52 protein-coding genes and 1 riboswitch (2 of these 53 only partly in view) are annotated in these 55,661 nt (G+C 69.2%); of the genes, 20 read left to right on the forward strand and 32 right to left on the reverse strand.

Annotation, left to right across the window (positions count from 1 at the left end):
* The 3 genes in view from ACAM42_RS29025 to ACAM42_RS29035 are tightly spaced (at most 15 nt apart) and all read left to right on the forward strand, a layout consistent with a single transcriptional unit that may run on beyond the window.
* Nucleotides 1–923: the 3' portion of a PhoH family protein gene (locus ACAM42_RS29025; RefSeq protein WP_172438305.1), read on the forward strand. 28 nt of this gene lie to the left of the window's left edge; only the last 923 of its 951 coding nucleotides appear in the window; its start codon lies beyond the left edge, outside the window; its stop codon occupies nt 921–923.
* A gap of 1 nt (nt 924) precedes the next feature.
* Nucleotides 925–1,392, forward strand: a complete 468-nt coding sequence (ybeY, locus tag ACAM42_RS29030) for an rRNA maturation RNase YbeY (RefSeq protein WP_062479245.1) — start codon at nt 925–927, stop codon at nt 1,390–1,392.
* A 15-nt stretch (nt 1,393–1,407) separates the two neighbouring features.
* Nucleotides 1,408–2,031, forward strand: a complete 624-nt coding sequence (locus tag ACAM42_RS29035; RefSeq protein ID WP_369630224.1) for a class I SAM-dependent methyltransferase — start codon at nt 1,408–1,410, stop codon at nt 2,029–2,031.
* Here ACAM42_RS29035 and dtd read toward each other — a convergent pair.
* Together dtd and ACAM42_RS29045 are read right to left on the reverse strand one after the other, a co-directional pair.
* Entirely contained in the window at nt 2,003–2,446 is a 444-nt protein-coding gene (dtd, locus tag ACAM42_RS29040) for a D-aminoacyl-tRNA deacylase (protein WP_062479238.1), read from the reverse strand. The two genes, ACAM42_RS29035 and dtd, sit on opposite strands and share 29 nt — an antisense overlap.
* Entirely contained in the window at nt 2,443–3,357 is a 915-nt protein-coding gene (locus tag ACAM42_RS29045; protein WP_062479235.1) for a cation diffusion facilitator family transporter, read from the reverse strand. Before ACAM42_RS29045 ends, dtd begins: the two co-directional genes overlap by 4 nt.
* A 151-nt stretch (nt 3,358–3,508) precedes the next feature.
* On the opposite strand from ACAM42_RS29045, the gene ACAM42_RS29050 reads away from it, so the two are divergent.
* Nucleotides 3,509–3,994 carry a FecR domain-containing protein gene (locus ACAM42_RS29050; RefSeq protein ID WP_369630225.1) on the forward strand — a complete coding sequence of 162 codons (486 nt, stop codon included), beginning with the start codon at nt 3,509–3,511 and terminating at the stop codon, nt 3,992–3,994.
* A gap of 4 nt (nt 3,995–3,998) precedes the next feature.
* The gene (locus tag ACAM42_RS29055; protein WP_095746883.1) at nt 3,999–4,613 is read left to right on the forward strand and encodes an OmpA family protein; all 615 of its coding nucleotides are present in this window, start codon (nt 3,999–4,001) and stop codon (nt 4,611–4,613) included.
* A gap of 55 nt (nt 4,614–4,668) precedes the next feature.
* Here the strand turns inward: ACAM42_RS29055 and tyrS are convergent, their stop codons facing one another.
* Nucleotides 4,669–5,901 (reverse strand): tyrosine--tRNA ligase, encoded by a 1,233-nt coding sequence (tyrS, locus tag ACAM42_RS29060; protein ID WP_369630226.1) that lies wholly within the window; start codon nt 5,899–5,901, stop codon nt 4,669–4,671.
* A gap of 161 nt (nt 5,902–6,062) precedes the next feature.
* On the opposite strand from tyrS, the gene ACAM42_RS29065 reads away from it, so the two are divergent.
* On the forward strand, nt 6,063–7,409 hold the full coding sequence (locus tag ACAM42_RS29065; protein WP_062479224.1) for a M23 family metallopeptidase: 1,347 nt from the start codon (nt 6,063–6,065) through the stop codon (nt 7,407–7,409).
* A gap of 17 nt (nt 7,410–7,426) precedes the next feature.
* Nucleotides 7,427–8,575, forward strand: coding sequence for an anhydro-N-acetylmuramic acid kinase (locus ACAM42_RS29070; RefSeq protein ID WP_369630227.1), 1,149 nt, complete (start codon nt 7,427–7,429; stop codon nt 8,573–8,575).
* 6 nt (nt 8,576–8,581) lie between these two features.
* On the opposite strand, the gene mdtD is transcribed toward ACAM42_RS29070, so the two are convergent.
* From mdtD to ACAM42_RS29100, 6 genes are all read right to left on the reverse strand, one after another.
* The gene (gene mdtD / locus ACAM42_RS29075; protein ID WP_139706042.1) at nt 8,582–10,015 is read right to left on the reverse strand and encodes a multidrug transporter subunit MdtD; all 1,434 of its coding nucleotides are present in this window, start codon (nt 10,013–10,015) and stop codon (nt 8,582–8,584) included.
* A 90-nt stretch (nt 10,016–10,105) separates the two neighbouring features.
* The gene (erpA, locus tag ACAM42_RS29080; protein WP_056577477.1) at nt 10,106–10,471 is read right to left on the reverse strand and encodes an iron-sulfur cluster insertion protein ErpA; all 366 of its coding nucleotides are present in this window, start codon (nt 10,469–10,471) and stop codon (nt 10,106–10,108) included.
* 197 nt (nt 10,472–10,668) lie between these two features.
* Complete coding sequence (gene rpsI / locus ACAM42_RS29085; protein ID WP_062479216.1) at nt 10,669–11,061, reverse strand: 30S ribosomal protein S9; 393 nt, start codon at nt 11,059–11,061, stop codon at nt 10,669–10,671.
* A gap of 12 nt (nt 11,062–11,073) precedes the next feature.
* Nucleotides 11,074–11,505: a 50S ribosomal protein L13 gene (gene rplM / locus ACAM42_RS29090; protein WP_062479213.1), complete on the reverse strand. Its 432-nt coding sequence runs from the start codon at nt 11,503–11,505 to the stop codon at nt 11,074–11,076.
* Nucleotides 11,506–11,710: 205 nt separating this feature from the next.
* Nucleotides 11,711–12,961: a S1C family serine protease gene (locus ACAM42_RS29095; protein WP_369630228.1), complete on the reverse strand. Its 1,251-nt coding sequence runs from the start codon at nt 12,959–12,961 to the stop codon at nt 11,711–11,713.
* Nucleotides 12,958–13,560, reverse strand: a complete 603-nt coding sequence (locus tag ACAM42_RS29100; protein ID WP_369630229.1) for a hypothetical protein — start codon at nt 13,558–13,560, stop codon at nt 12,958–12,960. Before ACAM42_RS29100 ends, ACAM42_RS29095 begins: the two co-directional genes overlap by 4 nt.
* Nucleotides 13,561–13,722: 162 nt before the next feature.
* On the opposite strand from ACAM42_RS29100, the gene ACAM42_RS29105 reads away from it, so the two are divergent.
* Entirely contained in the window at nt 13,723–14,682 is a 960-nt protein-coding gene (locus ACAM42_RS29105) for a 23S rRNA (adenine(2030)-N(6))-methyltransferase RlmJ (protein ID WP_369630230.1), read from the forward strand.
* A 10-nt stretch (nt 14,683–14,692) separates the two neighbouring features.
* On the opposite strand, the gene ACAM42_RS29110 is transcribed toward ACAM42_RS29105, so the two are convergent.
* From ACAM42_RS29110 to ahcY, 4 genes are read right to left on the reverse strand one after another with little or no spacing between them, the layout of a single operon-like run.
* Nucleotides 14,693–15,325 carry a septal ring lytic transglycosylase RlpA family protein gene (locus ACAM42_RS29110; protein ID WP_369630231.1) on the reverse strand — a complete coding sequence of 211 codons (633 nt, stop codon included), beginning with the start codon at nt 15,323–15,325 and terminating at the stop codon, nt 14,693–14,695.
* Nucleotides 15,326–15,378: 53 nt separating this feature from the next.
* Nucleotides 15,379–16,203 (reverse strand): methylenetetrahydrofolate reductase [NAD(P)H], encoded by an 825-nt coding sequence (gene metF, locus ACAM42_RS29115; RefSeq protein ID WP_070062884.1) that lies wholly within the window; start codon nt 16,201–16,203, stop codon nt 15,379–15,381.
* 10 nt (nt 16,204–16,213) lie between these two features.
* The gene (locus ACAM42_RS29120) at nt 16,214–17,047 is read right to left on the reverse strand and encodes a TlyA family RNA methyltransferase (RefSeq protein ID WP_062482356.1); all 834 of its coding nucleotides are present in this window, start codon (nt 17,045–17,047) and stop codon (nt 16,214–16,216) included.
* Between the two features lie 5 nt (nt 17,048–17,052).
* Nucleotides 17,053–18,492, reverse strand: coding sequence for an adenosylhomocysteinase (gene ahcY / locus ACAM42_RS29125; RefSeq protein WP_070062885.1), 1,440 nt, complete (start codon nt 18,490–18,492; stop codon nt 17,053–17,055).
* Nucleotides 18,493–18,557: 65 nt separating this feature from the next.
* Nucleotides 18,558–18,626, reverse strand: a riboswitch (S-adenosyl-L-homocysteine riboswitch).
* Nucleotides 18,627–18,877: 251 nt separating this feature from the next.
* Here ahcY and phaP point away from each other — a divergent pair.
* The 6 genes from phaP to ACAM42_RS29155 all read left to right on the forward strand — a co-directional run bounded on the left by phaP (nt 18,878) and on the right by ACAM42_RS29155 (nt 24,200).
* Entirely contained in the window at nt 18,878–19,375 is a 498-nt protein-coding gene (phaP, locus tag ACAM42_RS29130; RefSeq protein ID WP_062482351.1) for a TIGR01841 family phasin, read from the forward strand.
* Nucleotides 19,376–19,397: 22 nt separating this feature from the next.
* Nucleotides 19,398–20,327, forward strand: a complete 930-nt coding sequence (locus ACAM42_RS29135) for an alpha/beta fold hydrolase (protein ID WP_369630232.1) — start codon at nt 19,398–19,400, stop codon at nt 20,325–20,327.
* Between the two features lie 44 nt (nt 20,328–20,371).
* On the forward strand, nt 20,372–20,815 hold the full coding sequence (locus tag ACAM42_RS29140; RefSeq protein WP_369630233.1) for a hypothetical protein: 444 nt from the start codon (nt 20,372–20,374) through the stop codon (nt 20,813–20,815).
* Nucleotides 20,812–21,885, forward strand: coding sequence for an alpha/beta fold hydrolase (locus ACAM42_RS29145; protein WP_369630234.1), 1,074 nt, complete (start codon nt 20,812–20,814; stop codon nt 21,883–21,885). The genes ACAM42_RS29140 and ACAM42_RS29145 overlap by 4 nt, the downstream gene beginning before the upstream one ends.
* A 26-nt stretch (nt 21,886–21,911) precedes the next feature.
* Complete coding sequence (locus tag ACAM42_RS29150; RefSeq protein ID WP_369630235.1) at nt 21,912–22,505, forward strand: N-acetyltransferase family protein; 594 nt, start codon at nt 21,912–21,914, stop codon at nt 22,503–22,505.
* Between the two features lie 66 nt (nt 22,506–22,571).
* Nucleotides 22,572–24,200, forward strand: a complete 1,629-nt coding sequence (locus ACAM42_RS29155) for a peptide chain release factor 3 (protein ID WP_095947934.1) — start codon at nt 22,572–22,574, stop codon at nt 24,198–24,200.
* 28 nt (nt 24,201–24,228) lie between these two features.
* Here ACAM42_RS29155 and ACAM42_RS29160 read toward each other — a convergent pair whose 3' ends face one another.
* The 5 genes from ACAM42_RS29160 to ACAM42_RS29180 form a co-directional block, all read right to left on the reverse strand.
* Complete coding sequence (locus ACAM42_RS29160; protein ID WP_369630236.1) at nt 24,229–25,032, reverse strand: ABC transporter permease; 804 nt, start codon at nt 25,030–25,032, stop codon at nt 24,229–24,231.
* A gap of 196 nt (nt 25,033–25,228) precedes the next feature.
* Entirely contained in the window at nt 25,229–26,269 is a 1,041-nt protein-coding gene (locus ACAM42_RS29165) for a DNA methyltransferase (protein WP_369630237.1), read from the reverse strand.
* Nucleotides 26,266–27,456 (reverse strand): hypothetical protein, encoded by a 1,191-nt coding sequence (locus tag ACAM42_RS29170; RefSeq protein ID WP_369630238.1) that lies wholly within the window; start codon nt 27,454–27,456, stop codon nt 26,266–26,268. The genes ACAM42_RS29165 and ACAM42_RS29170 overlap by 4 nt, the downstream gene beginning before the upstream one ends.
* 85 nt (nt 27,457–27,541) lie before the next feature.
* Nucleotides 27,542–28,384, reverse strand: a complete 843-nt coding sequence (locus tag ACAM42_RS29175) for an ABC transporter permease (protein ID WP_369630239.1) — start codon at nt 28,382–28,384, stop codon at nt 27,542–27,544.
* Between the two features lie 8 nt (nt 28,385–28,392).
* Nucleotides 28,393–29,388: an ATP-binding cassette domain-containing protein gene (locus ACAM42_RS29180; RefSeq protein WP_369630240.1), complete on the reverse strand. Its 996-nt coding sequence runs from the start codon at nt 29,386–29,388 to the stop codon at nt 28,393–28,395.
* 95 nt (nt 29,389–29,483) lie between these two features.
* Between ACAM42_RS29180 and ACAM42_RS29185 the strand changes: the two genes are divergently transcribed.
* Nucleotides 29,484–30,308: an HAD-IIB family hydrolase gene (locus ACAM42_RS29185; protein WP_369630241.1), complete on the forward strand. Its 825-nt coding sequence runs from the start codon at nt 29,484–29,486 to the stop codon at nt 30,306–30,308.
* A 110-nt stretch (nt 30,309–30,418) separates the two neighbouring features.
* Here ACAM42_RS29185 and ACAM42_RS29190 read toward each other — a convergent pair whose 3' ends face one another.
* The 5 genes from ACAM42_RS29190 to uvrA all read right to left on the reverse strand — a co-directional run bounded on the left by ACAM42_RS29190 (nt 30,419) and on the right by uvrA (nt 41,019).
* The gene (locus ACAM42_RS29190; RefSeq protein WP_062477373.1) at nt 30,419–31,615 is read right to left on the reverse strand and encodes a porin; all 1,197 of its coding nucleotides are present in this window, start codon (nt 31,613–31,615) and stop codon (nt 30,419–30,421) included.
* Between the two features lie 226 nt (nt 31,616–31,841).
* On the reverse strand, nt 31,842–32,810 hold the full coding sequence (locus ACAM42_RS29195; RefSeq protein WP_369630242.1) for a Bug family tripartite tricarboxylate transporter substrate binding protein: 969 nt from the start codon (nt 32,808–32,810) through the stop codon (nt 31,842–31,844).
* Nucleotides 32,811–32,915: 105 nt separating this feature from the next.
* A complete protein-coding gene (locus ACAM42_RS29200; protein ID WP_369630243.1) occupies nt 32,916–33,962 on the reverse strand; it encodes a histone deacetylase family protein in 1,047 nt (348 codons plus the stop codon).
* Between the two features lie 34 nt (nt 33,963–33,996).
* On the reverse strand, nt 33,997–35,046 hold the full coding sequence (locus ACAM42_RS29205) for an ornithine cyclodeaminase (RefSeq protein ID WP_062477364.1): 1,050 nt from the start codon (nt 35,044–35,046) through the stop codon (nt 33,997–33,999).
* A 222-nt stretch (nt 35,047–35,268) separates the two neighbouring features.
* On the reverse strand, nt 35,269–41,019 hold the full coding sequence (gene uvrA / locus ACAM42_RS29210; RefSeq protein ID WP_369630244.1) for an excinuclease ABC subunit UvrA: 5,751 nt from the start codon (nt 41,017–41,019) through the stop codon (nt 35,269–35,271).
* Between the two features lie 185 nt (nt 41,020–41,204).
* Between uvrA and ACAM42_RS29215 the strand changes: the two genes are divergently transcribed.
* A complete protein-coding gene (locus tag ACAM42_RS29215; protein ID WP_062477357.1) occupies nt 41,205–42,335 on the forward strand; it encodes an ABC transporter substrate-binding protein in 1,131 nt (376 codons plus the stop codon).
* Between the two features lie 16 nt (nt 42,336–42,351).
* Here the strand turns inward: ACAM42_RS29215 and ACAM42_RS29220 are convergent, their stop codons facing one another.
* The 5 genes from ACAM42_RS29220 to ACAM42_RS29240 form a co-directional block, all read right to left on the reverse strand.
* Entirely contained in the window at nt 42,352–42,540 is a 189-nt protein-coding gene (locus ACAM42_RS29220) for a hypothetical protein (protein WP_056577413.1), read from the reverse strand.
* Nucleotides 42,541–42,671: 131 nt separating this feature from the next.
* The gene (locus ACAM42_RS29225) at nt 42,672–44,366 is read right to left on the reverse strand and encodes an MFS transporter (RefSeq protein WP_062477354.1); all 1,695 of its coding nucleotides are present in this window, start codon (nt 44,364–44,366) and stop codon (nt 42,672–42,674) included.
* A 213-nt stretch (nt 44,367–44,579) separates the two neighbouring features.
* Nucleotides 44,580–45,218 carry a 2-hydroxychromene-2-carboxylate isomerase gene (locus ACAM42_RS29230; protein ID WP_095746907.1) on the reverse strand — a complete coding sequence of 213 codons (639 nt, stop codon included), beginning with the start codon at nt 45,216–45,218 and terminating at the stop codon, nt 44,580–44,582.
* The gene (locus tag ACAM42_RS29235; protein ID WP_082818188.1) at nt 45,215–45,484 is read right to left on the reverse strand and encodes a DUF1289 domain-containing protein; all 270 of its coding nucleotides are present in this window, start codon (nt 45,482–45,484) and stop codon (nt 45,215–45,217) included. Before ACAM42_RS29235 ends, ACAM42_RS29230 begins: the two co-directional genes overlap by 4 nt.
* Nucleotides 45,481–45,969 (reverse strand): YbaK/EbsC family protein, encoded by a 489-nt coding sequence (locus ACAM42_RS29240; protein ID WP_062477348.1) that lies wholly within the window; start codon nt 45,967–45,969, stop codon nt 45,481–45,483. Before ACAM42_RS29240 ends, ACAM42_RS29235 begins: the two co-directional genes overlap by 4 nt.
* Before the next feature lie 450 nt (nt 45,970–46,419).
* On the opposite strand from ACAM42_RS29240, the gene nirB reads away from it, so the two are divergent.
* The 4 genes from nirB to ACAM42_RS29260 are packed head-to-tail and all read left to right on the forward strand — an operon-like array spanning nt 46,420 to nt 51,939.
* Complete coding sequence (nirB, locus tag ACAM42_RS29245; RefSeq protein ID WP_369630245.1) at nt 46,420–48,939, forward strand: nitrite reductase large subunit NirB; 2,520 nt, start codon at nt 46,420–46,422, stop codon at nt 48,937–48,939.
* Between the two features lie 26 nt (nt 48,940–48,965).
* A complete protein-coding gene (gene nirD, locus ACAM42_RS29250) occupies nt 48,966–49,307 on the forward strand; it encodes a nitrite reductase small subunit NirD (RefSeq protein WP_070062899.1) in 342 nt (113 codons plus the stop codon).
* 47 nt (nt 49,308–49,354) lie between these two features.
* Nucleotides 49,355–50,167, forward strand: coding sequence for a formate/nitrite transporter family protein (locus ACAM42_RS29255; protein ID WP_369630246.1), 813 nt, complete (start codon nt 49,355–49,357; stop codon nt 50,165–50,167).
* Between the two features lie 20 nt (nt 50,168–50,187).
* The gene (locus ACAM42_RS29260; RefSeq protein ID WP_369630247.1) at nt 50,188–51,939 is read left to right on the forward strand and encodes a protein kinase; all 1,752 of its coding nucleotides are present in this window, start codon (nt 50,188–50,190) and stop codon (nt 51,937–51,939) included.
* Between the two features lie 17 nt (nt 51,940–51,956).
* Here the strand turns inward: ACAM42_RS29260 and ACAM42_RS29265 are convergent, their stop codons facing one another.
* The 4 genes from ACAM42_RS29265 to ACAM42_RS29280 all read right to left on the reverse strand — a co-directional run.
* Entirely contained in the window at nt 51,957–52,877 is a 921-nt protein-coding gene (locus tag ACAM42_RS29265) for a hydroxymethylglutaryl-CoA lyase (protein ID WP_369630248.1), read from the reverse strand.
* Nucleotides 52,878–53,041: 164 nt separating this feature from the next.
* Entirely contained in the window at nt 53,042–53,338 is a 297-nt protein-coding gene (locus tag ACAM42_RS29270) for an acylphosphatase (protein ID WP_369630249.1), read from the reverse strand.
* Nucleotides 53,339–53,347: 9 nt separating this feature from the next.
* Nucleotides 53,348–54,517, reverse strand: a complete 1,170-nt coding sequence (locus ACAM42_RS29275; protein ID WP_369630250.1) for an acyl-CoA dehydrogenase family protein — start codon at nt 54,515–54,517, stop codon at nt 53,348–53,350.
* A protein-coding gene (locus ACAM42_RS29280) for a CaiB/BaiF CoA transferase family protein (RefSeq protein ID WP_369630251.1) crosses the window boundary here: on the reverse strand, nt 54,514–55,661 show its 3' portion. It continues 85 nt past the right edge of the window; 1,148 of the gene's 1,233 nt are visible here — the last part of the coding sequence; its start codon lies beyond the right edge, outside the window; it ends in the stop codon at nt 54,514–54,516. The genes ACAM42_RS29275 and ACAM42_RS29280 overlap by 4 nt, the downstream gene beginning before the upstream one ends.

The raw sequence follows: 55,661 nt of genomic DNA on the forward strand, positions 1-55,661 counted from the left end.
TTACCCCCCTGAACAATTCGCGCCTCGGCCACCTGTGCGGCCCGCTGGATGCGCACCTGCGCCGCATCGAGGACGCCCTGGGCGTGAAGATCGCGCACCGCCACGAGCAGTTCAAGGTCGACGGCCCCAAGGCCCCGGCGCAGCGGGCCATGGAGGTGCTGCAGGCGCTGTACGAGATCGCCCAGCGCGCCATCGACCCGGCCGTGGTGCAGCTCACGCTGGCCGGCGACGGCTCGATGAGCGACGAGGACGCGGCCATGCTCGTCACGCGCCGCGCCGACCTGCGCGCGCGCACGCCCACGCAGGCGCTGTACCTGGACAACATCGCCAAGCACGACATCACCTTCGGCATCGGCCCGGCCGGCACCGGCAAGACCTACCTGGCCGTGGCCTGCGCGGTCGATGCGCTGGAGCGCGCGGCGGTGCAGCGCATCGTGCTCACGCGCCCGGCCGTCGAGGCCGGCGAGCGCCTGGGCTTTCTGCCGGGCGACCTGACGCAGAAGGTCGACCCGTACCTGCGCCCGCTGTACGACGCGCTGTACGACCTCATGGGCTACGAGAAGGTGCAGAAGGCCTTCGAGCGCAACGTGCTCGAGATTGCACCGCTGGCCTTCATGCGCGGGCGCACGCTGAACAACGCCTTCGTGATCCTCGATGAGGCGCAGAACACCTCGGTGGAGCAGATGAAGATGTTCCTCACGCGCATCGGCTTCGGTGCCAAGGCGGTGGTGACGGGCGACGTGAGCCAGATCGACCTGCCCAAGCAGCAGCTGAGCGGCCTGATCGACGCCGAGCGCGTGCTCAAGCGCGTGGCCGGCATCGCGACCACGCACTTCACGAGCGCCGACGTGGTGCGCCACCCGCTGGTGGCGAAGATCGTCGATGCCTACGACGGCCAGCGCAAGCGCTCGGGAGGCCACTGACATGGCGGCCTCCTTGCTTCCGGCCCTGTCGCTGTCGCTGCAGTTCGGGCGCTTCAAGGGCGTGGAGCGCCACCGCGCCGCGCTGCCGCGCCACAGCGTGAACCGCTGGATTCGCCATGCGCTGGACATCGACGGCGAGATCACCGTGCGCATCGTCGATGCCGAGGAGGGCCAGCGCCTGAACCGCGAGTTCCGCGGCAAGGACTACGCCACCAACGTGCTCACCTTCGACTATGCGCAGGGCCCGGTCGTGATGGCCGACCTGGTGCTGTGCGCGCCCGTGGTGGCGCGCGAAGCCAAGGAAAACCGCAAGACCCTCGCCGCGCACTACGCGCACCTGCTGGTGCACGGCACGCTGCACGCGCAGGGCTGGGACCACGAGACCAGCGAGGCCGACGCGGACGAGATGGAAGCGTACGAAATCGAGATCCTCGCGGGCCTGGGCATTCGCAGCCCGTACGGGCGCTGAGCGGAGGCCGCGGCGGTGTCGGACACCGATCCCTGGCTGCCGCGCTGGCTGCCGCTGCTGCGCGAATGCGCCGGCGACGGGCCGGTGCTCGAACTGGGCTGTGCGGCCGGTCGCGACACCGCCACGCTGGTCGACGCCGGCTTGCGGGTGTTGGCGGTCGAGCTGTCGTCCGATGCCCTGGCGCAGGCGCGGCAACGCGTGCCGGCAGGCGCCGAGTTCCACTGCGGTGATTTCCGCGACGCCTGGCCGCTGGCGGAGGGCGCCACGGTCGGCGCCGTGCTCGCCAGCCTGTCGCTGCACTACTTCGCGTGGGACGAAACGCTGGCGCTGGTGCGGCGCATCCACCGCGTGCTGCGGCCCGGTGGCGTGCTGTTGTGCCGCCTCAACTCGGTCAACGACCGGCATCACGGCGCGCGCGGCCCGTCGGCCAGCGAGCGGGACGAGGATTTTTTCTACACGGTGGACGGCATTCCCAAGCGCTTCTTCGACCGCGCCGCGGTCGAGCGGCTGTTTGCCGACGGCTGGCAACTGCAGCACCTCGAGGAGGTGCGCGTGCTGCGCTACGACGAACCGAAGGTGGCGTGGGAAGCGGTGATCCGCCCTGCGCCGTTCACGCCGTCATCTGCAGCGGGATCGTGACCGGCCCGTCGTTCAGCAGGTGCACCTGCATGTCGGCGCCGAATTCGCCGGTCGCCACCACCGGGTGCGCGCCGCGCGCCTGCGCCACGAAGTACTCGTAGAGCCGGCGGCCCTCGTCGGGCGGCGCCGCGAGCGTGAAGCTGGGGCGGTTGCCGCCGCTCACGTCGGCGGCCAGCGTGAACTGGCTCACGACCAGCAGGCCGCCGCCGATGTCCTGCACGCTGCGGTTCATCTTGCCGGCCTCGTCCGAGAAGATGCGCAGCTTGAGGATCTTGGCGAGCAGGCGGTCGGCCACGCTGTCGCCGTCGCCGCGTTCGGCGCACAGCAGCACCAGCAGGCCGGCCTCGATGGCGCCGACGGTCTGGCCCGCGATATCGACGCGGGCGTGGGCGACGCGCTGGAGCACGGCTTTCATGAATGGTGGTCCTCGAGTCGGGTGGCGCGCGCTTCCATGGTGAGCGGCAGCAGTTGAATGGTCACGCGCAGGCCGGGCACGGCGTCCATCAGGGCCTGCTCCAGTTCGTCGCGCAGGTTGGCGGCGCGCTGCAGGGTCCAGTCGCCGGGCACGTGCATGTGCAGGTCGGCAAAGCGGCGCTGGCCGGCGCCGCGCGTCACCATGTCGTCGAAGCGCAGGCGGTCGCCCTCGGCATGGTTGGCGGCGAAGGCGTCGAGGGTGGCGCGCACGGTGGCGAGCGTCTCGGCATCGAGCGCCTCGTCCATCAGGCCCTGCGAGGAGCGCCACACGAGCTTGAAGCCCTCGCGCACGATGTTGAGCGCCACGCCGATGGCGATCAGCGGGTCGAGCCAGAGCCAGCCGCTGAAATGCACGGCCACGATGCCGACCAGCACGCCGACCGAGGTCCACACGTCGGTCATCAGGTGGCGCCCGTCGGCCTCCAGCGCGATGGAACGGTGCGCGCGGGCCGCCCGGAACAGCACGAACGCCAGCGCCGCGTTGAAGCCCGAGCTGATCACCGACAGCGCCAGGCCCCAGCCCAGTTGCTCCAGCGGCTGCGGCGACAGCAGCCGCAGCACCGACACCCACAGGATGGCGACGGCGGCGGCCACGATCAGCAGGCCCTCGAAGCCGGACGAGAAGTACTCGGCCTTGTGGTGGCCGTAGGGATGGTCCTCGTCGGCCGGGCGCTCGGCGATGGTCACCATGGCCAGCGCGAACATGGCGCTGGCGAGGTTGACGCAGGACTCCATGGCGTCCGAAATCAGGCCCATCGAGTTCGTCAGGTAGCCGGCCCATCCCTTCAGGAGGATGGTGATCAGGGCCACCGCGACAGAGACGCGAAGCAGCGTTTTAGGGGTCAACGTCATGCAGAAAGAACAAGATCAGGTAAAAAGGGCCTGTGCGGGCGGGCATTACGTCGCAGGAATCGGCTGAATTATCAGCCGCGTGACCATATGTAACGCCTTCGCCTTAATATTTGCGCTCATTGCGAAGCAATCAGTCACAGAGAGGCAAATGATGAAGAAATTTTTGACCGCCGCCCTCGGGCTCGCCATCGTCGGCGCAGCCACCCTGGCCCAGGCCCAGGCACCCGCTGCGGCGCCCGCAGCAGCAGCACCCCAGCAGGCCGGGTTCGTGAAGACGGTGCGCGGCAACGTCCAGCTGCTCGACAGCGCCGGCGCCACGCGCACGGCCGCCCCCGGCGACGCGCTGGGCGCGGTCGACCGCATCGTGACCGGCCCGGATTCGTCGGCGGCCGTCGTGCTGCGCGACAACACCACGCTGATGGTCGGCCCGTCCTCGCGCATGGACCTCAAGGAATTCCACTTCGACGGCACCACCCGCGACGGCGGCATGCTCGTGTCGCTGCTGCGCGGCTCGATGCGCATGATCACCGGCCTCATCGGCAAGACCAACCCCGACGCCGTGCGCGTCGAAACCCAGACCGCCACCATCGGCATTCGGGGCACGGACTTCATCGTGCAGACCGACGGCCAACCCTGAAAAGATGCAGACACTGTTACGCCGCTCCTCCCTTCTTCTCGCGACCACGGTCGCCCTGTTCCTGGCCGCCTGCTCCTCGCCGGGCACGCGCGTGGTGCTCCTGCCCCAGGCCGACGGCACGCCCTCCGCCGTGGTGGTGCGCGCCAAGGACGGCGAAGAAGTGCTCTCCAAGCCCTACCAGCGCGCCACGGCCGCAGTGGGCGCGAGCGGTGCGCCGGTGGTCGACCAGGCCGACGCGGCCAAGGTCCAGGCCGAGAACAAGCCCCTGTTCGACATGCGCCCGCCGCTTCCGCAGCGCTACACGGTGTTCTTCGAAGTGGGCACCACCACGCTGACGGCGGCGTCGCAGCAGATCATGACCGAGGCGCTGGCCGCCGCGCTGGCCCGCAGCGGCGGCGACATCGTGGTGACCGGCCACACCGACACCAAGGGTGCCGGCGAGCAGAACGACCAGCTGTCGCGCCGCCGCGCGCAGGAAGTGGTGCAGCTGTTCGTGGAGCGCCAGTTCCCGGCGAACCGCATCGAGGCCGTGGGCCGTGGCGAACGCGACCTGGCCGTGCCGACCGCCGACGAGGTGGACGAGCCGCGCAACCGGCGCGTGACCATCGAGGTCCGCTGACCCCGCCGCGCTGCCCCCATTGAAAAAGGCCCCGAGGGGCCTTTTTTTCTTGCGATCAGCTCAGGGTCACCCGCGCGAACTTGCGCTTGCCGACCTGCACCACGTAGCTGCCCGCGGGCAGCTTCAGGCCCTTGTCGGACACCACGACCGAATCGATGCGCACGCCGCCGCCGTCGATCAGGCGGTTGCCCTCGCCCGACGACGACGCCAGGTTGGCCTGCTTGAGCAGCTGGCCAATGCCCAGCGGGGCGCCGCCGAGCGCCACCTCGGGAATCTCGTCGGGCACGCCGCCCTTGCTGCGGTTGATGAAGTCCTGCTCCGCCGCATCGGCCGCCGCCGCGCTGTGGAAGCGCGCAGTGATTTCCTTGGCCAGCGCCACCTTGGCGTCCTTCGGGTTGCGGCCGGCCGCGATCTCGGCCTTCAGCGCCTCGATCTGCGCCACCGACTGGAAGCTCAGCAGCGTGTACCAGCGCCACATCAGCGTGTCGGAGATCGACAGCACCTTGGCGAACATGCTGTTGGCGTCCTCGCTGATGCCGATGTAGTTGCCCTTGCTCTTGGACATCTTCTCGACGCCGTCGAGCCCTTCGAGCAGTGGCATAGTGAGTATGCACTGCGGCTCCTGGCCGTATTCCTGCTGGAGGTGACGGCCGACGAGCAGGTTGAACTTCTGGTCGGTGCCACCCAGTTCGAGGTCGCTTTGCAAAGCCACCGAGTCGTAGCCCTGCATCAGCGGGTACAGGAACTCGTGCACCGAGATCGACTGGCCGGCCTTGAAGCGCTTGTTGAAGTCGTCGCGCTCCATCATGCGCGCCACCGTGTACTTGGCCGCCAGCTGGATCATGCCGCGCGCGCCCAACGGGTCGCTCCACTCCGAGTTGTAGCGGATCTCGGTCTTCGATTCGTCCAGCACCAGCTTGGCCTGGGCGAAGTAGGTCTCGGCGTTGGCGCGGATCTGCTCGGCCGTGAGCGGCGGGCGGGTGCTGTTGCGGCCGGAGGGGTCGCCGATCAGGGAGGTGAAGTCGCCGATCAGGAAGATCACGCGGTGCCCCAGGTCCTGGAGCTGGCGCATCTTGTTGAGCACCACCGTGTGTCCGATATGAATATCCGGTGCGGTCGGGTCCAGGCCCAGCTTGATGCGCAGCGGCTTGCCGCTGGCTTCCGCCTTCTGGAGCTTCTTGACCCACTCGTCCTGCGGCAGCAACTCGTCAGCGCCGCGGAGGGATATTTCGAGGGCTTGTCTTACACCATCGGAGAGGCTGGTGGATGTAACAGATTCGGCGTTCATGGGCTTTTTTGGCGGTTTTTCCGGTGGCCGAAGCTATACTCAGCCCGACTTTTCAAGCGCCGGATTCTAAGCGGCGCTTTTTTTCCGCACCGTCTCCTGCCGCCCTGAACGCACTGGGCCTTGCAGCACGGACCTGCAGAACCTGAGTTGGAATCCACAGTTTGATCAACGGCATCCTTGCCGCCGAGGAGCTTCTCGCTTCCCGCGTGGCGTACACATTCCGGACGTACCCCAAGCAGATCACCGCAGCGATCGCTGCGATGCTGCTCAGCGCCGGCACCCTCGCGGTCGCCTCGCTCGGTCCCGACGCGTCCGACCTCCCCATCCAGCAAGTGCTCGAAGCCACCGCGCCGGTGTCTTTCGCCGACCAGTCGGCGTCGCTCGAGAACTTCAGCTTCACGCTGTTCCGCACCGACGTCTCGCGCTCCAGCGACACGGCCGAGGCGCTGATGAAGCGCCTGGGCATTTCCGACCCTGCCGCCACCGCCTTCGTGCGCGGCAACGCCGAAGCGCGCATGGCGCTGTTCGCGCGCGTGGGCCGCACCGTGACGGCCGAAGCCACGCAGGAAAACCAGCTGCAAAAGCTCAGCGCCCGCTGGATTCCCGACGCCGACGGCGGCTTCAAGCGTTTCGTCGTCGAGCGCACGCCCACCGGTTTTGTCGCCCGCACCGAGCGCGACATGCTGACGCCGGGCACGCGCCTGGCCAGCGGCACCATCCGCAGTTCGCTGTTCGCCGCCACCGACGACTCGCGCATTCCCGACGCCGTGGCGAGCCAGCTGGCCGACATCTTCGCGGGCGACGTCGACGTGCGCTCGCTGCGCAAGGGCGACCGCTTCGCCGTGGTCTACGAGACCTTCGAAGCCGACGGCCAGGCGCTGCGCAGCGGCCGCGTGCTCTCGGCCGAGTTCGAGAACAACGGCAAGGTCCACCAGGCCGTCTGGTTCCAGCCCCCGGGCGCGGGCCAGAAGGGCAGCTACTACCGCCCGAACGGCGACAGCCTGCGCAAGGCCTACCTGGCTTCGCCGGTCGAGTTCTCGCGCGTGTCCAGCGGTTTCGCGATGCGCATGCATCCGATTTTGAACAGCTGGCGCCAGCACAACGGCATCGACTACGCGGCGCCCACGGGCACCGCGGTGCGCACGGTCGGTGATGGCACGGTCGATTTCGCCGGCACGCAAAGCGGCTACGGCAACATCGTCATCATCAACCACCGCAACAACCAGCAGACGGCCTACGCCCACCTGAGCCGCATCAACGTGAAGGCCGGCGAGAGCGTGAGCCAGGGCCAGACCATCGGCGCCGTCGGCTCCACCGGCTGGGCCACCGGCCCGCACCTGCACTTCGAGTACCGCGTCGGCGGGGCCTACCAGGACCCGACCACGATCGCACAGGAAGGCGGCGCCCCGATCACCGCCGCCCTGCGTCCGGCCTTCGAACGCATCGCCGTGGGCGCCCGCACCGAGCTGGCCGCCGCCTTCTCGGTGATCCAGGCCAGCGCCGACTGAGCCTCGCTCCCCTGGGCATGGCCGCCGCACCGCAGCCGCCGCAGCAACGCTTCATCGGCCTGATGTCGGGCACCTCGCTCGACGGGGTCGACGGCGTCATCGCCGATTTCTCCGACGACGGCCACCTCGCGGTGATCGGCCACGCCAGCGCCGACTTTCCCGCCCCGCTGCGCGCCGAGCTGCTGGCGCTCAACACCCCCGGCGACAACGAACTGCACCGCGCGGCCCTGGCCGGCAACGGCCTGGCGCGGGTGTACGCCGACGTGGTCGCGCAGCTGCTGGCCCGCACCGGCACCGCCCCGACAGCCGTCGCCGCCATCGGCGCCCACGGCCAGACCGTGCGCCACCGGCCGCTCGAATTCGACGGCACGGGCTACACGCTGCAGGTCAACAACCCCTCGCTGCTGGCCGAACTGAGCGGCATCGACGTGGTCGCCGACTTCCGCAGCCGCGACCTCGCGGCCGGCGGCCAGGGCGCCCCGCTGGTGCCGGCCTTTCACCAGGCGCTGTTCGCCCGGCCCGACGCGCCCGTCGCCGTGCTGAACCTCGGCGGCATCTCCAACCTGAGCCTGCTGCCGGCCACGAATGCGCCCGCGGGCACCGCCCCCCTGCTGGGCTTCGATTGCGGCCCCGCCAACGCGCTGATGGACCACTGGTGCCTGCGCCACCTCGGCCAGCCCTTCGACCGGGGCGGCCAGTGGGCGGCCAGCGGGCGCGTGCTGCCCGAACTGCTGGCCCGGCTGCAGGCCGAACCGTATTTCGCCAAGGCGCCGCCGAAGAGCACGGGGCGCGATTTATTCCATCCGGACTGGCTGGCCGGCCACCTGGGCACGGCCGCCTGGGCGCCTGTCGACGTGCAGGCCACGCTGGCAGAACTGACCGCCAGCACCTGCGCGGCAGCGTTGCGAAGCTATCAAAAAGAGAGCGCGTTGCTGATCGTCTGCGGCGGCGGCGCGCTCAACGACCACCTCATGGCCCGCCTGCGCGCCCTGCTGCCCGGCGTGCAGGTGCAGGCATCGTCCGAACACGGCCTACCGCCCCAGCAGGTCGAAGCGGCCGCCTTCGCGTGGCTGGCCCGGCGCACCGTCCGGCGCGAACCCGGCAACCTCGCGAGCGTGACCGGCGCGCGCGGGGCACGGGTGCTCGGCGCGATCTACCCCGCCTGAACTGCGTCAGCCCTGGCCGGAGACTTCCGGCTGCGCAGGCTGGGCCGCGCGCACTTCTGCGGGCAGATGCCAGAAGATCAGCGCCGAAGCCACCGTGATGAGCCCCATGGTCGCGAACGTGGCCTGGAACGCATCGAGCGTCTGCATCGGCGTTGCCGTGCCGAACACGCCGTTGTAGCCCGCCAGCACGGCGCCGGCTGCGGCCACGCCCAGGCTCATCGCGAGCATCTGCACCATCGACAGCAGGCTGTTGCCGCTGCTGGCCATGCCGCCGTCGAGGTCCTTCAGGGTGATGGTGTTCATGGCCGTGAACTGCAGCGAATTGACCGCGCCGAACACCAGCAGCTGCAGCAGATGCAGCGCCACCGGCTGCCCCGGCGCCGTGAGGCCGAAGCTGGCCATGGTGCAGCCCACCAGCACCGTGTTGGCCACCAGCACGCGGCGGTAGCCATGGCGCGTGATCAGCGGCGTGGCAAAGCGCTTCATCGCCATGCCGGCCAGCGCCACCGGCAACATCATCAGCCCCGCGCGCACCGGCGAATAGCCCATCGACACCTGCAGCAGCAGCGGCACCAGAAAGGGCATGCAGCTGCTGCCCAGGCGCGAGAACAGGTTGCCCAGCAGGCCGATGCTCAGCGTCGGAATGCCGAACAGCGCGGGCGAGAACAGCGGCTCCGGCGTGCGTGCCGCGCGCAGCCAGTAGGCGACCACGGCGGCGAAGCCGAAGATCAGCACCGCCATCACCCCGCCTTGGCGCAGCCCGAGCCCCGACACGCCGTCCACCGCCAGCGAGATCGCCACCATGCCGAAGGCCAGCAGCGCGTAGCCCACGCCGTCGAAGCGCTTCTGGAGCGCGCCACGCAGGTCCGGCATGTAGCGTAGCGTGGCGATGCAGCCGGCCAGCCCCACCGGCACGTTGATCAGGAAGATCCAATGCCAGGAGGCGTACTGCACCAGCCAGCCGCCCAGCGTGGGGCCCAGCAGCGGCCCGATGAGCCCCGGGATGGCCACGAAGCTCATTGCCTGCAGGAACTCGCCGCGCGGCACCGTGCGCAGCAGCGCCAGGCGCCCCACAGGCAGCAGCAGCGCCCCGCCCAGGCCCTGCACCACCCGCGCCGCCACGAGCTGCCCCAGCCCCTGCGAGAGCGCGCACAGCACCGAGCCGGCGGCGAACAGCACGATGGCGCAGAAGAAGACGCGCCGCGTGCCGAAGCGGTCAGCGATCCAGCCCGAGGCCGGGATCAGCATCGCCATGGTGAGCGCGTAGGCCACCACCACCGACTGCATGCGCAGCGGGCTCTCGCCCAGGCTGGCGGCCATCGCGGGCAGCGCCGTGTTGATGATGGTGGCGTCCAGCGTCTGCATGAAAAAGCCCACGGCCACGAGCCACAGCAGGCTCTTGCGGGCGGGATCGACGGGGACGGCGGTTTCGGGGCTCATCGGGAAGGCGTGGACTCGGAAAAACGACAGACAGCAAAAAACCGCCCGGAGGCGGCTTTTTCGAGGGGGCTGGTCAGCAGCATCCAGGCATCAGGCCGAGAAGCTGGAACCGCAGCCGCAGGTGCTGGTGGCGTTCGGGTTCTTGATGACGAACTGGGCGCCCTGCAGGTCTTCCTTGTAGTCGATCTCGGCGCCGAGCAGGTACTGGTAGCTCATGGCGTCGATCAGCAGCGACACACCGTTCTTGGTCATGGTGGTGTCGTCTTCGTTGGTGATCTCGTCGAAGGTGAAACCGTACTGGAAGCCCGAGCACCCGCCGCCCTGCACGAACACGCGCAGCTTCAGGTCGGGATTGCCCTCTTCGGCGATCAGGTCGGCGACCTTGGCGGCCGCGCTGTCGGTGAAGACGATCGGCTCGGGCATCTGGGTCTGGATGTTTTCGGCAACAGCGCTCATGGGGTGAAACTCCTTGGGGGGCCGCTTGGGCGGCCAATGGGACGGATGCTACTGCAATGCCGCAATTTCGGCAGGCCGCATGCGGCGAGCACCCATCGCAAGTGGGGTCGGGCGCCGCATCCACCAGGGGCACCTAGGGGACGCGGCCACGAAAAAGCCGCCCGAGGGCGGCTTCTTGTCTCGCAACGAGCAGGGGATCAGCGCTTGCTGAACTGCTTGCGGCGACGGGCGGAGTGCAGACCGACCTTCTTACGCTCGACTTCACGTGCGTCACGCGTCACGAAGCCGGCTTGGCTCAGGACGGGCTTCAGCGAAGCGTCGTAGTCGATCAGGGCACGGGTGATGCCGTGGCGCGTGGCGCCGGCTTGACCCGATTCGCCGCCGCCGTTCACGTTGACCATCACGTCGAAAGCTTCGAGGTTGTTGGTCAGCGCCAGGGGCTGCTTGGCGATCATGATCGAGGTTTCACGGCCGAAGAACGCTTGGATGTCCTTGCCGTTGACCGTGATCTTGCCGGTGCCTTTTTTCAGAAACACACGGGCGACGCTGGATTTGCGACGGCCGGTGCCATTGTTCCATTCACCAATCATTCTCAAGGCTCCTTACAGTTCCAGCACTTTGGGCTGTTGGGCGGTATGCGGGTGCTCAGCACCACCGTACACCTTGAGTTTCTTGATCATCGCGTAACCAAGCGGGCCCTTGGGCAGCATGCCCTTGACAGCCTTTTCCAGGGCGCGGCCCGGGTGCTTGTTCTGCATGTCGCGGAAGTTCGTCGCCGTGATACCGCCCGGGTAGCCCGAGTGACGGTAGTACACCTTGTCGATCGACTTGGCGCCGGTGACGCGCAGTTGCGCGGCGTTGATGATGACGATGTAGTCACCGGTATCGACGTGAGGCGTGTAAATGGCCTTGTGTTTGCCGCGCAAACGGAGAGCAACTTCGCTGGCTACTCGTCCGAGGACCTTGTCGGTCGCGTCAATCACAAACCACTCGTGCGTCACGTCAGCGGGCTTGGCGCTGAACGTTTTGGTCATGAGTTTTTCTCTTGAAAGAGGGTTTGGCGAGCCCTTTTCCACGGTCGGCGTTCCTCTGATGGGAATCTCTTAGGTGGGTTTTCACGCCTTCCGCCCAATGAAAGGGCGGCTGGCATGCCTTCGCCGCGGGGCTACAAAAACGCTGCGAAGCCCGCGATTATATGAAGAAATGGCCAAACGGCCAATTTCCGGGCTTCCGGGGGCCTCAGCGCTGGATGCGGACCAGTTCCAGGGTCTCGCTGGTCACGGCGGCATAGCCGCGTCGGTACATGGCCTCGAAGTTGACGATCCGCCTCAGCTCGGGGCTGTAAAGAACGGCCGCCTTGAAGGGCGTGCCAACGGGCGCAGCGCCGGTGCCATAGGAGACGTAGATCCAGCCGTCATAAGCGATGCGCACCACATTGAGCTCCACGCCGTCCACGCGTGCCGTGTGTTCAGCGCCCACCGAGGCGTTGAGTTCATGCCGCAGCCGGTCCTCGGTGGTCGCCACATAGTCGAGGTGCCAGCGCATGCCCGGCTGGACGTCGTCCTTCGGCGCCCAGCCGCCCGGCGGCGATGCGCTGTCGAACAGACCGCCAACCGACGAAGTGAGGGTCACCACCTGCCCGTTCGTCTTTTCGATCCGGCTGCCCGCGTTGAACGACACCTCGTCGCCGTTGACCCGGTCCACCCGATAGATCACCGGCGTGCGGTTGCCCGTCAGCCGGTCGGTGCGCACGTACTCGAGCGCGTCGCCGGCGCGCAGCGGCTCCGCCAGCGCCACGCCGGCGCTGCGGCGGGCGCCGCCTTCGGGCTCACGCGCCCGAGCCGCCAGCTGCGCCTGGGCGCGGGCTGGCAGTTCCGCCAGGAACTCGGCCGGCATGGCGAAATTCAGGTTGCCGCCGTCGCGGGCGGCGAAGGTGGTGATGCCCAGCAGGCGGCCGTCGCTGTCGAACAGCCCGCCGCCGCTCGACCCGGGCGCAATCGCCGCCGTGGTCTGCAGCAGCCGCGCCTCGCCGTCGCCGCCGCGCAGGCCCGACAGCAGGCCTTCGCTGAGCGTGTTTTCCAGCCCGCGCGGGTTGCCGATGGCGTACACGCGCTGCCCCACCCGCGCGGTGCCAGCAGGCGCCAGCGCCACCGGCGGCGCCGTGAAGTTGGCGACCTTGATCTGGCACAGGTCGCGCCCCGGGTCCGGGTATTCGAGCGTGGCACCGTAGGTGACGTTGTCGCGCTTGACCACGAAATTGCTGGCCTTGGCGAGCACATGGCAGTTGGTGACGAGCCGGCCGGGCGCGATCACCACGGCGCTGCCGGCGCGCAGCGGACGCTCCTGCGCGTCGAAGGTGCGCACGGCCCAGACGCTGCCGGTCAGCTTGGCGAACAGGGCGTCGGGCTCCAGCGCGGCGGCGGGGCCGGCAGCCAGCAGCGCGCCCGCGGCGCATAGCCACGGCGCGGCGTTCTTCCAGATCGGCTTCACGGCTTGGCGGGCAGCAGGCCGCGCAGGTCGTCCATCGAGACGCGGGCGTCGGGCGCGGCGGACGGCGCCGCAGGTGCGGGGCGCGCCGGAGCGGGCGGCGCGACCGCCACGGGAGGCGGCTGTGGCGCGACCACGGCCGGCGCGGGCGCAGGCACAGGCGCTGCCACGGCCGTCTTCGGCGCCGGCGCGGCCGCCATTTCGGTCGTGCCGATCTTCATGCCAGTCGTCGCCTCGTCCCCGGTCTGCGCGCTGCGGTCGAAGCTGCGCACCTCGCCGAAAATCAGCTGGATCCAGCTCGGGTAGTTGAAGCCCGCGCCGGTGCCGGTGTCGATCGCCACGCCGACCAGGCCGCCGATCATCACGTTGCCGACCAGGCCCACGTTGACGCGCGAAATCGCCTGGCCGCGGGCTGGCGGCAGGCCGGACTGGGTGCATTCGATGTTCAGGTTCTCGCCCGAGCGCCGCACGGGCAGGGTCAGGCCGGAGCGCACCACCGCATCATTGCGGTCGTTGGAGACCCGGCAGCGGGCGCCGTCGACCACCTTGCCCTCGGGCGACAGGGTCTCGACCTTCACGTTCTGCGTGGTGCCGTGGGTCACGGAGGCGCAGCCCGTCAAAATAGACAAAACACCCGCGCCGACGCACAGGCCCCAAAATCGCCATCCGGCTCCTCGCATTGCTGCCCCTCGTTGTGTTTTGTAAATCAATGTAGCGCCGCGCGAGTCTAGCGCTCCCCTTTCCACTTTTTCAGGCCTCATTCCATGTTCAGTTACCGCCACGCGTTCCATGCCGGCAACCACGCCGACGTGCTCAAGCACACGGTCCTGATTGCCACCCTCGACCACCTGCTTGAAAAAGACGCCGCGCTGACCGTCGTCGACACCCACGCCGGCGCCGGCTTGTACCGGCTCGACGGCGACTACGCCGGCACCAGCGGCGAAGCGGCCGACGGCGTGCTGCGCTTCTTCGCCGCGCCGGACAAAGCCCCCGACACGCCCGCCCCCGCCGCCAAGTCGACGGGCAAGAAGCCCGCAGCCCCCGCCGAAGAAAAGCCGGTCGCCGAAGCCATCGCCCGCTACCTGAGCGTGATCCACGACTTCAACCCCAAGGGCGGCGCCCGCGTCTACCCCGGCTCGCCGTTCATCGTGCAGCACCTGCTGCGCGACCACGACAAGCTCAAGCTGTTCGAGCTGCACCCGACCGACGCCCGCACGCTGGACGCCAACATCGCCCAGCTCGAGGCCGGCCGCCGCATCGCCGTGCTGCGCGACGACGGCTTCGGCAGCGCCACCAAGTTCCTGCCGCCGCCCTCGCGCCGCGCGCTGGTGCTGATGGACCCGAGCTACGAAATGAAGACCGACTACGGCCGCGTGCTCGACTTCGCGGCCGAGGCGCTCAAGCGCTTCGCCACCGGCACGTATGCCGTCTGGTACCCGATCATTCCGCGCCCCGAGGCGCACGACCTGCCGCGCCGCCTGAAAACGATGGCGACCAAGGCCGGCAAGCCGTGGCTGCACGCCACGCTGACCGTCAAGTCGAGCAAGATCACGAAGGACGCCGCCTCGGGCGAAACGCAACGCCCGGGCCTGCCGGCCAGCGGGATGTTCCTGATCAACCCGCCCTACACGCTGAAGGCGCAACTGGCCGAGGCGCTGCCCCAGCTGGCCGAGCGCCTGGCCCAGGACCGCAACGCCGCCTACTCGCTCGAGAGCGGCGGCTGAGGGCAGCCGCTCAGCGGCGCTTGCGCGGCGGCACGATCACCCGCTTGCGCGCAGGGGCCGGCGCACGAACGCGCGACGTCGGCGCCTCGGGCAACAGCGCGGGCTGCAGATCTTCCGCCGCCACGGCCTGGCCGCCGCAGCGCATGCCCTCGCGGTCGATGACCGACAGCGCCACCTGCTTGATGCCCATGCTCGTGAGACCGATGCGGTCGGCCGCGGCGCGGCTCAGGTCGATGATGCGGCCCGGCGTGAAGGGCCCGCGGTCATTGACGCGCACCAGCACCTCGCTGCCGTTGACCAGGCTGCGCACGCACACGCGGGTGTTGAAGGGCAGCGTCTTGTGGGCCGCCGTCATGGCGCCCATGTCGAAGCGCTCGCCGTTGGCGGTCTTGCGCTGGTGGAACTGGATGCCGTACCACGAGGCGCCGCCGCGCTCGAAGATCTCGCGCGGCTCATCGCCGGGCACGCCATCGTCCAGCGACTCGCCGGTGCCCGACACCGCGAGGTCGTAGCGCACCGACGGCACGGCCGAGCGCGGGGCGGCGCCGGGCGGCACGGCCAGGCCGCGTCCCAGCGGCTGCAGCCGCTTGCCGGACGCCGCCGCGGCGGTGTCCGCGTCTTTCTCCTGCGTGGCAGGCGGCATGGTGCACCCTGCGAGCACGCAGGAGACCGCGACGGCGACCGCGCGCAGCCCTCTCAATCCAGGCGCTCCAGAATGGCCAGCGTGGCCGCCGACTGGTTCATCGTGTAGAAGTGGATCGCGGGTGCGCCGCCTTCTTGCAGGCGCGCGCACAGGTCGGTCACCACGTCCAGGCCGAAGGCCTTGATGGAAGCAGTGTCGTCGCCGAAGCCCTGCAGCCGCAGGCGGATCCAGCGCGGAATCTCGGCGCCGCAGGCGTCCGAGAAACGCATGAGCTGCGTCGAGCTCGTGATGGGCATGATGCCCGGCACGATCGGCGTGTCGAGCCCCAGCTTGCGCGCGTCGTCGACGAAGCGGAAGTAGGCCTCGGGGCTGAAGAAATACTGCGTGATGGCCGAGTCGGCCCCGGCCTTCATCTTGGTCGCGAAGGCCTGCAGGTCGGCTTCGGGCGAGCGCGCCTGCGGATGCACTTCGGGGTAGCAGGCCACCTCGATGTGGAAGTCGCGGCCGGTCTCCTCGCGGATGAAGGCGACGAGGTCGCTCGCGTACTGGAACTCGCCGCCGATGCCGTAGCCGCTGGGCAGGTCGCCGCGCAGCGCGACGAGGCGCTTGACGCCCATGGCCTTCAGCTCGGCCAGCTGCTCGCGCACGGTGGCGCGCGTGGCGCCGATGCACGAGAAATGGCTGGCAGCGTCCACGCCCTCGGCCAGGATCTCCTGCACCGCACCGAAGGTGCCCTGGTGCGTGGAGCCGCCCGCGCCGTAGGTGACGGAGCAGAACTGCGGCTTGCGCGCATACAGCTGCTGGCGCACGGCGCGCAGCTTGACCGCGCCTTCGGGCGTCTTGGTCGGGAAGAATTCGAAACTCAGCGGAAGGCGCACCTGCGTCTCCTTAGGAACCGTCGCCCGCCTTGGCAGCAGCACGAACGGCGTGAATGAAAAACTCGCGGTTGCCGTCGCCCCCGGCGATCGGGCTGTCGAACCAGCGCAGCACCTTCAGCTCGAGCGCCGCGCAGGCGTCGTGCAGGCGCTTCTCGACCACAGCGTACATCGCCTCGTCGCGCACGATGCCGCCCTTGCCGACCTGGCCGGGCTGCAGCTCGAACTGCGGCTTGACCAGCATCAGCAGCTGGCCGTCGTCGGCCAGGAACTGCACCACGGCCGGCAGCACCAGCGTGAGCGAAATGAACGACAGGTCGCCGACGATGAGGTCGAAGCGCGGCTCGGCCGGGGCTTCGACAACTTCGAGCGCCTCACCCACCTCGTCGTCCTCGCCCTCGTCCACCTGCAGATCGGCCGGCGACAGCGCCCGCGCATTGACGCCTTCGATGGCGACCACGCGTTCGTCCTCGCGCATGCGCGCATGCAGCTGCCCGTGGCCCACATCGACGCCCACCACCTTGGCGGCGCCGTGCTGCAGCAGGCAGTCGGTGAAGCCACCGGTCGACTGGCCGACGTCCAGGCAGAGCTTGCCGGTCGGGTCCACGCCGCTGGTCTTCAGCGCACCTTCGAGCTTGAGGCCGCCGCGCGACACGTAGCGTGCCTCGGCGGCGTCGGCGAGCTCGAGCTCGGCCGACTCGGGCACTTCGTCCTTGTTCTTGGCGACGTTGCGCCACGCGTCGCCCGTGCCCGCGTCACGCCAGCGCATGCCGCCGGCGATGAGCCGCACGGCTTGCGAACGCGACGCGGCCAGGCCGCGCTCCACCAACAGTTGATCGGCGCGCACGCGGATCAATAGCGGTAGGTGTCCGGCTTGTAAGGGCCGTTCTTGTCCACGCCGATGTAGGCGGCTTGCGAGTCGGTCAGCTCGGTGAGCATGGCGCCGACCTTCTTCAGGTGCAGGCGCGCGACCTTCTCGTCCAGGTGCTTGGGCAGCACGTAGACCTTGCCGGCCTGGTAGGCGTCGGGCTTGGTGAACAGCTCGATCTGCGCGATCGTCTGGTTGGCGAACGACGACGACATCACGAAGCTCGGGTGGCCCGTGCCGCAGCCCAGGTTCACGAGGCGGCCCTTGGCCAGCAGGATGATCTTCTTGCCGTCCGGGAAGGTGATGTGGTCCACCTGCGGCTTGATCTCTTCCCACTCGTACTTCTCGATCGACGCGACGTCGATCTCGTTGTCGAAGTGGCCGATGTTGCAGACGATGGCCTGGTCCTTCATGGCGGCCATGTGCTCGTGGCGGATCACGTCGCGGTTGCCGGTGGTGGTCACGAAGATGTCGGCCTTGTCGGCGGCGTACTCCATGGTCACGACCTTGTAGCCTTCCATGGCGGCCTGCAGGGCGTTGATCGGGTCGATTTCGGTGACCCACACCTGCGCCGACAGTGCACGCAGCGCCTGGGCCGAGCCCTTGCCCACGTCGCCGTAGCCGGCCACGCAGGCCACCTTGCCGGCGATCATCACGTCGGTCGCGCGCTTGATGCCGTCCACCAGCGATTCGCGGCAGCCGTACAGGTTGTCGAACTTGCTCTTGGTGACCGAGTCGTTCACGTTGATGGCGCGGAACAGCAGCGTGCCCTTGGCGCTCATCTCGTTCAGGCGGTGCACGCCGGTGGTGGTCTCTTCGGTCACGCCGATGATCTCGGCCGACTTGCGGGTGTACCAGGTGTCGTCCACGGCCAGCTTGGCCTTGATGGCGGCGTAAAGAATGCGCTCTTCTTCGCTGGTCGGGTTGGCGAGCACGCCCAGGTCCTTCTCGGCGCGCTGGCCCAGGTGCATGAGCAGCGTGGCGTCGCCGCCGTCGTCCAGGATCATGTTCGGGCCTTCGCCCTTCGAGCCCTTGGGACCGAAGTCGAAGATGGCGTGGGTGTAGTCCCAGTAGTCCTTCAGCGACTCGCCCTTGATGGCGAACACCGGCGTGCCGGCGGCGGCGATGGCGGCGGCGGCGTGGTCCTGCGTCGAGAAGATGTTGCACGAGGCCCAGCGCACTTCGGCGCCCAGGGCTTGCAGCGTCTCGATGAGCACGGCCGTCTGGATGGTCATGTGCAGCGAGCCCGTGATGCGCGCGCCCTTCAGGGCCTGGCCCTTCGAGAACTCTTCACGGATGGCCATCAGGCCGGGCATCTCGGTTTCGGCGATCTTGATTTCCTTGCGGCCCCAGGCGGCAAGGGACAGGTCGGCAATCGCCTGGTCGGCGGTCGAGACGGGGGTGGGCTTGAGTACAGCGCTCATGTGAACTCCAAAACTGGTTTGAAAGATGCCACTGCGTACGGGGAAGAAAGACTCACCGCGAGAACAGCGGGTGAGCGTGGTTGCGATGTGGTCCGAGCCTCACGCCTGACGGCGCTGCAACGCTCCTCGGAGCGCCGGATTGTAGTCGCGGCCGCCCGGCCCGCCAATCGACCGGGGCATCCCACATCACGGAAAGCGCGGACACCCGCCAGGCCGGGCCGTGCCGCGCGGGCCACCCCGGGAAACTCCGCAGGCAAATCCGCGCTTGGAGCGCCCTGAGCCGCGCCGGCCCGGCGTATCGTGGCGGCGGGCCCCGGCCGCCCGGCCGCTGCCTGCATCCACCCGTTCGATTGTTTTCATCACCCGACACAGGAGATTCCGCACCATGGCCACTGCCAAGAAAGCCGCCGCGAAAAAAACCACCGCCAGCAGCGCCGGCGCGAAGCAGGCGGCGCCGTCCGCCGCGGACATGCTCGATCCGATGAAGAACCTCAAGGGCATGGCCGAGCGCCTGCAGAACCTGAACCTCACCGGCGGCGCCGGCAAGCTGCTCGACAGCGGCCGCAAGGACCTGCAGGCGCTGATGCAGGCCAACGAGAAGTCCTACCAGGGCCTGCAGACCGTGGTGCAGCGACAGACCGAGATGATCAAGACGGCCATCGCCGAATGGCAGACCGCCGCCAAGGCGATGCCGGGCAAGGACCCGAAGGAAAACCTCGCCAAGCTCGACGAGCTGGGCCGCCAGTCGTTCCAGCGCGCCGTCGACGACATCAAGGAGCTGGCCACCCTGGCCGCCAAGTCGCAGGCCGACGCCTTCGATGTGGTGCGCCAGCGCATCCAGGCCAACGTGGACGAGGTCACGAAGCTGCTGCAGCGCAAGTAACAGGAAGCAAAGAAAGGCCCGCATGACCGCCGTCGCGCCCCGCACCGAACGGCGCACCCGCGCCAACGGCATCGAACTGGCCTGGGACAGCTTCGGCGACCCCGAGGCGCCGCCGCTGTTGCTGGTCATGGGCCTCGGCGCCCAGATGGTCGCGTGGGACGACGCGTTCTGCGCCGCCCTGGCGCAGGCCGGCGGCCACTACGTGATCCGCTTCGACAACCGCGACATCGGCCACTCCACCCACCTGCCGCACGCCGGCGTGCCCGACATCCAGGCGCTGATGCTGCAGGCCATGGCCGGGCGCCCGCTGCAGGTGCCCTACACGCTGCGCGACATGGCCGACGACTGCGCCGGCCTGCTCGACGCGCTGGGCATCGCGCGCGCCCACGTCGTGGGGGCGTCGATGGGCGGCGCCATCGGGCAGGAGATGGCCATCCATCACCCGGGGCGGATGCGCTCGCTCACCAGCATCATGTCGAGCACCGGCGACCCGGCCCTGCCGCCGCCCACGCCCGAGGCGCTGGCGGTGCTGTTCGCGCCCGCGCCGACCAGCTTCGAGGCCTACCTGCCGCACCACGCCAAGCTGTGGCGCGTGCTGCGCGGCCCCGACGCCTTTCCGCTCGACGAGGCGCGCGACGCCGAGCGCGCGCAGCTCGCCTTCCTGCGCGGCCTCAACCCGGGCGGCGTGGCGCGCCAGCTGGCGGCCGTGTTCGCGTCGGGCAACCGCAAGCCGGCACTGCGCGCGGTGCAGGTGCCCACGCTGGTGATCCACGGCGATGTCGATCCGCTGGTGCCCGTGGCCTGCGGCATCGACGTGGCCGAGGCCATTCCCGGCGCGACGCTGCTGCGCATCCCGCGCATGGGCCATGCGCTGCCGATCGCGATGTGGCCGCAGATCATCGAGGCCATCGCCGCGCACACCGCACGGGCGGCGCGGCGCGACGATCACTGAAGAAAAAGAGACAACGACAAGAAACCCAGACGGAGGTGTTTTTCATGAGCCAGTTTCCGTCCCTCGATCCCATGGCCCTGTGGCGCGAGCTCACGGCCCAGTGGGAAAAAAGCACCAACGAATTCGCCAACGAAGCCATGGCCTCGGACCCGTTCCGCCAGGGCATGCATGGCGGCATGAACGCCTCGCTCACCGCGCAGAAGGCGGTGGGCGACCTGATGGCGCGCTACCTCACGCTGCTGAACCTGCCCACGCGCGCCGACCTGCAGGCGCTGGGCGAGCAGCTGCACCGCATCGACGACCACCTGGCGGGCATCCGGCGCGCGCTGGAAGGCGGAGGCGGACCTGCCGCGCGGACTGCCGATGCGGCCACCGCCCCGCCCCGACCGCGTCGCACCAAGCAGCCGCCCACGGCGGCGGCAGCGCCCGCACCGGCCGCCAAGGCCGCCGCCCCCAGGAAACGCCCCGCCGGAAAGCGCCGCCCATGAGCGCGCCGCCCGACACCTTCCAGCTGCCCGACATCCGCGGCGAGATCGAGCGCACGATCCAGCGCAACATCAAGGGGCTGGACTTCCTGACCTCGACCGCGCCCGCCGTCGGCCTCACGCCCAAGGACGAGATCCACCGGCGCGGCACGCTGAGCCTGTACCACTACCGCCCGATGGTCGACGAGATCTACCGCGTGCCGGTGCTCATGGTGATGGCCACCACCAACCGCGCCTACATCTTCGACCTCGCGCCGGGCCAGAGCATGGTCGAGTACCTGCTGCTCAAGGGCTACGACGTCTACGTGATGGACTGGAACGCACCGCGCCCCGACGAGAAGCGCCTGCGCATCGAGGACTACGTGCTCGACTTCATTCCCGACTCGATCCGCCGCGTGCAGGAGGACTCGGGCGAGGACGACGTGACCATCGCCGGCTACTGCATGGGCGGCGTGCTCTCCACGCTGTACGCGGCGCTGCACCCCGGCGGGCCGATGAAGAACCTCGCGCTCTTCACCACGCCGATCGACTTCAGCCGCATGAAGCTCTTTCATGCGTGGTCCGACCGGCGTTTTTTCGACGTCGACCGCCTCATCGACACCGTGGGCAACGTGCCGCCCGAGATGCTGTTCGCCTCCTTCGACATGCTGCGCCCCGCCGGGCGCGGCGCCGGGCTGGTGCAGCTGTGGGACAACATGGCCAACGACGAGTTCGTCAAGTCGTACCGCATGTTCGACCGCTGGGGCGCCGAGATGCTGCCGCTGGCCGGCGAGTACTTCCGCCAGACGGTGAAGGAGCTCATGTGGGACAACAAGCTGCACAAGGGCGAGCTGGTGCTCGGCGGGCGCCCGGTGCTGCTGAAGAACATCACCGTGCCGGTGCTGCACGCGCTGGCGCAGCACGACCACATCGTGCCCTACGAGGCGGGGCAGCCGCTGATCGCCGGCATCGGCTCCACCGACAAGGAAGAGGTGGTGCTCAAGGGCGGCCACGTGAGCCTGGCGGCCGGCACCAACGCCGTGCGGCGGCTGTGGCCCAAGCTCGACGAGTGGCTGGGCGTGCGCTCCACCTGACGAAGACAACCATCGAACACCTTCCCATGACCGCACCTTCTTCCCGCACCTACCCGCGCACCGTTTCCCACGCGGACGGCGACATCGCCCTGCGCCTCATGACCGGCGCCGACGCCCCCGCCGTGCTGTCCTTCGCGCAGGCGCTGCCGGCGCACGACCTGCTCTTTCTGCCGCGCGACATCACCGAGCCCAAGGTGATGGCCGCCTGGGTCCGCGCCATCGAGCGCGGCGACATCGACAGCGTGCTCGCCGTGCGCGACGGCGCCGTGCTGGGCTGCGCCGCCGTCATCCGCGACCCGCATTCGTGGTCGGGCCATGTCGCCGAGCTGCGCGTGCTGGTGTCGCCCGCGCTGCGCGGCGGCGGCCTGGGCCAGCAGCTGGCGCAGGAAGGCTGCGCGCTGGCCTTCGCGCACGGGCAGGAAAAGATCGTCGCCCAGATGACCGTCGACCAGCGCGGCGCCATCGCCGTCTTCCAGGCCCTGGGCTTCCGGCCCGAGGCCCTGCTCACGCGCCACGTGAAGGACCGCGAGGGCAAGGCGCACGACCTCGTGGTGCTGAGCCAGGACGCGGCGCAGGTCGAGGCGCAGATGCGGGCGTACGGGGTGACGGAGGCGTTTTAGGCCTACAGCCCGGGGTTGGCGGGGCGGCCTCCTAAAATCGGGGGATTCCCCTGCAGATTGCCCACCTTGTCTTTTCTCGCCGAAACCCGCCGCCGTCGCACCTTCGCGATCATTTCCCACCCTGACGCCGGCAAGACCACGCTGACCGAAAAACTGCTGCTGTTCTCGGGCGCGATCCAGATCGCCGGCTCGGTGAAGGCGCGCAAGGCCTCGCGCCACGCCACCTCCGACTGGATGGAAATCGAGAAGCAGCGCGGCATCTCGGTGGCCTCGTCGGTGATGCAGATGGTGTACCGCGAGCACGTGATCAACCTGCTCGACACGCCCGGCCACAAGGACTTCTCGGAAGACACCTACCGCGTGCTCACCGCCGTCGACTCGGCGCTGATGGTGATCGACGCCGCCAACGGCGTGGAAGCGCAGACGCGCCGGCTGATCGAGGTCTGCCGCCAGCGCGACACGCCCATCATCACCTTCGTCAACAAGATGGACCGGGAAGTGCGCGAGCCGCTGGACATCCTGGACGAGGTGGAGCGCGAGCTCGGCATGCCCTGCGTGCCCATGACCTGGCCCGTGGGCCAGGGCAAGAGCTTCCGCGGCATCATGAACCTGCGCACGCAGGCGATGACGGTGTTCGAGTCGGGCAGCGAGCGGCTGCCGCACGACTTCGAGACCATCCCGCTGAGCGAACGCGACACGCTCGTCAAGCGCTTCGGCGCCGACTTCGAGCACGCCATGGAAAGCATGGAACTGGCCACCGGCGCCTCGCCCACCTGGGACCGCGAGGCCTTCCTGGCGGGCAAGCAGACGCCGGTGTTCTTCGGCTCCGGCGTGAACAACTTCGGCGTGATGGAAGTGCTCGACGCGCTGGTCGACCTGGCGCCCTCGCCGCAGTCGCGCACCAGCACCACGCTGGTCAACCGCCAGCCGGTGGTGAAAGAGATCCAGCCCGAGGACAAGGACTTCGCGGGCGTGGTCTTCAAGGTGCAGGCCAACATGGACGCCAACCACCGCGACCGCATCGCCTTCGTGCGCATGGCCTCGGGCAAGTACACGCCGGGCATGAAGCTCAAGGTGCAGCGCACGTCGAAAGAGCTGCGCCCCACCAGCGTCGTGACCTTCATGAGCCAGCGCCGCGAGGCGGTGGAAGAGGCCTACGCCGGCGACATCGTGGGCTTCACCACGCACGGCGGCGTGCAGCTGGGCGACACCATCACCGACGGCGCGAACCTGCAGTTCACCGGGCTGCCCTTCTTCGCGCCCGAGCTGTTCATGACCGTGATCCTGAAGAACCCGCTGCGCACCAAGCAGCTGCAGCAGGGCCTGGCCCAGTTGGGCGAGGAAGGCGCGATCCAGGTGTTCCGCCCCGAGGTCGGCGGCCCGATGCTGCTGGGCGCGGTCGGCCAGCTGCAGTTCGAAGTGGTGCAGCACCGCCTGAAGGCCGAGTACGACGCCGACGTGCGGCTCGAAGGTTGCCAGTACACGGGCGCGCGCTGGATCACGGCCGACACCCCGGCCGAGCTGCGCGAGTTCGTCCACGCGTACCCGGTGCGCATGGCCAAGGATGCGGCCGACACGCTGGCCTTTTTGTGCACCTCGCCGTACGACGTGCGGCTGGCGCAGGAGCGTTTTCCGAAGATCCACTTCCATCCGCTGCGCGAGCACGCGGGGCTGGCGCTGCAGAGCGCGGGCTGATCGATCGATCGGATGACCGTCGGGCGCGTCAGCTGCCCGACGAGGTGTAGTGGCGCAGCCCGAGGCGCCACGCACCGAACGCCGCCGCGAGGAACACGAAGCCCGCGAGCGGCGACACCCACCCCACCCAGGCCGGCGCGCCCAACGGATCGGGCTTGCCCAGGATCGCCAGCACCGGGTAGTACGCCACGCAGGCCAGCGGCACGATGAAGGTCAGCACGCGGCGGAACCACTGCGCATAGAGCGCCAGCGGGTACTGCGCCGCCTGCACGCCGCCGTAGGTGAGCACGTTGGCGATCTCCAGGCTTTCGACGGTCCAGAACGACAGCGTGCCCTGCAGCACGAGGATGCCGAGGAACAGCGCGATGCCACCGGCCAGGGCGAACAGTGCGATTGCCAAGGCGCTGGGGGTCCATGCGATGTCGGCCTGCACGGTCGCGAAGGCCAGCACGAGCAGGCCCTGCAGCAGACGGCCGAGGCGACTGATGCGCACGTCGTGGCCCATGAGCTGCAACGCGAGCGGACGTGGGCGCAGCAGCAACCGGTCGAAGGTGCCGGTGCGCAGGAACTCGGTGCCCAGCACGTCGAAGCCGCGGCCCAGTGCATCGGCGAGAGCGAACATGCAGTTCACGAGGCCGTAGAACAACGCGACTTCGCCGATGCCCCAGCCTTGCACATCGCCGAAGCGATGGAACAGCGCCCAGACGGCGACGACCTCGATGCCTGTGCCGAGGAACTGGCCGAGGGTGAGCAGCAGTGCGGACGCGGGGTACCTGGCCTGGCCGCTGATGGAGGCGGCCATGAGGCGGAAGAAGAGAGGGAGGGCGCCCATCTTCAATGGCCCTCGCGGCCTGTATCGCCGTGGTTCAGGGCGCGTGCACAGGCCACCGGGTACTTCCCTCCGCGAATGTCCCCCGGGCTTCGCCCTCCTCCTTGATTTCGCTGCGGGAAGCACCCGGTGTCCTGCGCACACCGAGCGCGGTCGTGGTGCGGGTCGGTCCACCGCTGTGCGGATTGCGTCATGCCGCTCATTGCTCGTAGCAGATGTCGAGCCTGATCAATGCGCCGCGGGCATCGATGCGGTCGGCTCGGAAGTAGAAGCGGCCGCGGTAGCTGTCGAGGTGAAGGGGCACGGTGACCGGGTCGCCCCAGCTCGTCACCGAGAAGCCCTGCCCTTGCAGCCATCGCAGCAGGGCGTCCAGGCGCTGCGGGTCGGCGTCGACGTGGATGTCGGCGTCTGCGGGCGGCGGGCCCTGTGGGTCCTGCTGCCAGCCCGCGAAGCTGCCGAACAGCGTGAAGTCGTGTCCTGCGGCGCGCATGGCATCGAGCAGCGCGGCCGTGTCCGGCAGGTCGATGCGCTCGCGCTGCTTGCGAAAGACCAGCGCGTGTTCGTGGCGCCGGTCGGTGCGGGCATCGGCGTCGTTGTCTTCCGCGTTGTGCGGATAGACCAGCACGCGCTCCTCCTCCATCGTGAAGAGCGAACCCAGGATGCGCGCGAGATCGAAGGCCAGCGGCAGCACGCGATCGCCGATCCGGAGGTTCTCCACCATCGCGATGCAGGCGCCGCCCTCGCGCAATCCGGCGCGCACGCGGTGGAAGACATTGCGCAGGCCATCGAGGTGCTGCGCGTAGCTGGGGCTGTCGTAGAGCTGGGAGGATGCCTGCGCACCGGTCCAGCGGCAACCGAAGTAGGGGACGTTCGTCAGGCACAGGTCGAAGGGCGGGAGCGCGGCGTCTTCGAGCGCATCGCACGAGGCGTGCAGGAGCGTCGTGCCGTGGGCGAGGCCGTGGCGTTCCAGCCGCTCGCGGATGAGGTCGATGCGGCCTGCATCGACTTCGCAGCCCAAGGCCTGGCGCTGCTCGAGGCGCGCCGCGAGCAGCGTCGTGCCGAAGCCGGCGAACGGATCGAACACCGTGTCGCCCGGTTGCGAGAACCGACGCACGAAGGGCAGCATCTGCTCAAGCCATCCGCAATCGCGCCCGCCCATCGGGTCCCGCGCGCGCAGGTCGTCCGGCAGCCGGTAGCGCGGCGATTCATGGTCGAGCATCAGCCAGCTGTGACTGCTCATGGGCAGGCCTTCGCGGTGCGCGTGTCGAGCAGCACGTCGTGCCCCGGCTCCCAGCCGGCGCAGAGCTGTCCGTCGGCAAAGTAGACGAGCTTGTAGACGTCGCCGGTCGCGTGGCGCGCGTGCATGGCGCCGTAGTCGGCGCTTTCGAAGACGACCGTCAGGCCGCTGTCGGTGCGCAGGCGCAGGTTCCAGAAGTAGTAGCCCTCGGTGAGGCTTTCGAGGGTCCACCCGCGCGAGATGTCGGGAGCGTCGAGGCAGGCCGTCAGCAGCGCGTCCATCGAGACCCGCTGCGTGCGCAGATAGCGCGCGGTGGCGTTGTCGCGATAGCCGTCGTCGAGCCGCGAGAACTCCCGGAAGACGACGGTGCCGGCGCCGCATTGCCGTGCCCACGCGAGGTACGCGGCCACGTCGGTCGGCTGCGCGACGCCGCCGCGCTGGAGGATGCACACGAGCCGCAGCGCCACCGCATCGGCGAGCTGGCGCGCGGTGCGCTCGAACACGACGGGGTCGCCGATGGCCACCTCGGGCCGGAATCGCATGATGGCCTGGTTGACCGCGCCGTCGTGGTGGTGGCGGGACAGCTCCAGCCAGCTCATTCCGAAGCCTTGCAGCGCGCGCCGCAGCACCTTGCCCTGCGGCCCGGCAAAGCCTGCGCCGTTGGTATAGAGCACACGGTCCTCGACCACCGGGCCTTCGCTTTCGCCCGCGGCCAGCGTGTGCAGCAGCCGGAGCATCCAGTCGGCGTCGTCGCTCGTTTCCAGGCCCGAGAGCGACCACGACAGCGGCACGCCGCGCAAGGCCCGCAGCGCGCGGGACAGGCCGTCGAAGTAGTCGGGCGTCGGACGCAGCCGGGACGCCGAGGTTCCGCCGTCGGTCTTGCGCAGGTTTTCCGAGCAGAAGCCGCAACGTGCCGAACAAGGCTTCACGGACGCGTACGGTGTGAACGTGAGGGGCAGCGCAAAGCGTCGCTCAATGCCGCCGATCGTGTGCGTGTGCCAGCGCGCGGCCTCGTTCGAAGGCGGCGTGCGAAGGGTCACCCCGCGCACGGAGCGGCGAAGGCGTTCGAAGAGCGGGGAACTCGCGCTGCGCGGCAGATCGGCCACGGCGATCTGGTCAATCGCGCAGGTCACGGCCCGCACGGCGAGAGGCGTCGGCGCATCGGCTTCAACGGGAATGACGGGGCGCATGGCAGGGGCGGGGTTGTCGCACCCGCCACCATACGACAGCGCTGCCTCCGAGGGCGGGAGTGGCTCCCTGCGCGCGTCCGTCACCCTAGCCACCTTGCACCTGCAGACTGCGCATCGTGCGCCCCATCGCCATCCGCCCGAACGCGACCAGCGCGACGATCCAGAAGCACTGCAGCCCCAGCGCGGCCAGCGCATGCCAGCCGCTCAGCTGCCCGAAGTACAGCCGCGCCGGAATGTCGAACAGCCCCGCCAGCGGCTGCACCAGCAGCGCGGTCTGCCAGGCGTCGGGCAGCAGCGCCAGCGGCAGCAGGTTGCCCGAGAACACGATGACCACGGGCGTCGCCACGGCCTGGATGCCGCGCTCGTTGAGCGCCGCCGTGGTCGCCACGTTGAGCAGCATCACCATCGCAGTCGAGAGCAACAGGCCCAGCACCACCGACAGCAGGAACGCCGCGCCGGCCAGCGCGTTCGCGGGCAGTTGCCAGGCCCAGTCGCCGAGCCCCACCAGCGGCAATGCGACCGCCGCGAAGGCCGCCATCAGTGCCACGCGCGGCAGCAGGCGCGCGGCGATCCAGCCGGCGGTGCGCGCGAACCACAGCGCGTAGGCGTCCACCGGGCGCAGCCGGTCGTAGGCGACCGCGCCGGTGCGCGCGGCCTGCGCCACCTCGGGGTCGCCGAGCCAAGGCATCAGCACCAGCAGGCCTTGCGCAAGCCAGGTGTAGGTGATGGCCTGGGCCAGCGACATCGACGAGGCCGCGCCCGCGATGGCGCTGCCGCTGTAGAACGCGGCGAACACCATCACCTTGATGCCGCCCCACCAGCACTGCGTGGCAAAGCCCGCGAGCGCCGCGGTGCGGTACTGCAGCATCTGCAGGAAGCGCGAGACGAACGCCGCGACATACGGCCGGGCGAGGTCGCGCGGGCCCATGGCCGGCCTCACGCCTCGGCCGCTCCGTGCATGGCGTAGAAGCGCGCGATCACGGCTTCGATCGCGAGGCCTTCGAGGCGGATGTCTTCCACGGCATGCGCGCCGGCGATGCGCGCGATGAGCGCGGGCGCGGGGGTCTGCTTGGGGTCGAAGTCGAGCACCAGCGTCTGGCCGTCGCGCGAATGCACGGTGGCGCCGTCGACCTGCGCGGGCAGCGTGGCATCTTGTGCAAAGTCGACCACCAGCCGGCGCTCGGCCATCACCTGCGCGCGCAGCGCCTCGACCGGGCTGTCGGCCAGCACGCGGCCGTGGCCGATGACGATCACGCGCTGGGCCAGGGCCTCGATGTCGTGCATGTCGTGCGTGGTCAGCAGCACGGTGGTGCCGCGCTCGCGGTTGGCGCGGCGCACGAAGTCACGCACGGCGAGCTTCGAAGGCGCGTCGAGGCCGATGGTCGGCTCGTCGAGGAACAGGATGTCGGGCTCGTGCAGCAGCGCCGCCGCGATCTCCGCGCGCATGCGCTGGCCCAGCGAGAGCTGGCGCACCGGCTGGTCGAGCACGCGCTCCAGGTGCAGCAGCGCAACCAGCTCGTCGCGCGTGCGGCGGTAGCGCTGCGGGTCGACGCGGTAGATGTCGCGCAGCAGGTCGAAGCCGTCGCCCACGGGCAGGTCCCACCACAGCTGCGTGCGCTGGCCGAAGACCACGCCGATGCGCGCCACGTGCCGCTCGCGGTCGGCAAAGGGATCGCGGCCGTCGACTTCCACCCGCCCATCGTCGGGCCGCAGGATGCCCGAGAGGATCTTGATGGTGGTCGACTTGCCCGCGCCGTTCGGCCCGATGAAGCCCAGCAGCTCGCCGCGCTCCAGCGCGAACGACACGCCCGACAGCGCCTCCACCGTGCGGTGACGGCGCTGCAGCAGGCCGCGCAGCGCACCGCGCAGACCGGGGTCGCGCTCGGACACGCGGTAGGTCTTGCGGAGGTTGTCGACGAGGATGTGAGGCATGGTGAGAAGCGCCGCGCCGGCCCGAAAGCGCGGCGGGGGCGGGATGCTACACGAAAGCGCCGGTACGATCACGGGCCCTTTCGAGAATCCTGTCCATGTCTTCGCCTCCCCTGCCCGCCTCGCCCCACCACCTGTTGCCGCTCGTGCGCTGGCCCGCCGACGCGCGCGCGGCGCTGGTCGGCGTGTTCACCGACATCGACGACACGCTCACCACCGACGGCGCGATCACGCCCGATGCGTTGAAGGCGCTGGCCGACCTGAAGGCCGCCGGCCTCGCGGTGGTGGCCATCACCGGCCGGCCCGTGGGCTGGAGCCTGCCCTTCGTGAACAGCTGGCCGGTCGACGCCATCGTGGCCGAGAACGGCGCGGTGGCGCTGCGCCCGGCAGCCGATGGCGACGTCGAGAAGCGCTACCAGCAGGACGCCGCCACGCGCGCCGCCAACTTCGCGCGCATGCAGGCCGTGCTGGCGCGCATCGAGCACGAGATTCCGGGCGCCGGCCGCGCCACCGACTCGCCCGGGCGCGAGACCGACATCGCCATCGACCACAGCGAGTTCGTGACGCTGAGCGACGACACCATCGCGCGCGTCGTCGCGCTGATGCGCGGCGAAGGCATGCACGCCACCGTGAGCAGCATCCACATCAACGGCTGGTACGGCGACAACGACAAGCTCGAGGGCGCGCGCTGGATCGTGCGCGAGCTGTGGGGTCGCACGCTCGACGACGAGATGGACCGCTGGGCCTACGTGGGCGACTCCACCAACGACCAGCTGATGTTCCGCAGCTTCGCGCACAGCATCGGCGTGGCGAACGTGGCGCGCTTCGTGCCGCAGCTGGAGCACCTGCCGCGCTACGTGACGCAGGGCGAGCGCGGCGCGGGCTTCGCGCAGGCCGCGCAGGCGGTGCTGTCGGCGCGCTGAGCCGCGCACGAAAAAAAGGCCCGCGCAGGGCGGGCCGAATGGACCGGTTGAACGACCCTTGGAGAAACTTGCAGCGGTGAGGGTCGCGCGATGCGCGACCCTTCAGGACATCAGAACGTGTGGCGGATGCCGAACTCGTAGCCCATCGAGCTCTTGGCCTGCAGCGCGGTGCGGTTGAACGTGGTGGCGTACGACGGGCCTGCACCGACCGTGAGCGCCGCGCCGTTCTTGTTGCTGACGCGCGCGACCGTGCCGTACAGCGCGGTGCGCTTGGACAGGTTGTGCACGTAGCCCAGCGCGAGCTTGCTGGCCTTCGGGTCGGCGTTGTTCACGCCGAAGACCGGCACGCGGTTGAAGTCGTACTTGACCTGCGAATACGACGCGCGGATCACGCCCGGGCCGACCGGCACGGTCACGCCCAGCAGGTAGCCGGTGAGGTCCACGTCCTGGCCGGGCGTGAAGATGTTCAGCGCGTTGCGCTCGTCCTTCGAACGCGAGATCTCGCCGAACAGCTTGGCCACGCCGAAGTCGTAGGTCGCGCCGAGGTTGAAGGTCTTGACCTTGCCCGGGCGTGCCACGGCGGCGGCGCCGCTGCCGGTCGTGAAGCTGGTGTCGTTCTGCGCGTAGCTGGCGGCGATGTCGAACGGACCCGTCGTGTAGCCCAGGCGACCGCCGATGTGGCGGCCGGTGTTGGTGCTGGCGGCGGTGTCGGGCGACAGGCGCGTCTGCTCGGCCAGGCCGTAAGCCACGTTGCCGTAGAAGCCACCCAGGCGCGGCAGGAAGTACTGCACCATGTTGCTGGCGCGCTTGTAGGTGCCGTTGCTGCCGTAGCCGCTGCCCGGCACGCTGGCTTCGTTGGCGTCGATGATCAGCGAGCCGCCGATGCCGGTGTCGCCGAACGGGTCGAACTGTTCTTCGTTCATCACCGTCGCGGTCTTGTCGCGGCCCAGGCGCAGTTCGCCGAAGCTGCCTGCCAGGCTCACGGTCGAGCGGCGGGTGAAGTTCGACACGCCGGTGGCGCCGTCGTCATTCGTGATCGGGGCTTCGAGCCAGAAGCTGGCCGACAGGCCGCCGCCCAGGTCTTCCACGCCGCGGAAGCCGAGGCGGCTCGAGCTCAGGCCCGAATTCGCCAGCTCGGTGCGGCTGGCCTTCACGCTGTAGGCGGGGCCAAAGGGGGTGGTCGAAACGCTCTTGTTCGCTACGTTGCGGTAGGCGGCATCGACCACGCCGAACAGGGTCACGGTCGATTGCGCCGACGCGGCGCCGCAGGCTGCGATGGCAGCCAGAACAAGCAGGGATTTTTTCATTGGTGTCACTCCAGGAGGGGGATGTCGCTGCGCCGAGACCGGGCGCGACTTTGGGACGTCCGGGCCTTGTTGCCGCGAGACTGGGTCCGAGTTTTCCTTCACTGGAAGACAAAGGGATTACATAGGGTTAACGCCTAGATTACGGAGGGATATAGGGGGTGAGTTCAGGACAGCGGTCTCGGATCGGGGTAGGCGCCGCGCACGCCTCCCCTTTTCCGGCGGGCGCTTACTTCTCTTTCGCCAACCCCAGCTTGTCGATGATCACCTTCTCGCGCACCACCGTGTCCTGCGCGAACTTGGTGTACGTGGCCGAGCTCATGTAGTTGGGCAGCATGTCGTAGCGGCCGAGCGAGGCCACGTAGCTCGGCTCTTCCATCGCCTGCTTGAAGGCGTCGTGCAGCTTCTTCACGACCTCGGGCGGGGTGCCCTTGGGGGCGCCGATGCCGAAGGGCGAGTTCTGCACCACGTCGTAGCCCAGCTCTTTCAGCGTGGGCGCGTCGGGGAACTTGGCCAGGCGCTTCTCGCCCCAGGTGTTGAGCACGCGCAGCTTGCCGGCCTCGACCTGCGGCGCGAAGCCGGTGCTGTCGGCCGCGGCCATCAGTTGGCCGCTGACCACCGCCAGCATCAGGTCGGCGCTGCCCTTGTAGGGCACGTGCTGCAGCTGGATGCCGGCCTTCTGCGCCACGATCTCGGTCGTGAGGTGCGGGCTGGTCAGGTTGCCGGTCGAGCCGTAGGTGAGCTTGCCGGGGTTGGCCTTGGCGTAGGCGACGAAGTCGGCCCAGGTCTTGAAGGGGCTGTCGGCCGGCACGACGATGCCGAAGGCATAGCCGGTGACGTTCAGCACGTAGGTGATGTCCTTGAGCGGGTCCCAGTTGATCTTGGTGGTGTAGCCCAGGCGGAACACACCCAGCGGAATCTGCGCGACGGTGTAGCCGTCGGGCTGCGCGGTCTGCAGCGCCTGCGCGGGCAGCGTGCCGCCGGCGCCGGGCTTGTTGTCGATGATCACGGGCTGGCCCAGGATCTTGCTGGCGTTGTCGGCCAGCTGGCGCATGGTGATGTCGGTCGGGCCGCCCGCGGGAAAGGCGATCACGAGCTTGATGGGTTTCGCGGGAAAGGCCTGTGCAAGCACCGCCAGCGGCGCGGCGAGGCCGCAGGCGGCCAGCGTGGCGGCACGGAGAAGGGAACGGCGAAACATGACGGAAGGCTCCTGAAGCGTGGATCGAGCCGCGCATTGGGCCCTGCCCCGCCCGGTGCAGCAATCGGGGCTCACCCGACTGCTGTCGCCGAAGCAACTCCGCCTTCAGCCCGCGGCTTGCGCGAAGCCTTCGAGAACGTTGACCGCGTTCACACCCACCTCGGCCACCGCATAGCCGCCCTCGAACACGAACACGGTGGGCAGGCCCGCGCGCGCGAGGTCTTCGCCCATGCGCAGGTAGTCGTCGCTCTTCAGTTTGAAGCCCGAGATCGGGTCGCCCTCGAAGGTGTCGACGCCCAGCGAGACCACGAGCGCGCCGGCCTTCACCTTCGCGATGCCGTCGAGCGCCGTCTTGAGCGCTGCGCGCCAGGCCGTGAAATCGGTGCCGCGCGGCAGCGGCAGGTTGTGGTTGAAGCCCTCGCCTTTACCGGCGCCGCGCTCGTCGGCGTGGCCCAGGTAGTACGGGTAGTCGGTCAGCGGGTCGCCGTGCAGGCTGGCGAAGTGCACGTCGCTGCGTTCGTAGAAGATGGCCTGCGTGCCGTTGCCGTGGTGGTAGTCGACATCGAGCACGGCCACGCGTTCGACGCCCGCATCGCGCAGCGCCTGCGCGGCCACGGCGGCGTTGTTGACGAAGCAGTAGCCGCCGAAGAAGTCGGCGCCCGCATGGTGGCCCGGCGGACGCGTGAGTGCGAAGGCGCTGCGCTGGCCGCCGATGACACGCTGCGTCGCCGTCCACGCACAGGCCGCGCCGTGGCGCGCGGCGGCCCAGCTGCCGCCCATCAGCGGCGTGCCGGCGTCGAACGCAAAGAGGCCCAGGCGCGCGGGAAAGCTCTGGGGCAGCACATCGGTGCGCATGCCGCGCGTGGGCCAGTACGAGGGCAGCGCGTCGCGCGTGGCGTTGGCGGCATCGAGCGCCACCCACTCGTCCCAGGCATGCGCGATGAAGTCGAGGTAGCGCGGTGCGTGCACCTTCGCCAGCAGCGCTTCGTCGAACGCGTCGGGCGCCTGCAGCGGGCCGAGGCCGCGCCGCTCGAGTTCGTGCCTCACATGGTCGACGCGCGCGGGCACCTCGAAGCAGGGCACCAGCTCGCCCCGGAACATTTCGACTTGGCCTTGGTGCAGGGCGTGCTGGTCGTTGTAGATGGTGAGCATGAAGCGGCGAAGGGCGTGACGACAGGGCCTGCCATCATGCCGCACGCCGCAGCACCGCCCGGCGCCGCCCCGAGGCGGTGAGGCCGAACAGGTCCTTCGGATCATCGAGCTCGGGCACCAGCGCGATCTGCCGGCCCACGCCGCGCTCCAGCGCCAGCTGCTGGATGCAGCGCAGCGCCGTGTAGTCCTCCAGCGCGAAGCCGACCGAGTCGAACACCGTCACCTGCTCCGGCCGCTCGCGGCCCGGCACTTCGCCCAGCAGCACGCGCCACAGCTCGTGCACCGGGAAATCGGGCGCCAGCTGCTGGATCTCTCCCTCGATGCGCGTCTGCGGCTCGTACTCGACGAACACGCGCGCGCCGCGCAGCACGTCGGGGTGCAGCTCGGTCTTGCCGGGCGAATCGCCGCCCACGGCGTTGATGTGCATGCCGGGCTCGATCATGTCGGGCGTGAGCACGGTCGCGTGGCCCTGGTAGGCGGTGATGGTGGTCACGATGTCGGCGCCGCGCACGGCCTCGGCGGTGGAGTCGGCGCGCACGATCTCCATCGGCGTGCAGGCCGCGAGGTGGCGCACCAGCTTGTCGGTGGCGCGCGGGTCGATGTCGAACACGCGCACCTGCTCGATGCCCAGTAGCGCATGGAAGGCCAGCGCCTGGAACTCGCTCTGCGAGCCGTTGCCGATGAGCGCCAGGCTGCGCGCGTCGGGCCGCGCCAGCGCCTTGGCGGCCATGGCCGAGGTGGCGGCCGTGCGCAGCGCGGTGGTGAGCGTGAGTTCGGACAGCAGCACGGGGTAGCCCGTGTCGACCTCGGCCAGCACGCCGAAGGCCATGACCGTGGGCAGGCCGACCTGCGTGTTGTGCGGGTGGCCGTTGACGTACTTGAAGGCATAGGCGCCGTCGTCGGCCACGGGCATGAGCTCGATCACGCCCAGGTGCGAATGGCTGGCCACGCGCGCCTTCTTGTCGAACTCGCGCCATCGCAGGAAGTCGTCGCGCAGCGCGTCGGCCAGCGTGACGAGGAATTCCGGGACGCCGGTCTCATCCACCAGGCGAACCAGGCTGTGAACATCGATGAAGCGGGTCATGGCGCGGCTCCTTGCGTAGCCCCCGGCACGGCGCTTCATCCCTTCTACGGCTTTGCCTTCAAACGCAGAACCGCGTTGGGGTGCCTTGCCGTGCTAATGCACTGTCTGCGGCACCCCGCCTTGTTCTGCGCTTGAACGCCAAGCCGTATTTCACGGTCTCCACCATGGCTGATTCAGGATGCGCCTGCGCCAAGGGTTCAAGCCATTGTGCGCCTGTGCGCGTCAACGTGCCAACACGGCCTTTAGAGCTACGCCAGTGTGCGTACCCAATCGCACCACCTCCTCCGGCGGCGCCGCCGCCACGATGCGTCCACCGGCGTTGCCGCCCTCGGGGCCGAGGTCGAGAATCCAGTCGGCTTCGGCGATCAGGTCGAGGTCGTGCTCGATCACGACCACGCTGTGGCCGCCGTTCACCAGCCGGTGCAGCACGTGGATCAGCTTCTCGACGTCGGCCATGTGCAGGCCCACGGTCGGCTCGTCGAGCACGTACAGCGTGTGCGGCGCCTTCTGGCCGCGGCGGGTGATGTCGTCGCGCACCTTGCTGAGCTCGGTCACCAGCTTGATGCGCTGCGCCTCGCCGCCCGACAGCGTGGGCGACGGCTGCCCCAGCGTGAGGTAGCCCAGGCCCACGTCCTTCAGCAGTTGCAGCGGGTGCGCGATGTTGGGCATGCTGGCGAAGAACTCCACCGCCTCGTCGACCTCCATCTTCAGCACGTCGCCGATGCTCTTGCCGCGCCAGCTCACGGCCAGCGTCTCGGGGTTGAAGCGCGCGCCGTGGCAGACCTCGCAGGGCACCTTCACGTCGGGCAGGAAGCTCATCTCGATGGTGCGCACGCCCGCGCCTTCGCAGCCCGGGCAGCGGCCTTCTCCGGTGTTGAAGCTGAAGCGCGCCGGGCCGTAGCCGCGCGCCTTGGCTTCGAGCGTGTCGGCGAAGAGCTTGCGGATGGTGTCCCAGAAACCGATGTAGGTGGCGGGGCAGCTGCGCGGCGTCTTGCCGATGGGCGTCTGGTCGACCTCGAGCACGCGGTCGATGACCTCGTAGCCGTCGACGCCGCGGCAGCCGACCCAGGCCGGGCGCTTGCCCGCGGCATCGGCGTCGCGGCCGGCCTTGGTCATGCGCTGCACCACGATGCCCTGCACGCTGGCCAGCAGCACGTCGCGCGCCAGCGTCGACTTGCCCGATCCGCTCACGCCCGTGACCACCACGAGGCGGTGCAGCGGCAGCGTGGCGGTCACGTCCTGCAGGTTGTGCAGGTCGGCGCCGTGCACGGTCAGCCAGTTGCCGCTGTCTTCGGCCTTCGGATCGGGCGAGGGAATGAGGCGGCGCGCCTGCAGCGGGTGCTTGATGGCATCGCGCAGGTAGCGGCCGGTCTGCGAATCGCCGGCCTTCTGGATGTCGGCCACCGTGCCCTCGGCCACGAGGCGGCCGCCGCGCTTGCCGGCGCTGGGGCCGATGTCGATGATGTGGTCGGCACGGCGGATGGTGTCTTCGTCGTGCTCCACCACCACCAGCGTGTTGCCCTTCTCGCCGAGCTTGTGCAGCGCGTTCAGCAAGATCTGGTTGTCGCGCGCGTGCAGGCCGATGGTCGGCTCGTCGAGCACGTAGCACACGCCCTGCAGGTTGCTGCCCAGCTGCGCCGCCAGGCGGATGCGCTGCGCCTCGCCGCCCGAGAGCGTGGGCGCGCCACGGTCGAGCGTGAGGTAGCCCAGGCCCACCTCTTCCAGGAATTCGAGGCGGCTCTTGATCTCGGGCACGAGGTCGCGGGCGATCTCGGCTTCGCGGCCGTTGAGCACCAGCCCCTCGAACCACTGGCGCACCTCGGTGACGCTCATGCGCGCCAGCTGCGTGATGCCGATGCCGCCCGAGCCGTCGGCCGCGGTGCCGAAGCCCACGGCGCGCGCGGTCGCGTTCAGGCGCGTGCCCTCGCAGGTCGGGCAGGCCACGTCGGCGAGGTCTTCCACCTCGGGCTCGGCGAAGGTCTGTTCGCGGCCCTTGCTGTCGTCGTCGCGGATCGAATCGTCGAAGACCTTGCGCTGGTCCTTGCTGAGCTTCACGCCCGTGCCCACGCAGTCGGGACACCAGCCGTGCTTGCTGTTGTAGCTGAACAGGCGCGGGTCGAGTTCGGCATAGCTGGTGCTGCACACCGGGCAGGCGCGCAGCGTGGAGAACACCTGCACGCGGCCGATGCCCACGGCGGACACGCCGGCCATCATGGCGGCGCGCAGGCCGTCGAGTTCGCTCAGCACATGCACCACGCCCTTGCCGTGCTCGAGCGCCTTGGTGAGCGCCGCGCGCAGTTCGTTCTCCTGCGAGGGCAGCACGTCGAGGCTGGCCACGGGCAGCTCGATGCTGTGTTCCTTGAAGCGGTCGATGCGCGGAAAGCCCGTGGTCGGCAAAAAGTCGCCGTCCACGCGCAGGTGCGTGAAGCCGCGCGGGCGCGCCCAGTCGGCCAGCTCGGTGTACACGCCCTTTCGGTTGCTCACCAGCGGCGCGAGCAGGCCGATGTGCTGGCCCTTGAAGTTGCGCATCAGCTGCGCGGCGATGCTGTCGGGCGTCTGCGGCTGCACGGCCGCGCCGTCGTGCACGCAGTGCTGGATGCCCAGCTTCACGTACAACAGGCGCAGGAAGTGCCACACCTCGGTGGTGGTGCCCACCGTGCTCTTGCGCCCGCCGCGCGACAGGCGCTGCTCGATGGCCACCGTGGGCGGAATGCCGTACACCGCGTCCACCTCGGGCCGGCCCGCCGGCTGCACGATGCTGCGCGCATAGGCGTTGAGCGATTCGAGATACCGGCGCTGCCCTTCGTTGAAAAGAATGTCGAATGCCAGCGTCGACTTGCCCGAGCCGCTCACGCCCGTCACCACGCTGAACTTGCCGCGCGGAATGTCGACGCTGAGGTTCTTCAGGTTGTGCTCGCGCGCATTGACGATCTCGATGGCGTTGCCGCCGGGCGCGGTCTTCGCATTGGCGATGTAGCGCCGCGCGGCGCGCTCGGCCACCTTGTAGGCGCCCGGGCCGACGGCGAGTTCGTAGTCGGCCAGCGCCGCGCCGGTGAGCGAGGCGCGGTTCTCGCGCAGTTGCTCGGGCGTGCCTTCGGCCACCACCTGGCCGCCGGCGTCGCCGCCTTCGGGGCCGAGGTCGATGAGCCAGTCGCTGGCGCGGATCACGTCGAGGTTGTGCTCGATGACGATGAGCGAATGGCCCGCGTCGAGCAGCTTGCGCAGCGCGCGCATGAGCCGCGCGATGTCGTCGAAGTGCAGGCCGGTGGTCGGCTCGTCGAACAGGAACAGCGTGCCCTTGCGCGCCACCATCTGGCGGCTCGCGGTCGCGCTCTTGGCGGCCTCGGCCAGGAAGCCCGCGAGCTTCAGGCGCTGCGCCTCGCCGCCCGAGAGCGTGGGCACGGGCTGGCCGAGCTTCACGTAGTCCAGGCCCACGTCGACGATGGGCTGCAGCACGCGCAGCACGTCGCGGTCGGTGTCGAACAGCGCCGCGGCCTCGGCCACGGTGAGCTCCAGGATGTCGGCCACGTTGTAGCCGCGGCCCTTGCGCTCGATCTTCACTTCGAGGATCTCGGGCCGGTAGCGCTTGCCGTCGCAGTCGGGGCAGCGCAGGTACACGTCCGACAGGAACTGCATCTCGACGTGCTCGAAGCCCGAGCCGCCGCAGGTCGGGCAGCGCCCGTCGCCGGAGTTGAAGCTGAACTTGCTCGCGGTGTAGCCGCGCTGGCGCGACAGCGCCGCGGTGGCGAAGATCTCGCGGATGGCGTCCCACGCGCCCACGTAGCTGGCGGGGTTGGAGCGCGCGGTCTTGCCGATGGGCGACTGGTCGACGAACACCACGTCGCCCAGGTGATCGGCGCCGAGCATGCGGTCGTGCGCGCCCGGCGTCTCGGTGGCCTTGCCGAAGTGGCGCATGAGCGCGGGTGCCAGCACGTCCTGGATGAGCGTGGACTTGCCCGAGCCGCTCACGCCGGTCACGCACACGAGGCGCGCGAGCGGAAAGTCGACCGTGATGTTCTTCAGGTTGTGCTCGCGCACGCCTTCGAGGATGAGCCGGTGCGTGTTCTCGCTCACGAGCCGCTTGAAGCCCATGCCGATCTTCTTGCGCCCGCCCAGGTACTGGCCGGTGAGCGTGTCGGCGTCGCGCAGCTGGTCGGTGCCGCCGTCGAACACGATCTGCCCGCCGCGCGCGCCGGGGCCGGGGCCCATGTCGATCACGCGGTCGGCTGCGAGCATCACGGCCGGGTCGTGCTCGACCACCACCAGCGTGTTGCCGGCATCGCGCAGGCGCAGCATGGCCTCGGTGATGCGGTTCATGTCGCGCGGATGCAGGCCGATGCTGGGCTCGTCGAGCACGAACAGCGTGTTCACCAGCGAGGTGCCCAGCGCCGTCGTGAGGTTGATGCGCTGCACCTCGCCGCCGCTGAGCGTGCGGCTCTGGCGGTCGAGCGTGAGGTAGCCGATGCCCACGTCGTGCAGGTAGCGCAGGCGCGTGGTGATCTCCTCGAACAGCAGCTTCAGCGCCTGCGCCTCGCCTTCGCTGGCGGGACTGCCGTTGCCATGGTGCTCCACGCGGTCGAAGAACTTGCGCAACCGTTCGATGGGCAACAGCATCAGGTCGTGCAGGCACAGGCCGGGCAGCGCCTCGAGCTGCGCGCGGCTCCACTTCGCGCCGGTGGGCAGGAAGCGCTTTTCAGGCGGCAGCACGGCGTCGGCGTCGTCCTTGCTGCCGATGCGCCACAGCAGCGGGTCGAGCTTCAGGCGCGCGCCGCTGCACACGGGGCACGGCGTGTAGCTGCGGTACTTCGACAAGAGCACGCGGATGTGCATCTTGTAGGCCTTGCTCTCCAGGTAGCCGAAGAAGCGGCGCACGCCGTACCACTGCTTGTTCCAGTTGCCTTCCTTGTAGTTGGGCGTGCCCTCGATCACCCAGTGCTTCTGCTCCTCGGTGAGCTTGTTCCACGGCGTGTCGCGCGGAATGCCGGCGGCCTCGGCGTGGCGCATGAGGTCGTCCTGCGCCTCTTTCCACGCGGGCGTCTGGATGGTCTTGATGGCGCCGGCGCGCAGCGTGAGCTTGTCGTTCGGGATCACGAGCCCCAGGTCGACGCCGATCACGCGGCCGAAGCCGCGGCAGGTGTCGCAGGCGCCCACCGCCGAGTTGAACGAGAACATCGACGGGATGGGGTCGGTGTAGCGGATGTCGCTCTCGGGGCAGTGCAGGCCGGTGGAGAACTTCCACACATCGGTAGGGGCGTTTTCCTCGGCGCCAGTCGCATGCACGGTGACGCGGCCGCTGCCGCGCTTGAGCGCCACCTCGATCGCTTCGACCACGCGCGCGCGCTCCGCGCTCGAGATGCGGAAGCGGTCGGCCACCACGTCGAGCACCTTGCGCGGACCGGTGGGCGTGGCCACCTCGCGCTCGGCCTGCACGCGCGTGAAGCCGCTGGCCGACAGCCACTGCGTCACTTCGTCCGCCGTGGTGCCGGCCGGCAGCTCGACCGGGAAGGTGATGACGATGCGCGGGTCGCCCGCGGCCGCCGCCCGCTCGGCGATCTGCGCATAGATGCTGTCGGGCGAGTCGTGGCGCACCGGCAGCGCGGTCTCGCGGTCGAACAGCTGGGCTGCGCGCGCGTAGAGCAGCTTCAGGTGGTCGTTCAGCTCGGTCATCGTGCCGACCGTGGAGCGCGAGGAGCGCACCGGGTTGGTCTGGTCGATGGCGATGGCGGGCGGCACGCCCTCCACCTTGTCGACGGCGGGCTTGTCCATGCGGTCCAGGAACTGGCGCGCGTAGGCGGAAAAGGTCTCCACGTAGCGGCGCTGGCCTTCGGCGTAGAGGGTGTCGAACACGAGGCTCGACTTGCCCGAGCCGCTGGGCCCGGTGACCACGGTCATCTCGCCGGTGCGGATGTCGAGGTCGAGGTTCTGGAGGTTGTGCTGGCGCGCGCCGCGAATCCGGATGGAGCCCTGTGTCATGAGTGCCTTGGGGGGTGGGGCAAACATTCTAGGGAGTGCTTCGTGACGCTTCGGCCCACGCCGGCGCATGGGCGGCGCCCGCGCAGGGGTTTGTCTGGATGCGTCCAAAGACACTTTATGAAACAAATGCGACATTTGTTTTCACAATTGTTCAGCGAGTCTCCCGAAGGCTCCGAAAGGCTTTCATGACGAAGAAGAAAGTGGCAGGTTCACGGCACGCGCTCGGCGTGGCCGCCCTGCTGGCGCTGTGCGCGATGGGCGCCTCGGCCCAGATCGTGATCGGCCAGACCGCGGGCATGACCGGTTCGGTGGCCGCCAGCGTCAACGAGACCATCGGCGGCGCGCAGCTGGTGATCGACGCGGCCAATGCTCAGGGCGGCATCCACGGCGAGAAGATCGAGGTCATCCGCATGGACGACGCCTTCGACGTCAAGCGCGCGGGCGATAACGCGCGCGTGCTGATCGAGGACAAGAAGGTGCTCGCGCTCTTCATGAGCCGCGGCACGCCGCACTCGCAGGCCATCATCCCGTACCTGGACAAGAACGAGGTGGCGCTCATCGGCCCCTCGACCGGCGCGATGGTGCTGCACAAGCCGCTGCAAAAGCACGTGTTCAACGTGCGCGCCACCTACCAGCGCGAAGCCGAGAAGGCGGTGCAGCACCTGCTGACCATCGGCCTCACGCGCATCGCCGTGGTCCACGTGACCGACTCGTTCGGCGCCGACGCGCTGCAGGGCGCGATGAACGGCTTCACCAAGGGCAAGGCCCAGCCGATCGCGACCGTGCCGGCCGACCGCGAGAAGCCCGACTACAAGACCATCGTGCCCGCCATCATGAAGGCCGACGCGCAGGCGGTGGTGTGGATCGGCTCGGGCGTGGCGGTGGTCGACGGCATCAAGGCGCTGCGCGCCGCGGGCTCGGCGGCGCAGGTGGTCACGCTGTCGAACAACGCCTCGTCGGGCTTCATCAAGCAGCTGGGCGACGCCAGCCGCGGCGTGATCGTGACGCAGGTGTTCCCCAGCGAGCGCTCGATGGGCCAGCCGATGGTGAAGGAGGCGCTGACGCTCGCCCGCGCCAAGGGCCAGGGCGAGCTGTCACCGGCTGCGCTCGAGGGCTTCGCCTCGGCCAAGGTGCTGGTGGAGGCCTTGCGCCGCGCAGGCCCCAAGCCCACGCGCGCCAAGGTGCTCGCGGCGCTCGAAAGCCTCAAGGGCTACGACCTGGGCGGCGGGCTCGAGGTGAGCTACTCGCCGCAGGATCACAGCGGCATCGACTTCGCGGACCTCGCGATCATCAGCGAAGGCCGCTTCAAGCGCTGACGCGCGCCCCGTTGCGTTACTTCGCGGCGGAGGCCGCGGCAGCCGGTGCCGATGCGCCAGGCGCCGGCGTGGCCGCCGGTGCGGGGGCGTGCGTCGTGTCGCCGCCGTGCTTCTCGCCGGACATGTCGATCTTGTCGCCGCCCATCGAAATCACATACAGGGCAATGGCGGCGAAGATGACGAAGCCGACAACGATTTTCCACATGGGTACTGTCTCCTGAGAAGGTGAAACGGGGGATGAAGAGGGTTCAAGAAAAAGGCCTCATGCCGCGGGGCATGAAGCCTCTTTGTTGAACGGAGGGCAGCCGCCGCGCGGCCCCCTCCAGATGCCGCCGATCAGTCGTTGGCGTAGATGTCCACGTCCTTGGTCTCGCGGATGAACAGCGTGCCGATCACCAGCGTGATGCCCGCGATGATGATCGGGTACCACAGGCCGTTGTACATGTTGCCGGTCGAGGCCACGATGGCGAAGGCGGTGGTCGGCAGCAGGCCGCCGAACCAGCCGTTGCCGATGTGGTACGGCAGGCTCATCGAGGTGTAGCGGATGCGCGTGGGGAACATCTCGACCAGCATCGCGGCGATCGGGCCATAGACCATGGTCACCAGCAGCACCAGCCAGAACAGCAGCACGATGGTCAGCACCTTGTTGATCTTGGCGGGGTCGGCCTTGGACGGGTAGCCGGCGACCTTCAGGTCTTCGGCCACGCCCTTCTTGAAGGCGGCGATGGCCTTGACGCTGGTTTCGTCGAACTTGGAGTTCGCGACCACGCCGGTGGGCGCCTCGACGGTCTTGTCGCCGATCTTCACGACGGCCGCGGAGCCGGGCGCGCCGGCCACGTTCTCGTAGCTCACCGAGTTCTGCACGAGGTAGCGCTTGGCGATGTCGCACGAGCTCTTGAAGTCGATCTCGCGGGCCACCGGGTTGCCCTGGAACGAGCAGGTCTTCGGGTCGGCCGTCACGGTGACGCCGGCCGTGGCTTGTGCGCGGGCCAGGTCGGGGTTGGCGGCTTCGGTCAGCATCTTGAAGACCGGGAAGTAGGTGACCACGGCCAGCAGGCAGCCGGCCATGATGATCGGCTTGCGGCCGATCTTGTCGGACAGCGTGCCGAACACCACGAAGAAGGGCGTGCCCAGCAGCAGCGCGGCGGCGATCATCAGGTTGGCAGTGGTCGCATCGACCTTGAGCTGCTGCGTCAGGAAGAACAGCGCGTAGAACTGGCCCGAGTACCAGACCACGGCCTGGCCGGCCGTGAGGCCGATCAGCGCCAGGATCACGATCTTCAGGTTCTTCCACTGGCCGAAGGATTCGGCGAGCGGTGCCTTCGAGGTCTTGCCCTCGGCCTTCATCTTCTGGAAGGCCGGCGACTCCGACAGCGTCAGGCGGATCCACACCGAGATGGCCAAGAGCAGGATGGAGACCAGGAACGGAATGCGCCAGCCCCACTCGCCGAAGGCCTGCTCACCGAGCCAGGTGCGCACGCCCAGGATCACGATCAGGCTCAGGAACAGGCCGAGCGTGGCCGTGGTCTGGATCCACGAGGTGTAGGCACCGCGCTTGCCGTGCGGCGAGTGCTCGGCCACGTAGGTGGCGGCACCGCCGTACTCGCCGCCGAGCGCCAGGCCCTGCAGCATGCGCAGCGCGATCAGGATCACCGGCGCCGCGACGCCGATGGTCGCGTAGCTGGGCAAGAGGCCGACGATGAACGTCGACAGGCCCATGATCAGGATCGTCACCAGGAAGGTGTACTTGCGACCGATCATGTCGCCCAGGCGGCCGAACACGATGGCGCCGAACGGACGCACCAGGAAGCCGGCGGCAAACGCCAGCAGCGCGAAGATGAAGGCCGCGCCCGCATCCAGGCCGCTGAAGAACTGCTTCGCGATGATCGCGGCGAGCGAACCGTACAGATAGAAGTCGTACCACTCGAACACGGTGCCGAGCGAGGAGGCGAAGATGACCTTCTTCTCCTCCGCGGACATGGGCCGGGGGGCCGGATGCGGCACTCCCCTTGAATCTAGCGTGGCTGCCATCGTCGTCTCCTGGTGTGTATGTATGCGTCCATCGGTTCCCGGCATTCGGGACCGTGGGGCATTCTTGGAGGCGCGACTGACCCGAGGCTTTCGCGAAACTGAACGGGCGCTTACGGTTTAGGGTGAAACCCGCGCTGCTCGTTTCAGCTTGTAAGAAACAAGGACCCTGCGCGGGTTTGTCCTCAGTCCTTGCTGCGAAGCAGCAAAAAAGCCTCAGCTCTTGCGCAGCAACGAGGGCCGCTGGTCGGCGCCGGTCCATTGCGGACCGTCGAACCAGGCATCGCCCTGCAGGTAGGCGCGCAGCATCGCGAGGCCGTCGAAGCCCCAGAACAGGCGCCCGTCGACCACGTAGCAGGGCACGCCGAACACGCCCTGCGCCACGGCCTCGTCGGTGTTGCGCTTGAGCAGGGCCTTGTTGTCGTCGCCGTTCACGTCGCGCTTCGGCTGCAGCTGCGCCGTGAGCGCGGCCAGCCGCGTGGCATCGCCGGCTTCTTCGCCGCCGCGCCACACATGGCGAAAGAGGGTCTCGGCTGCCAGGCGGCTGATGCTGCCGTCGTCGCCCGTGGCCACGGCCAGGCGCAGGTGCGGCAGCGGGTTGTAGGGGTGCGAGGCCGGCATCTCGATGGGGATGCCGTGCGCCTGGCCCAGCCACAGCACGTGGCGGTAGGTCCAGCTGCGCTTGGAAGGAATCTCGGCCGGCCCGAGCTGGCCGTGGTGCTTGAGCAGCGCGCCCAGCAGCACCGGCTTGTAGGCCACGCTCACGCTCAGGCCTTCGAGCGCCTCGGGCAGGTGCTCGAACGCCAGGTGCGCGTAGGGCGAGATGAAATCGAGATAGAAGTCGATGTGCTTCATGCGTCGTGGTCTCCTGTGGTGGGTTCGGGCACGCGCCAGATGCCGGCCTGGGCCCGCAGTTCGATCGCGCGCCACACCTGGCGGCGGCTGTCGTCTTCCATCTTGCTCCAGCCGGCGATCTCGGGGATGGTGCGCAGGCACCCTTCGCAAAAGCCGCTCAGGCGGTCCATGCGGCACACCGACGAGCACGGCGAGGGCACCTCGCCGTCCATGCGCTGCACGGTCCCGGCGCGCTCGGCGAGCGCATGCGCTTCGTCGAAGTTCACACCACGTCGGCCACCGGCGCGCCGGTGAGCTTCTCGAGATCGGTCGGGTGCAGCTGGAACACGGCGTGCGGATGGCCCGCGGCGGCCCAGATTTCCTCGAAGCGGAACAGCTCGCGGTCGATGAGCACCACCGGCTTCGTCACATGGCCCACCGGCGACACGCCGCCGATGGTGAAGCCGGTGCGCGCCTTCACGAAGTCGGCGTCGGCGCGGCCGGTCTTGCCGACGATGGCATCGACCTTCTTCTCGTCGACGCGCTTGTCGCCCGAGGTGATGACCAGCACCGCCGCCTCGTCGCTCTTGCGGCGGAAGATGATGCTCTTGGCGATCTGCCCGACCGAGATGCCGAGCGCGTCGGCGGCCTGCTGCGCGGTGCGGCAGGCGTCGTCGAGCATGCGGGGCGCATGGGGATGGCCGGCGTCCTGCAGCACGCGGGAGACGCGCTGGACACCTTCAGGGAGGGAATGGAGTTCGGAGCCGCACATGGCAAGTTCTTCGGGGTTCGTGGGGGGCGTTCGCCCTGCGTTGCAAGGCCCCGAGCATACGGAAAAGCCCCGCGCACCGGCGCCGCCGCCGCCTTGCGCCCCTGCACCCCGGCGCACCAATGCGGAGAGCGCCGGCGCACGACGCCCGTGCGCGGCGTGCCGGCCCCGGTCCGTTTTCGGTGCGCCATCGGCCGATGAGGCCCGCCACACGGGCTTTTGAGCGCGGCACGCTTATTGCTGAACACGGTGGCGACCCACCGGCCTCTGCGGCGGGTTCGCAATGCCTCCGCTAACGACGGCGGGGTTCAAGCGCACCGATGGCCGCCCGCCGCCGGTTCGTCTGCTCCAACCCATTTCGCATCCGTTCCGTCGCGGGGGCCCCAACGACGCTGTCTGTTCGACAGCGGCTGAGGGGGCGCCTTCCAGGGCCGGTTGCGTGCAGGACCCCCAATGAAGATCGCAGTCATCGGCCACGGCATGGTCGGCCACAAGTTCCTCGAGCAACTCCACACGCTCGGCATTCCCGGCGCACAGGTCACCGTGCTGTGCGAAGAGCCGCGCCCGGCCTACGACCGGGTGCACCTGTCCGAGTACTTCTCCGGCAAGACGGCCGACGACCTGTCGCTGGTCGAGCCCGGCTTCTTCGAGCGCAGCGGCTTCACGCTGCGCCTGGCCGCGCGGGCCGTGGCCGTCGAACGGCGCAACAACACCGTGACCACGGCCGACGGCGAGGTGATCGCCTACGACAAGCTGGTGCTGGCCACCGGCTCCAACCCCTTCGTGCCGGCCGTGCCGGGCCGCGACCGGCCGAACTGCTTTGTCTACCGCACCATCGAGGACCTGGACGCCATGAAGGCCTGCGGCGCCAAGTCGCGCAGCGGCGTGGTGGTGGGCGGCGGCCTGCTGGGCCTGGAGTGCGCCAAGGCGCTGCGCGACATGGGCCTGGAGACGCACGTCGTCGAGTTCGCGCCGCGCCTGATGGCGGTGCAGGTCGACGAAGGCGGTGGCCGTGCGCTGCGCGGCAGCATCGAGGCGCTGGGCCTGCACGTGCACACCGGCCGCAACACGGTGGAGATCGTCGACGGCGCGAGCGCGCGGCACCGCATGGTGTTCGCCGACGGCACGCACCTGGAGACCGACATGATCGTGTTCTCCGCCGGCATCCGCCCACGCGACGAACTGGCGCGCCAGAGCCTGCTGGCCGTGGGCCCGCGCGGCGGCGTGGCGATCGACAGCCACTGCCGCACCAGCGACCGCAACGTCTACGCTATCGGCGAATGCGCGTCGTGGAACGAACAGACCTTCGGCCTCGTCGCGCCGGGCTACGACATGGCGCGCGTGGCCGCCCGCCACATCGCCGGCCAGGACGACGCGGCCTTCACCGGCGCCGACCTGAGCACCAAGCTCAAGCTGATGGGCGTCGACGTGGCCAGCATCGGCGACGCGCATGGCAAGACGCCGAAGTCGCGCGCCTACCAGTACATCGACGAGCGCAAGCAGGTCTACAAGAAGATCGTGGTGAGCGAAGACGGCAAGCAGCTCTTGGGCGCGGTGCTGGTCGGCGACGCCAGCGAGTACGGCACGCTGCTGCAGCTGGCGCTCAACGGCATCGCACTGCCCGACGAGCCCGAGTTCCTCATCCTGCCGTCGAGCGACGGCAAGGCCAAGCCGGGCCTGGGCGTCGAGGCCCTGCCCGACAGCGCGCAGATCTGCTCGTGCAACAGCGTCACCAAGGGCCAGATCTGCGAGGCCGTGGGCCAGGGCGTGTGCACGCCCGCCGAGATGAAGGCCTGCACCCAGGCCGGCGCCACCTGCGGCGGCTGCGTGCCGCTGGTCACGCAGGTCATGAAGATGGAAATGGGCAAGCGCGGCATGGCCGTGAACAACCACCTGTGCGAGCACTTCCCGTACTCGCGCCAGGAGCTGTACCACCTCATCCGCGTGGGCGAGATCCGCAGCTTCGCCGACCTGCTCACGAAACACGGCAAGGGCCTGGGCTGCGACATCTGCAAGCCGACCGCCGCGAGCATCTTCGCCTCGTGCTGGAACGAGTTCGTGCTCAAGAAAGACCTGGCCGGCCTGCAGGACAGCAACGACTACTTCCTGGGCAACATCCAGAAGGACGGCACCTACTCCGTGGTGCCGCGCATGCCCGGCGGCGAGGTCACGCCCGAGGGGCTGATCGCCGTGGGCCAGGTCGCGAAGAAGTACGGCCTGTACACCAAGATCACCGGCGGTGCGCGCGTGGACATGTTCGGCGCGCGCGTGGAGCAGCTGCCGGCCATCTGGGAAGAACTCATCGCCGCCGGCTTCGAGTCGGGCCATGCCTACGGCAAGTCGCTGCGCACGGTGAAAAGCTGCGTGGGCTCCACCTGGTGCCGCTACGGCGTGGACGACAGCGTGGGCCTGGCCGTGGAACTGGAGAACCGCTACAAGGGCCTGCGCGCGCCGCACAAGATCAAGTTCGGCGTGTCGGGCTGCACCCGCGAATGCGCCGAGGCGCAGGGCAAGGACGTCGGCATCATCGCCACCGACAAGGGCTGGAACCTCTATGTGTGCGGCAACGGCGGCATGAAGCCGCGCCACGCCGAGCTGCTGGCGAGCGACCTGAGCAAGGCCGACCTCACCCGCATGATCGACCGCTTCCTGATGTTCTACGTGCGCACGGCCGACCGCCTGCAGCGCACCAGCACCTGGCGCGAGAACCTCGAGGGCGGCCTCGACTACCTCAAGGGCGTGCTGCTGCAGGACACGCTGGGCCTGGGCGCCGAGCTCGAGGCGCAGATGCAGCACGTGGTCGACACCTACCAGTGCGAATGGAAGACCGCGGTGAACGACCCCGCCACGCGCCAGCGCTTCCGCTCCTTCGTGAACAGCGAGAAGCCCGACGAGCACATCGTCTTCGTGCAGGAGCGCGGCCAGAACCGCCCCGCGCGCCCCGAAGAGCGCCGCGAGACCAGCGAAGCCTGAGCGACCCACAAGGAAGAAAACCCACCATGACCACAGACACCCAGACCTGGACCGCCGTGTGCGCCGCCGGCGACATCCTCCCCGACACCGGCGTGTGCGCGCTGGTCGACGGCGTGCATGTCGCGATCTTCCGCGTCGGCCAGGAGCCCTCGCTCTTCGCCATCGACAACGTCGACCCGAAGGCCGGCGCCAGCGTGCTCTCGCGCGGGCTGGTCGGCAGCCTGGGCGAGCGCATCGTCGTGGCCTCGCCGCTCTACAAGAACCACTTCGACCTGCGCAGCGGCGAATGCCTGGAGGCGCCCGAGCACTCGGTGCGCGCGCATGCGGTGCGCGTCGAGGACGGCCGCGTGCTCGTCGCGCTCGCCTGACGCCGCCCTCTTCTCTTTTTTCTTCAGCCTCTCTCAAAGGACTCCGAATGGCCTACCTCGCCCCTGCCGAATTCGTGACCAAGATGGTCGACGCCGGTGAATCCAAGCTGCTGATGTCCACGCGCGACACGCTGATCCGCTCGTACATGGCCGGCGCCATCCTCGCGCTGGCCGCCGCCTTCGCCGTGAGCATCACCGTGAACACCGGCAATGCGCTGGTGGGCGCGATGCTGTTCCCGGTCGGCTTCATCATGCTGTACCTGCTGGGCTTCGACCTGCTCACCGGCGTGTTCACGCTGGCACCGCTGGCCGTGCTCGACAAGCGCCCCGGCGCCACCTGGGGCGGCGTGATGCGCAACTGGAGCCTGGTGTTCGTGGGCAACTTCGCGGGCGCGCTCACGGTGGCGGTGTTCATGGCGATCATCTTCACCTTCGGCTTCAGCGAAGCGCCCAACGCCATCGGCGAAAAGCTCGGCCACATCGGCGAAGGCCGCACCGTCGGCTATGCGGCGCACGGCGCGGCCGGCATGCTCACGCTGTTCATTCGCGGCGTGATGTGCAACTGGATGGTCTCGACCGGCGTGGTCGCGGCCATGATGTCGACCACCGTGTCGGGCAAGGCCATCGGCATGTGGATGCCCGTGATGGTCTTCTTCTACATGGGCTTCGAGCACTCCATCGTCAACATGTTCCTGTTCCCCGCCGGCCTGATGCTGGGCGGCAAGTTCACCTTCATGGACTACCTGATCTGGAACGAACTGCCCACGGTGATCGGCAACCTCGTCGGCGGCCTGACCTTCGTGGGCCTCACGCTGTACGCCACGCACTACAAGACGGCGGCCAAGCGCGTCGCCAGCTGAACCGCAGCCCCACGGTTCGCATGCCCGCGCCGCCGCGCAAGCAGCTGCGCGTGACGCTCGGCCAGCATTCGCTGGCGGGGCTTCACGCGCCGGTCAACCAGGACTTCCACGGCGCCATGCTGCCCGAGGGCGCGCTGCTTCTTTCCAAGGGCATCGCCGTGGCGCTGGCCGACGGCATCGGCTCCAGCCACGTGAGCCAGGTGGCGAGCGCGGCGGCCGTGCGCGGCTTTCTCGACGACTACTACGCCACCTCCGACACCTGGTCGGTGCAGCGCGCGGCGCAGCGCGTGCTGGGCGCCACCAACGCCTGGCTGCATGCGCAGACGATGCGCAGCGACGCGCGCTTCGACAAGGACAGCGGCTACGTCTGCACCTTCAGCGCGCTGATCCTCAAGGGCCGCGACGCGCACCTGCTGCACGTGGGCGATGCGCGCATCCACCGGCTGCATGCCGGCGCGCTCGAACAGCTCACCGAGGACCACCGCGTGCGCGTGTCGTCGGTCGAGTCGTACCTCGGGCGCGCGCTGGGCGCGGGCGCCCATGTGGAGATCGACCACCGCTGCTGGCAAGCCGAGGTGGGCGAGGTCTACCTGCTGGCCACCGATGGCGCCTACACGCACCTGGACGCCGCCGCCGTGCACGAGGCGCTGGCGCTGCATGCCGACGACTTCGACGAAGCAGCGCGCTGGCTCGCGGAAACCGCGCGCACCCGGGGCAGCACCGACGACATCACGGTGCAGCTGCTGCGCATCGACGAACTGCCCGACGCCGCCGCGCCGCCCGCGCAGCTGCAGCGCGAAGGCCTGGCGATGCCGCCGGCGCTGGCGCCGCGGGCCCGCTTCGAAGGCTTCAGCCTCGTGCGCGAGCTGCACATGAGCGCGCGCAGCCACGTCTACCTGGCCACCGACGACGCCACCGGCCAGCCGGTCGTGCTGAAGCTGCCGTCGGTCGACCTGCGCGACGACCCCGGCTACCTCGACCGCTTCGTGCTCGAGGAGTGGGTGGCGCGGCGCATCGACAGCCCGCACGTGCTCAAGGCCAGCGCCGTCGAGCGCCCGCGCGCGCACCTGTACGTGGCCATGGAGTACGTCGACGGCCACACGCTCGCGCAATGGATGGTCGACCACCCCCGGCCCGACCTGGACAGCGTGCGCGGCATCGTCGCGCAGTTGGCGCGCGGGCTGCAGGCGCTGCACGGCAAGGAGATGCTGCACCAGGACCTGCGGCCCGAGAACGTGATGATCGACCGCACCGGCACCGTGAAGATCATCGACCTGGCCGCGACCCACGTGGCCGGCCTGGCCGACGGCAGCGGCGAGGCGCGCGCGCTCGCCATCGAAGGCACGCTGCAGTACACCGCGCCCGAGTACTTCACCGGGCACGGCGGCAGCGCGCGCTCCGACCTGTTCTCGCTGGCCGCGATCGTCTACCAGATGCTGTGCGGCCAGCTGCCCTACGGCCTGCAGGTGTCGCGCATCCGCACGCAAGCCGATGTGGGGCGCCTGCGCTATGTGCCCGTGCGCCACCTGCGGCCCGAGCTGCCCGCGTGGGTCGATGCCGTGCTGCAGAAGGCGCTGCACCCGCAGGCCGCGAAGCGGCAGCAGGCGGTGTCGGAGTTCGCGCACGACCTGCGCGCGCCGGGCCCGGAGTTCTGGAGCGCGCGGATGCCGCCGCTGATCGAGCGCCGCCCCGTGCTCTTCTGGCAGTGCACCACCGTGCTGCTGGCCGCGGCGGTGGTGGTGCTGCTCGGGCTGCGCGCCTTCGGGCGCTGAGAAGAAAGTAGGAAGGCTCAGCCCGCGCGCTTGGTGCGGATCGCCTTCGAGGCGCGCGAGTTCGGTTCGCGGCCCAGCGCTTCGCTGATGTACACGCCCGCGTCGATGAGCTTGTCCAGGTCGATGCCGGTGGCGATGCCCATGCCGTGCAGCATGTAGACCACGTCCTCGGTCGCGACGTTGCCCGTCGCGCCCTTGGCGTAGGGGCAGCCGCCCAGGCCGGCCGAGGACGACTGGAAGTTCCACACGCCCAGCTCGAGCGCCGCCAGCGTGTTGACCAGCGCCTGCCCGTAGGTGTCGTGGAAGTGGCCGGAGATGGCGTCGACATCGAAGTGCGCCAGCGTGGCCTCCATGGCCGCCTGCACCTTGCGCGGCGTGCCCACGCCGATGGTGTCGGCCACGTCCACGCGCTGCACGCCGATGCCCTTCATCAGTTGCGCAAGGTAGCCGACCTTGGCCGGCGCGATCTCGCCTTCGTAGGGGCAGCCCACGGTGCACGACATGGCGCCGCGCACGGCGATGCCCTTGGCGCGCGCCGCCTCGACCACGGGCGCGAAGCGCTCGATGCTCTCGGCGATCGAGCAGTTGATGTTCTTCTGGCTGAAGGCCTCGCTCGCGGCGCCGAACACCACGATCTCGTCGGGCCACTCGTCGCGCGGCGCGGCAATGGCGGCCTCGAAGCCCTTCATGTTGGGCGTGAGCACCGAGTAGAGAACGCCCGGCTTGCGCGTGATGCCGTGCATCACTTCGGCGTTGTCGGCCATCTGCGGCACCCACTTGGGCGAGACGAAGCTGGTGACCTCGATCTCTTTCAGGCCGGCGTCCTGCAGGCGGTGCACGAGGCCGATCTTGACCTCGGCGGAGACGGGTTGCTTTTCGTTCTGGAGGCCGTCGCGTGGACCGACGTCGACGAGCTTGACCTGGGCGGGGAGTTTCATGGGATGTCTCTGGTGTCGCTGTCGCGGGAGGGTGATGAAAAACCGGCTTCGATTGTCTGACACATGGGCTTGCGCTGCTTGGTACACAAGTCGCGGAAGGTAGCAATGCGCGCCTGTGGGGTTGCAAATGGTGCCAACCGGTCGGCCCCGCAGGAAAACAGCCGCTAGACGGTCTCGCGCTGCGCGAAGCCGTCGGGCAGATCGCTCGCGGCTTCGGCCTCGCTCACATCGACCGCCGCCACGCGCGCACCGGCCGGCCCCTGGCGCGCCCAGTGCACCAGCGCCTCGACCGCATCGGCCTGGCCGGCCACGAGCGCTTCGACCTTGCCGTCGCGCCGGTTGCGCACCCAGCCGCGCACGCCGAGCCGCTGCGCGGCCTGCACCATCGACCAGCGATAACCCACGCCCTGCACGAGGCCGTGGACGACGAGATGGCGGGTGATGGTGGCGTGTGGGTTCATGGGCAGTGGTCAGTACGACTTCGGCAGCCCCAGTGCCTTCTCGGCGATGAAGTTCAGGATCATCTGCGGGCTGACCGGCGCGATGCGCGGGATGTAGCTCTCGCGCAGCAGGCGCTCGACATGGTATTCCTTCGCGTAGCCCATGCCACCCAGTGTGAGCACGGCGTTCTGGCAGGCGTCGTGCGCCGCCTCGGCCGCGAGGTACTTGGCGGCGTTGGCCTCGATGCCGCAGGGCTCGCCCGCGTCATACAGCGTGGCGGCCTTGAGCATCATCAGGTCGGCCGCCTCCAGGTTGGCCCAGGCGCGCGCGAGCGGATGCGCCACGCCCTGGTTCTGGCCGATAGGCCGGCCGAAGACGACGCGCTCCTGCGCGTACTGCGAAGCGATGCGCAGCGCGGCGCGGCCGATGCCGATGGCTTCCGCCGCGATCAAGATGCGCTCGGGGTTCAGGCCGTGCAGGATGTATTCGAAGCCCCGGCCTTCCTCGCCGATGCGGTCTTCTTCGGGCACCTCGAGGCCGTCGATGAAGAGCATGTTGGAGTCGACCGCCGCGCGGCCCAGCTTGTGGATCTCGCGCACCTCGACCTTGCTGCGGTCCAGCGCCGTGTAGAACAGCGTGAGGCCCTGCGTGGGCTTCTTCACCTGGTCCAGCGGCGTGGTGCGCGTGAGGATCAGCATGCGGTCGGCCACCTGCGCGGTCGAGATCCAGATCTTGCGGCCGTGCAGCAGGTAGCTGCCGTTCGGCTGGCGCACCGCCTGCGTCTTGAGGCTCGTGGTGTCGAGCCCCGCGTCGGGCTCGGTCACGGCGAAGCAGGCTTTCTCGGTGCCCGCGATCAGCGGCGGCAGGAAGCGCTGGCGCTGCGACTCGGTGCCGAACACCACCACCGGGTTGAGGCCGAAGATGTTCATGTGCACCGATGACGCGCCCGACATGCCCGCGCCCGACGCGCTGATGGCGCGCATCATCAGCGCCGCCTCGGTGATGCCCAGCCCCGCGCCGCCCTGCGCCTCGGGCATGGCGATGCCGAGCCAGCCGCTGTCGGCGACGGCGCGGTGGAACTCGTGCGGGAACACGGCGCGGTCGTCGTGGTCGCGCCAGTAGTCGACGGGGAAGTCTTCGCACAGACGCTCGATGGCCGCGACGAGCGAGCGCTGGTCTTCGTTCAGGGAGAAATTCATTCGCTGTCTTTCAGGAGGTCCGGCTGCAGCGTGACGCCGCGCGCGAGCATGCGGTCGATGGCGTCGTCCGCGTAGCCCGCTTCGCGCAGCAGCTCCACGCTCTGTTCGCCGATGCGCGGCGCGGGCCGGCGGATGGCCGCGGGCGTGGCGCTGTAGCGGCCGACAGGCGCGAGCGTGCGGATGCGGCCTTCGCTCGGATGGTCGAACTCGGGGAAGAAATCGACGGCGCGCAGGTGCGGGTCGTCGAGCAGGCTCTCGGTGGTGTGCAGGCGCGCGACGGGGATGTCGGCGGCTTCCAGCAGCGCCATCCATTCGTCGCTGCCGCGCGTGGCCATCACCTCGGCGACGAATGCGTAGACCGCGCCGATGTTCGCGGCGCGCGCCGTGTGCGTGCCGAACATCGGCGAGCTGCGCAGCTCGGGCCGACCGATCACGTCGAAGAAGGCCTGCCAGTGCTTGTCGTTGTAGATGAGCACGCCGAGGTAACCGTCGGCCGTGGCGTAGGGCTTGCGGTGCTCCGCGAGCAGGCGCGCGTAGCCGGTGGGACCGAGCGGCGGCTCGAAGCTGTGGCCGCCGAGGTGGTCGCCCATGACGAACTGCGAGAGCGCCTCGAACATCGGCACTTCCACCGCCTGGCCTTTGCCGGTGCGCTGCGCACTCAGCACGGCAGCGAGCAGCGCGATGGCGGCCTGCAGGCCCACGGCGCGGTCGGCCAGCGTGACGGGCGCGTAGCGCGGCGCGCCGCCGCTTTGCTGCGCGAAGAGCGAGGCGACACCGGCCGCGCCCTGGATCAGGTCGTCGTACGCGGGCTTGCCGGCGTAGGGGCCTTCTTCGCCGTAGCCGAAGGCGCCGAGGTAGACGATCTTCGGATTGACCGCAGCCACGGCCTCGTAGCCGAGCCCGAGCCGCGCCATCGCCTGCGGGCGCGTGTTGTAGATGAGCGCATCGCAGCCGGCCGCAAGCCGCAGGCAGGCCTCGCGGCCTTCGGGCTGCTTGAGGTCGAGCACGATGGAGCGCTTGTTGCGGTTCAGGTGCATCGCCATCGCGCCCATGCCGGCATGGCGCATCGGGCCGACGGCGCGCAGGTTGTCGCCCGACGGCGGCTCGACCTTGATGACGTCGGCGCCGAGGTCGCCGAGGGTCT

The sequence above is a fragment of the Variovorax sp. V35 genome (genome assembly GCF_041154465.1).
GTDB lineage: Bacteria > Pseudomonadota > Gammaproteobacteria > Burkholderiales > Burkholderiaceae_C > Variovorax > Variovorax boronicumulans.

Bases quoted from the DNA above. Each gene is read 5' to 3' on its own strand.
- ACAM42_RS29195 (WP_369630242.1), bottom strand. From the start codon at position 32,810: ATGTTTCGCCGTTCCCTTCTCCGTGCCGCCACGCTGGCCGCCTGCGGC.
- nirD (WP_070062899.1), top strand. From the start codon at position 48,966: ATGACCACAGACACCCAGACCTGGACCGCCGTGTGCGCCGCCGGCGAC.
- ACAM42_RS29270 (WP_369630249.1), bottom strand. From the start codon at position 53,338: ATGAACCCACACGCCACCATCACCCGCCATCTCGTCGTCCACGGCCTC.
- ACAM42_RS29260 (WP_369630247.1), top strand. From the start codon at position 50,188: ATGCCCGCGCCGCCGCGCAAGCAGCTGCGCGTGACGCTCGGCCAGCAT.
- ybeY (WP_062479245.1), top strand. From the start codon at position 925: ATGGCGGCCTCCTTGCTTCCGGCCCTGTCGCTGTCGCTGCAGTTCGGG.
- ACAM42_RS29190 (WP_062477373.1), bottom strand. From the start codon at position 31,615: ATGAAAAAATCCCTGCTTGTTCTGGCTGCCATCGCAGCCTGCGGCGCC.
- ACAM42_RS29135 (WP_369630232.1), top strand. From the start codon at position 19,398: ATGACCGCCGTCGCGCCCCGCACCGAACGGCGCACCCGCGCCAACGGC.
- ACAM42_RS29230 (WP_095746907.1), bottom strand. From the start codon at position 45,218: ATGAAGCACATCGACTTCTATCTCGATTTCATCTCGCCCTACGCGCAC.
- mdtD (WP_139706042.1), bottom strand. From the start codon at position 10,015: ATGAGCCCCGAAACCGCCGTCCCCGTCGATCCCGCCCGCAAGAGCCTG.
- ahcY (WP_070062885.1), bottom strand. From the start codon at position 18,492: ATGAGCGCTGTACTCAAGCCCACCCCCGTCTCGACCGCCGACCAGGCG.
- ACAM42_RS29070 (WP_369630227.1), top strand. From the start codon at position 7,427: ATGGCCGCCGCACCGCAGCCGCCGCAGCAACGCTTCATCGGCCTGATG.
- rplM (WP_062479213.1), bottom strand. From the start codon at position 11,505: ATGACCAAAACGTTCAGCGCCAAGCCCGCTGACGTGACGCACGAGTGG.
- ACAM42_RS29160 (WP_369630236.1), bottom strand. From the start codon at position 25,032: ATGGGCGCCCTCCCTCTCTTCTTCCGCCTCATGGCCGCCTCCATCAGC.
- ACAM42_RS29105 (WP_369630230.1), top strand. From the start codon at position 13,723: ATGTTCAGTTACCGCCACGCGTTCCATGCCGGCAACCACGCCGACGTG.
- ACAM42_RS29275 (WP_369630250.1), bottom strand. From the start codon at position 54,517: ATGAATTTCTCCCTGAACGAAGACCAGCGCTCGCTCGTCGCGGCCATC.
- ACAM42_RS29200 (WP_369630243.1), bottom strand. From the start codon at position 33,962: ATGCTCACCATCTACAACGACCAGCACGCCCTGCACCAAGGCCAAGTC.
- tyrS (WP_369630226.1), bottom strand. From the start codon at position 5,901: ATGAACGCCGAATCTGTTACATCCACCAGCCTCTCCGATGGTGTAAGA.
- ACAM42_RS29140 (WP_369630233.1), top strand. From the start codon at position 20,372: ATGAGCCAGTTTCCGTCCCTCGATCCCATGGCCCTGTGGCGCGAGCTC.
- dtd (WP_062479238.1), bottom strand. From the start codon at position 2,446: ATGAAAGCCGTGCTCCAGCGCGTCGCCCACGCCCGCGTCGATATCGCG.
- ACAM42_RS29045 (WP_062479235.1), bottom strand. From the start codon at position 3,357: ATGACGTTGACCCCTAAAACGCTGCTTCGCGTCTCTGTCGCGGTGGCC.
- ACAM42_RS29220 (WP_056577413.1), bottom strand. From the start codon at position 42,540: ATGTGGAAAATCGTTGTCGGCTTCGTCATCTTCGCCGCCATTGCCCTG.
- ACAM42_RS29175 (WP_369630239.1), bottom strand. From the start codon at position 28,384: ATGGGCCCGCGCGACCTCGCCCGGCCGTATGTCGCGGCGTTCGTCTCG.
- ACAM42_RS29215 (WP_062477357.1), top strand. From the start codon at position 41,205: ATGACGAAGAAGAAAGTGGCAGGTTCACGGCACGCGCTCGGCGTGGCC.
- ACAM42_RS29240 (WP_062477348.1), bottom strand. From the start codon at position 45,969: ATGTGCGGCTCCGAACTCCATTCCCTCCCTGAAGGTGTCCAGCGCGTC.
- rpsI (WP_062479216.1), bottom strand. From the start codon at position 11,061: ATGATTGGTGAATGGAACAATGGCACCGGCCGTCGCAAATCCAGCGTC.
- ACAM42_RS29265 (WP_369630248.1), bottom strand. From the start codon at position 52,877: ATGAAACTCCCCGCCCAGGTCAAGCTCGTCGACGTCGGTCCACGCGAC.
- ACAM42_RS29165 (WP_369630237.1), bottom strand. From the start codon at position 26,269: ATGAGCAGTCACAGCTGGCTGATGCTCGACCATGAATCGCCGCGCTAC.
- ACAM42_RS29055 (WP_095746883.1), top strand. From the start codon at position 3,999: ATGCAGACACTGTTACGCCGCTCCTCCCTTCTTCTCGCGACCACGGTC.
- ACAM42_RS29255 (WP_369630246.1), top strand. From the start codon at position 49,355: ATGGCCTACCTCGCCCCTGCCGAATTCGTGACCAAGATGGTCGACGCC.
- ACAM42_RS29170 (WP_369630238.1), bottom strand. From the start codon at position 27,456: ATGCGCCCCGTCATTCCCGTTGAAGCCGATGCGCCGACGCCTCTCGCC.
- ACAM42_RS29185 (WP_369630241.1), top strand. From the start codon at position 29,484: ATGTCTTCGCCTCCCCTGCCCGCCTCGCCCCACCACCTGTTGCCGCTC.
- ACAM42_RS29180 (WP_369630240.1), bottom strand. From the start codon at position 29,388: ATGCCTCACATCCTCGTCGACAACCTCCGCAAGACCTACCGCGTGTCC.
- uvrA (WP_369630244.1), bottom strand. From the start codon at position 41,019: ATGACACAGGGCTCCATCCGGATTCGCGGCGCGCGCCAGCACAACCTC.
- ACAM42_RS29145 (WP_369630234.1), top strand. From the start codon at position 20,812: ATGAGCGCGCCGCCCGACACCTTCCAGCTGCCCGACATCCGCGGCGAG.
- ACAM42_RS29205 (WP_062477364.1), bottom strand. From the start codon at position 35,046: ATGACCCGCTTCATCGATGTTCACAGCCTGGTTCGCCTGGTGGATGAG.
- phaP (WP_062482351.1), top strand. From the start codon at position 18,878: ATGGCCACTGCCAAGAAAGCCGCCGCGAAAAAAACCACCGCCAGCAGC.
- ACAM42_RS29050 (WP_369630225.1), top strand. From the start codon at position 3,509: ATGAAGAAATTTTTGACCGCCGCCCTCGGGCTCGCCATCGTCGGCGCA.
- erpA (WP_056577477.1), bottom strand. From the start codon at position 10,471: ATGAGCGCTGTTGCCGAAAACATCCAGACCCAGATGCCCGAGCCGATC.
- ACAM42_RS29110 (WP_369630231.1), bottom strand. From the start codon at position 15,325: ATGCCGCCTGCCACGCAGGAGAAAGACGCGGACACCGCCGCGGCGGCG.
- ACAM42_RS29150 (WP_369630235.1), top strand. From the start codon at position 21,912: ATGACCGCACCTTCTTCCCGCACCTACCCGCGCACCGTTTCCCACGCG.
- nirB (WP_369630245.1), top strand. From the start codon at position 46,420: ATGAAGATCGCAGTCATCGGCCACGGCATGGTCGGCCACAAGTTCCTC.
- ACAM42_RS29225 (WP_062477354.1), bottom strand. From the start codon at position 44,366: ATGGCAGCCACGCTAGATTCAAGGGGAGTGCCGCATCCGGCCCCCCGG.